This window comes from Mesorhizobium sp. LSHC420B00, from assembly GCF_000503055.1.
In the GTDB taxonomy this organism is placed as follows: domain Bacteria; phylum Pseudomonadota; class Alphaproteobacteria; order Rhizobiales; family Rhizobiaceae; genus Mesorhizobium.
This window is the reverse complement of record NZ_AYVY01000008.1, coordinates 110,203-167,696: the sequence shown is the minus strand read 5'-3', so window position 1 is coordinate 167,696 and position 57,494 is coordinate 110,203. Positions and strand designations below refer to the sequence as shown.

General features: G+C 60.2%; 54 protein-coding genes and 1 tRNA gene (1 of these 55 running past the window's edge). 22 read left to right on the top strand and 33 right to left on the bottom strand.

The features are described from left to right. Positions 1-711 carry the 5' portion of a histidinol-phosphatase gene (hisN, locus tag X760_RS54015; protein WP_023719086.1) on the bottom strand. 63 nt of this gene lie to the left of the window's left edge, so only the first 711 of its 774 coding nucleotides appear in the window; it begins with the start codon at positions 709-711; its stop codon lies off the left edge, out of view. Between the two features lie 358 nt (positions 712-1,069). After that, entirely contained in the window at positions 1,070-2,011 is a 942-nt protein-coding gene (locus X760_RS54010) for an N-formylglutamate amidohydrolase (RefSeq protein WP_023719085.1), read from the bottom strand. Between the two features lie 153 nt (positions 2,012-2,164). Between X760_RS54010 and X760_RS54005 the strand changes: the two genes are divergently transcribed. Further along, positions 2,165-2,527, top strand: coding sequence for a response regulator (locus X760_RS54005; protein ID WP_006199474.1), 363 nt, complete (start codon positions 2,165-2,167; stop codon positions 2,525-2,527). Positions 2,528-2,630: 103 nt separating this feature from the next. Continuing rightward, positions 2,631-2,705, top strand: a tRNA-Val gene (locus tag X760_RS54000). Here the strand turns inward: X760_RS54000 and X760_RS74705 are convergent. The 3 genes from X760_RS74705 to X760_RS74700 all read right to left on the bottom strand — a co-directional run bounded on the left by X760_RS74705 (position 2,684) and on the right by X760_RS74700 (position 4,516). Then, positions 2,684-3,856, bottom strand: a complete 1,173-nt coding sequence (locus X760_RS74705; protein ID WP_084642661.1) for a site-specific integrase — start codon at positions 3,854-3,856, stop codon at positions 2,684-2,686. The two genes, X760_RS54000 and X760_RS74705, sit on opposite strands and share 22 nt — an antisense overlap. Before the next feature lie 226 nt (positions 3,857-4,082). Then, complete coding sequence (locus tag X760_RS53990) at positions 4,083-4,355, bottom strand: hypothetical protein (RefSeq protein WP_210164497.1); 273 nt, start codon at positions 4,353-4,355, stop codon at positions 4,083-4,085. Beyond that, a complete protein-coding gene (locus X760_RS74700; RefSeq protein WP_084642659.1) occupies positions 4,352-4,516 on the bottom strand; it encodes an Arc family DNA-binding protein in 165 nt (54 codons plus the stop codon). Before X760_RS74700 ends, X760_RS53990 begins: the two co-directional genes overlap by 4 nt. Before the next feature lie 98 nt (positions 4,517-4,614). Between X760_RS74700 and X760_RS53985 the strand changes: the two genes are divergently transcribed. From X760_RS53985 to X760_RS53955, 6 genes are all read left to right on the top strand, one after another. Further along, positions 4,615-4,908 (top strand): Arc family DNA-binding protein, encoded by a 294-nt coding sequence (locus X760_RS53985; RefSeq protein WP_023719082.1) that lies wholly within the window; start codon positions 4,615-4,617, stop codon positions 4,906-4,908. 138 nt (positions 4,909-5,046) lie between these two features. Continuing rightward, positions 5,047-5,253, top strand: coding sequence for a hypothetical protein (locus X760_RS53980; RefSeq protein ID WP_023719081.1), 207 nt, complete (start codon positions 5,047-5,049; stop codon positions 5,251-5,253). 10 nt (positions 5,254-5,263) lie between these two features. Next, positions 5,264-5,809: a hypothetical protein gene (locus tag X760_RS53975; protein WP_023719080.1), complete on the top strand. Its 546-nt coding sequence runs from the start codon at positions 5,264-5,266 to the stop codon at positions 5,807-5,809. Continuing rightward, positions 5,806-6,141, top strand: a complete 336-nt coding sequence (locus X760_RS53970; RefSeq protein WP_031194037.1) for a hypothetical protein — start codon at positions 5,806-5,808, stop codon at positions 6,139-6,141. Before X760_RS53975 ends, X760_RS53970 begins: the two co-directional genes overlap by 4 nt. Positions 6,142-6,206: 65 nt before the next feature. After that, entirely contained in the window at positions 6,207-6,584 is a 378-nt protein-coding gene (locus X760_RS53965) for a hypothetical protein (protein ID WP_023719078.1), read from the top strand. A 1,015-nt stretch (positions 6,585-7,599) separates the two neighbouring features. Then, positions 7,600-7,935, top strand: coding sequence for a helix-turn-helix transcriptional regulator (locus X760_RS53955; RefSeq protein WP_031194035.1), 336 nt, complete (start codon positions 7,600-7,602; stop codon positions 7,933-7,935). A 28-nt stretch (positions 7,936-7,963) separates the two neighbouring features. Here the strand turns inward: X760_RS53955 and X760_RS53950 are convergent, their stop codons facing one another. The 3 genes from X760_RS53950 to X760_RS53940 form a co-directional block, all read right to left on the bottom strand. Beyond that, entirely contained in the window at positions 7,964-11,758 is a 3,795-nt protein-coding gene (locus tag X760_RS53950) for an SIR2 family protein (RefSeq protein ID WP_023719075.1), read from the bottom strand. 119 nt (positions 11,759-11,877) lie between these two features. Next, positions 11,878-12,288 carry a hypothetical protein gene (locus X760_RS53945; protein ID WP_198030482.1) on the bottom strand — a complete coding sequence of 137 codons (411 nt, stop codon included), beginning with the start codon at positions 12,286-12,288 and terminating at the stop codon, positions 11,878-11,880. A 68-nt stretch (positions 12,289-12,356) separates the two neighbouring features. Continuing rightward, a complete protein-coding gene (locus X760_RS53940) occupies positions 12,357-12,869 on the bottom strand; it encodes a hypothetical protein (RefSeq protein WP_245278587.1) in 513 nt (170 codons plus the stop codon). 440 nt (positions 12,870-13,309) lie between these two features. Here X760_RS53940 and X760_RS73705 point away from each other — a divergent pair, with 440 nt between their 5' ends. After that, the gene (locus tag X760_RS73705; protein ID WP_023719072.1) at positions 13,310-14,068 is read left to right on the top strand and encodes a competence protein CoiA family protein; all 759 of its coding nucleotides are present in this window, start codon (positions 13,310-13,312) and stop codon (positions 14,066-14,068) included. A 156-nt stretch (positions 14,069-14,224) separates the two neighbouring features. On the opposite strand, the gene X760_RS53930 is transcribed toward X760_RS73705, so the two are convergent. From X760_RS53930 to X760_RS53905, 7 genes are all read right to left on the bottom strand, one after another. Then, positions 14,225-14,623, bottom strand: coding sequence for a hypothetical protein (locus tag X760_RS53930; protein WP_023719071.1), 399 nt, complete (start codon positions 14,621-14,623; stop codon positions 14,225-14,227). Positions 14,624-15,048: 425 nt separating this feature from the next. After that, on the bottom strand, positions 15,049-15,417 hold the full coding sequence (locus X760_RS74695; RefSeq protein ID WP_348633218.1) for a very short patch repair endonuclease: 369 nt from the start codon (positions 15,415-15,417) through the stop codon (positions 15,049-15,051). A gap of 2,176 nt (positions 15,418-17,593) precedes the next feature. After that, positions 17,594-18,226 (bottom strand): site-specific integrase, encoded by a 633-nt coding sequence (locus X760_RS77950; protein ID WP_280940416.1) that lies wholly within the window; start codon positions 18,224-18,226, stop codon positions 17,594-17,596. A gap of 331 nt (positions 18,227-18,557) precedes the next feature. Next, a complete protein-coding gene (locus X760_RS53920; RefSeq protein WP_023719067.1) occupies positions 18,558-19,637 on the bottom strand; it encodes a hypothetical protein in 1,080 nt (359 codons plus the stop codon). Between the two features lie 570 nt (positions 19,638-20,207). Further along, positions 20,208-20,777 carry a hypothetical protein gene (locus tag X760_RS53915; RefSeq protein WP_023719066.1) on the bottom strand — a complete coding sequence of 190 codons (570 nt, stop codon included), beginning with the start codon at positions 20,775-20,777 and terminating at the stop codon, positions 20,208-20,210. An 899-nt stretch (positions 20,778-21,676) separates the two neighbouring features. Beyond that, positions 21,677-22,639: a GDP-L-fucose synthase gene (locus tag X760_RS53910; protein WP_023719065.1), complete on the bottom strand. Its 963-nt coding sequence runs from the start codon at positions 22,637-22,639 to the stop codon at positions 21,677-21,679. A 163-nt stretch (positions 22,640-22,802) separates the two neighbouring features. Continuing rightward, the gene (locus X760_RS53905) at positions 22,803-23,957 is read right to left on the bottom strand and encodes a dihydrodipicolinate synthase family protein (RefSeq protein ID WP_023719064.1); all 1,155 of its coding nucleotides are present in this window, start codon (positions 23,955-23,957) and stop codon (positions 22,803-22,805) included. Between the two features lie 243 nt (positions 23,958-24,200). On the opposite strand from X760_RS53905, the gene X760_RS53900 reads away from it, so the two are divergent. The 13 genes from X760_RS53900 to X760_RS53840 all read left to right on the top strand — a co-directional run bounded on the left by X760_RS53900 (position 24,201) and on the right by X760_RS53840 (position 38,900). Beyond that, the gene (locus tag X760_RS53900; RefSeq protein ID WP_023719063.1) at positions 24,201-25,256 is read left to right on the top strand and encodes a LacI family DNA-binding transcriptional regulator; all 1,056 of its coding nucleotides are present in this window, start codon (positions 24,201-24,203) and stop codon (positions 25,254-25,256) included. Beyond that, positions 25,253-26,269 carry a Gfo/Idh/MocA family oxidoreductase gene (locus tag X760_RS53895; protein WP_023719062.1) on the top strand — a complete coding sequence of 339 codons (1,017 nt, stop codon included), beginning with the start codon at positions 25,253-25,255 and terminating at the stop codon, positions 26,267-26,269. The genes X760_RS53900 and X760_RS53895 overlap by 4 nt, the downstream gene beginning before the upstream one ends. Then, positions 26,266-27,867 carry an acyl CoA:acetate/3-ketoacid CoA transferase gene (locus tag X760_RS53890; RefSeq protein WP_023719061.1) on the top strand — a complete coding sequence of 534 codons (1,602 nt, stop codon included), beginning with the start codon at positions 26,266-26,268 and terminating at the stop codon, positions 27,865-27,867. The genes X760_RS53895 and X760_RS53890 overlap by 4 nt, the downstream gene beginning before the upstream one ends. Continuing rightward, a complete protein-coding gene (locus X760_RS53885) occupies positions 27,860-28,636 on the top strand; it encodes an enoyl-CoA hydratase/isomerase family protein (protein WP_023719060.1) in 777 nt (258 codons plus the stop codon). Before X760_RS53890 ends, X760_RS53885 begins: the two co-directional genes overlap by 8 nt. Positions 28,637-28,651: 15 nt before the next feature. Then, on the top strand, positions 28,652-30,163 hold the full coding sequence (locus X760_RS53880) for an aldehyde dehydrogenase family protein (RefSeq protein WP_023719059.1): 1,512 nt from the start codon (positions 28,652-28,654) through the stop codon (positions 30,161-30,163). Positions 30,164-30,223: 60 nt separating this feature from the next. Then, complete coding sequence (locus X760_RS53875; RefSeq protein WP_031194023.1) at positions 30,224-31,477, top strand: ABC transporter substrate-binding protein; 1,254 nt, start codon at positions 30,224-30,226, stop codon at positions 31,475-31,477. A gap of 144 nt (positions 31,478-31,621) precedes the next feature. Beyond that, positions 31,622-32,581: a sugar ABC transporter permease gene (locus tag X760_RS53870; protein WP_023719058.1), complete on the top strand. Its 960-nt coding sequence runs from the start codon at positions 31,622-31,624 to the stop codon at positions 32,579-32,581. Continuing rightward, on the top strand, positions 32,578-33,522 hold the full coding sequence (locus tag X760_RS53865) for a carbohydrate ABC transporter permease (RefSeq protein ID WP_023719057.1): 945 nt from the start codon (positions 32,578-32,580) through the stop codon (positions 33,520-33,522). Before X760_RS53870 ends, X760_RS53865 begins: the two co-directional genes overlap by 4 nt. 4 nt (positions 33,523-33,526) lie before the next feature. Beyond that, the gene (locus X760_RS53860; protein WP_023719056.1) at positions 33,527-34,642 is read left to right on the top strand and encodes an ABC transporter ATP-binding protein; all 1,116 of its coding nucleotides are present in this window, start codon (positions 33,527-33,529) and stop codon (positions 34,640-34,642) included. Positions 34,643-34,647: 5 nt separating this feature from the next. Continuing rightward, positions 34,648-36,162 carry a GMC family oxidoreductase gene (locus X760_RS53855; RefSeq protein WP_023719055.1) on the top strand — a complete coding sequence of 505 codons (1,515 nt, stop codon included), beginning with the start codon at positions 34,648-34,650 and terminating at the stop codon, positions 36,160-36,162. Beyond that, positions 36,159-36,920, top strand: a complete 762-nt coding sequence (locus X760_RS53850; RefSeq protein ID WP_023719054.1) for a 3-ketoacyl-ACP reductase — start codon at positions 36,159-36,161, stop codon at positions 36,918-36,920. The genes X760_RS53855 and X760_RS53850 overlap by 4 nt, the downstream gene beginning before the upstream one ends. A gap of 29 nt (positions 36,921-36,949) precedes the next feature. Next, on the top strand, positions 36,950-38,578 hold the full coding sequence (locus X760_RS53845) for a GMC family oxidoreductase N-terminal domain-containing protein (RefSeq protein WP_023719053.1): 1,629 nt from the start codon (positions 36,950-36,952) through the stop codon (positions 38,576-38,578). Between the two features lie 10 nt (positions 38,579-38,588). Next, entirely contained in the window at positions 38,589-38,900 is a 312-nt protein-coding gene (locus X760_RS53840; RefSeq protein WP_023719052.1) for a Dabb family protein, read from the top strand. On the opposite strand, the gene X760_RS53835 is transcribed toward X760_RS53840, so the two are convergent. The 18 genes from X760_RS53835 to X760_RS53755 all read right to left on the bottom strand — a co-directional run bounded on the left by X760_RS53835 (position 38,901) and on the right by X760_RS53755 (position 57,477). Beyond that, positions 38,901-39,746: an EamA family transporter gene (locus X760_RS53835; RefSeq protein WP_023719051.1), complete on the bottom strand. Its 846-nt coding sequence runs from the start codon at positions 39,744-39,746 to the stop codon at positions 38,901-38,903. A 7-nt stretch (positions 39,747-39,753) separates the two neighbouring features. Next, complete coding sequence (locus tag X760_RS53830) at positions 39,754-40,668, bottom strand: endonuclease/exonuclease/phosphatase family protein (RefSeq protein ID WP_023719050.1); 915 nt, start codon at positions 40,666-40,668, stop codon at positions 39,754-39,756. 193 nt (positions 40,669-40,861) lie between these two features. After that, on the bottom strand, positions 40,862-42,412 hold the full coding sequence (locus tag X760_RS53825) for a cation:proton antiporter (protein WP_023719049.1): 1,551 nt from the start codon (positions 42,410-42,412) through the stop codon (positions 40,862-40,864). Between the two features lie 68 nt (positions 42,413-42,480). Beyond that, the gene (locus tag X760_RS53820) at positions 42,481-43,653 is read right to left on the bottom strand and encodes a glycosyltransferase family 1 protein (RefSeq protein ID WP_023719048.1); all 1,173 of its coding nucleotides are present in this window, start codon (positions 43,651-43,653) and stop codon (positions 42,481-42,483) included. Positions 43,654-43,670: 17 nt separating this feature from the next. Next, entirely contained in the window at positions 43,671-44,174 is a 504-nt protein-coding gene (locus X760_RS78850) for a GDP-mannose 4,6-dehydratase (RefSeq protein ID WP_280940415.1), read from the bottom strand. Next, on the bottom strand, positions 44,171-44,620 hold the full coding sequence (locus tag X760_RS78845) for an NAD-dependent epimerase/dehydratase family protein (protein ID WP_051409663.1): 450 nt from the start codon (positions 44,618-44,620) through the stop codon (positions 44,171-44,173). The genes X760_RS78850 and X760_RS78845 overlap by 4 nt, the downstream gene beginning before the upstream one ends. Before the next feature lie 27 nt (positions 44,621-44,647). Continuing rightward, positions 44,648-45,484 carry a methyltransferase domain-containing protein gene (locus tag X760_RS53810; RefSeq protein ID WP_198030481.1) on the bottom strand — a complete coding sequence of 279 codons (837 nt, stop codon included), beginning with the start codon at positions 45,482-45,484 and terminating at the stop codon, positions 44,648-44,650. Further along, positions 45,420-45,806, bottom strand: coding sequence for a hypothetical protein (locus tag X760_RS76325; protein WP_023719046.1), 387 nt, complete (start codon positions 45,804-45,806; stop codon positions 45,420-45,422). The genes X760_RS53810 and X760_RS76325 overlap by 65 nt, the downstream gene beginning before the upstream one ends. 341 nt (positions 45,807-46,147) lie before the next feature. Then, the gene (locus tag X760_RS53800) at positions 46,148-47,212 is read right to left on the bottom strand and encodes an ABC transporter ATP-binding protein (RefSeq protein WP_023719045.1); all 1,065 of its coding nucleotides are present in this window, start codon (positions 47,210-47,212) and stop codon (positions 46,148-46,150) included. A 15-nt stretch (positions 47,213-47,227) separates the two neighbouring features. Next, positions 47,228-48,022 (bottom strand): ABC transporter permease, encoded by a 795-nt coding sequence (locus X760_RS53795; RefSeq protein ID WP_023719044.1) that lies wholly within the window; start codon positions 48,020-48,022, stop codon positions 47,228-47,230. Next, entirely contained in the window at positions 48,019-48,912 is an 894-nt protein-coding gene (locus tag X760_RS53790) for an ABC transporter permease subunit (RefSeq protein WP_031194018.1), read from the bottom strand. Before X760_RS53790 ends, X760_RS53795 begins: the two co-directional genes overlap by 4 nt. Before the next feature lie 72 nt (positions 48,913-48,984). Continuing rightward, on the bottom strand, positions 48,985-50,091 hold the full coding sequence (locus X760_RS53785; protein ID WP_023719042.1) for an ABC transporter substrate-binding protein: 1,107 nt from the start codon (positions 50,089-50,091) through the stop codon (positions 48,985-48,987). Positions 50,092-50,335: 244 nt separating this feature from the next. Further along, the gene (locus tag X760_RS53780; protein WP_023719041.1) at positions 50,336-51,508 is read right to left on the bottom strand and encodes an iron-containing alcohol dehydrogenase; all 1,173 of its coding nucleotides are present in this window, start codon (positions 51,506-51,508) and stop codon (positions 50,336-50,338) included. Positions 51,509-51,546: 38 nt separating this feature from the next. Beyond that, entirely contained in the window at positions 51,547-52,038 is a 492-nt protein-coding gene (locus X760_RS53775; protein WP_023719040.1) for a DUF2569 domain-containing protein, read from the bottom strand. Positions 52,039-52,080: 42 nt separating this feature from the next. After that, a complete protein-coding gene (locus X760_RS53770; protein ID WP_023719039.1) occupies positions 52,081-53,469 on the bottom strand; it encodes an aldehyde dehydrogenase family protein in 1,389 nt (462 codons plus the stop codon). A 137-nt stretch (positions 53,470-53,606) separates the two neighbouring features. Continuing rightward, on the bottom strand, positions 53,607-54,977 hold the full coding sequence (locus tag X760_RS53765; RefSeq protein WP_023719038.1) for a glutamine synthetase family protein: 1,371 nt from the start codon (positions 54,975-54,977) through the stop codon (positions 53,607-53,609). An 84-nt stretch (positions 54,978-55,061) separates the two neighbouring features. Further along, the gene (locus X760_RS53760) at positions 55,062-56,630 is read right to left on the bottom strand and encodes an amino acid permease (protein ID WP_023719037.1); all 1,569 of its coding nucleotides are present in this window, start codon (positions 56,628-56,630) and stop codon (positions 55,062-55,064) included. A gap of 22 nt (positions 56,631-56,652) precedes the next feature. Next, positions 56,653-57,477 (bottom strand): N-formylglutamate amidohydrolase, encoded by an 825-nt coding sequence (locus X760_RS53755; RefSeq protein WP_023719036.1) that lies wholly within the window; start codon positions 57,475-57,477, stop codon positions 56,653-56,655. Positions 57,478-57,494: the final 17 nt, after the last annotated feature.

Below are 57,494 nucleotides of genomic sequence, written 5' to 3'. Positions count from 1 at the left end.
GCCGCCCTTTTCCGCCGGTCCGCCCTCGAAAGTGGTGACGACGCCGCCTGCCTTCTCGATGATCGGGATAAGCGCAACGATGTCGTAGGGCTTCAATCCCGGATCGGCAACGATATCGACGCTGCCTGCCGCCACCATGGCGAAGGCATAGCAGTCGGTGCCGTAGCGGGCGAGCTGGACCTGTTGCTCGAACAAGTCGTAGCGCAGGCGCGCGTCTCCCTTGAACAGCGCCGGCGTGGTGGTGAACAGCGTCGCGTCGGCGAGATTTGTGGTCTTGCGCGTCGTGAGTTTTCGCGGGCCACCAGGACCTTCATAATGCGAGCCGGAAGCGTTGGCGTAGAACAGCTCGCCGGTGAAGGGCTGCGACATCATGCCGGCGACGGCATCGCCGTCGACCGTCAGCCCGACCAGCGTGCCCCATACCGGCAGGCCGGAAATAAAGGCGCGTGTGCCATCGATCGGATCGATCACCCAGACATGCCGGCTGGAGATGTTTTCGCTGCCATGTTCCTCGCCGAGAATTCCGTGATCGGGGTACTGCTCGCTGATCAGCACCCGGATGGCGCGCTCGGCCTCGCGGTCGGCCTCGGTGACCGGGTCGAAGCTGCCGCGCTCCTTGTTGGTGACCGCGCCCTGATTGCGGAAGCGCGGCAAGGTCTCGGCTGCGGCGGCACGCGCAATGCGCCGCATGAACTCGATGCTGATGTCCAACTGATTCTCCCGCTCCAGCATGTTTGAGATGCCGGTTTGCCTACGGATTTGTGCCGAAACAAGGGCGTTTTGTACCGAAACAAGGGCATTCGGAGCCTTTCGCACGACGCCAACTGTTGCTCGAATGCAACGCAGTCATCATGGAAATGCAATTTCCACTTCACAGTGAATTAAAAAAGCCGGAACGTGCCTTGACATTTGTGCAGCGCACAATACGTTTGTTCTCGGACAGGGGTTCCTGTCCATGCCCTCCTTGGGCGTTTCCTCCCTAGACTTCGACCGTGTCGTGCAAACGATGCGGTCTTTTTTTACGCTTTTTACGCTGCCACATGAGCGGCGAATGCCGCGATTCCGGCCGCTATTCGGCGGCCAGCGGCAGATCGACGAAATGATGATCCGGCATTGCCATCAACTCGGCCGAAAACCGCGCCAGGTCGTCGGCCAACGCGTCGAAACCAGCTGATCTCTGGAACGTCCGCTCATTCATGTAGAGCCCGCGATTGACCTCGATCTGCAGAGCATGCAGATGGCGCACGGGCCGGCCATAGTGCTCGGTAATGAAGCCTCCGGCATAGGGCTTGTTGTGGGCAACGCTGTAGCCCATGCCGGTGAGCAGGCCGATCGCCGTCTCGGTCAACGCCGCCGCGGCCGAGATGCCGAAACGGTCGCCGACGATGAAATCCGGCCGCAATCCGCTGTCGCCAACTCTTATGCTTGCCGGCATCGAGTGGCAGTCTATCAGCACGGCGTAGCCGAAGCGCGCATGCGTTCTGGTCAAGAGCCGCTTCAGCGTCTCGTGATAGGGTTTGTAGACCGCTTCGATGCGCGCCACGGCTTCGGCCAGCGGCAAGCGGCCGGAATAGATGTCGAGCCCCTCGCCTACCAGCTTGGGCACGGTACCGAGCCCGCCGGCCACCCGCGCCGAGCGGATGTTGCAGAAGGACGGCACCGGTTCGGCGAACATGCGAGGGTCGAGTTCCCACGGCTCCCGGTTGACGTCGAGATAGGCGCGCGGGAAGTTTGCCGCCAGCATCGGCGCCCCGAGCGCGACGGCACCGCCGAACAATTCCTCGACATAGCAGTCCTCGGAGCGGCGGATGGCGTTGCGGTCCAGCTTGGCCATCGCCATGAACCGGTCCGGATAGTAGCGGCCGCTATGCGGCGAGTTGAAGAGGAAGGGAACGCGCTGTTCGGCGCCCGATCGGATTTCGAAGGGTGGAACGACCGAAAAATCCTCGGCTGCCGTTTTCAATTTGAACGAACCCGGAAATACCAATGCATCATGACAGGAAAGTGCCACCTCGCCGCCCGCATGTCCAGCCGCCGAAGCGCTAGCCAAATCAGGATTGTGCGCCCAACGTTCACTTGATGTTTACCGTCACCTCCTCATATACAGCATGGTTAACGGGCTTGCCGCACGGCATTGTCGGTTGGGTGATTCGGACGGGACAAGATGGCACGCATTCTGCTGGCGGAAGACGACGACGACATGCGCCGGTTCCTCGTCAAGGCGCTGGAGCGCGCCGGCTATCAGGTCAGCGATTTCGACAATGGTGCCAGCGCCTATGAGCGGTTGCGCGAGGAACCTTTTTCGCTGCTTTTGACCGACATAGTCATGCCCGAGATGGATGGAATCGAGCTCGCCCGCCGCGCCACCGAGATCGACCCCGATCTCAAGGTGATGTTCATCACCGGCTTCGCCGCCGTCGCGCTGAACCCCGATTCGAAAGCGCCGAAAGACGCCAAGGTGCTGTCGAAGCCGTTCCACCTGCGCGACCTCGTCAACGAAGTCGAAAAGATGTTGCAGGCCGCCTGACGCGCTTTTTGTCGCGTCTTGACCGACGCGGCAAGCCAGCCATTCTTTCCCTTTCCCGCTATTGACGCGCTGAACCAAAAATGGTGTATGCGCGGCTTCGGATGGGCGTGTAGCTCAGCGGGAGAGCACTGCATTGACATTGCAGGGGTCACAGGTTCAATCCCTGTCACGCCCACCATTCGATCCCCTTTGTAAGCTTGGTAAAACGTCTTCTTCGGGTTCTGCCGTTTTTTGCAGCTGACACGCAACTGACACGCGAAGCATCTTGGGCACGGGCAATGGCACGCCCAAATCAGCGAAATAGTTGTCTATCGCTGCTCTGGCCTTCGACAGGTAGTCCGGCGAATACTCGGCGTATTTTTCGGTGACACCCGGTCTGCGGTGGCCAAGAAGTCCCTCCACTTCCCACGCAGGCACTGACCGCTTCCGAAGCTCTACCGCCATGGTGTGACGTAAGCTGTACGGGCTGATCTCATCTGGCAAACCAGCCGCCCTGATCACGGTCTTAAAGCCCTTTTTGATGCTGTGTATCGGCTCCCCATGCCAGTTCACGAAGCGCGCTACGTCGCGCCGCTGCAGGAACGGCAAAAGTGTATCTGTGAGAGGCACGATTGGTCGATATTTCTTGGTCTGTTTTCTGCCCTTCGGGTTCAAGTGGATGTGACGGTCATCAGGCCGCACCTGTTCGGGGGCAAGGTCAAGGATGGCTTCCGGCCTCGCCAGTGTGTTTAGGGCGATGACCGTGTAGGCATAAAGATGCGGCCAACGCTGGACGGTTGTAAGAAACAACTGCATTTGCTCCTTGTCGAAGCGGCGATACTCCTTGGCGTCGGACCTGTCCCGCTCATCTATGATGAATGGCACGGATGTGATCTCCCCATGCTTCCACGCCATACGAATGGCGGCACGTCCTACGGCCATGACCCGGCTCACGTAGCTGTTGCTGAAATCCTTGCTTTTCAGCCACATCATGAACTCCTTCTGGCGTGGAATGGTAAGGTCGGCAACTGTCGCATCGCCCCAAAACTCGGTCCACCGGGCAAGGCCGTAGTTAGCTGCTTCTCGCGAAGGCAGGTTCTTTGCGTGACCTTCCCAATAGCGAACAAGGATCGTCGCCAGTGCCATGTCTGCCGGGGCTTGGTTCTTGATGGTTGCGTTCTTGGTGACGAACTCGGCTAACCGGACTTTGGCTTCTTGAAGGTCTTCTGTGCCAAGGCTAATGCGCTTTGTTTGTCGGGCGTGGGCGTCGTACCAAGTGGCTTTCCATATTGGGGAGTTTTTGTGCTGGGAGAGATAGTAGTTCCCGATTTGAAATCGATCTTCGGACATGGTTTTGAACTCTTACTGGACACGTAGAATTGAAGGTCCTCCAAGGTGTATCGGGAACGGTTGCCGACTTTCGCGAAACCGATCTCCCTGCGTTTCCTGATGCGCTGGAGTGTAGGAACGGAAACACCCAGCCATTGGGCCGCGTCCCGTTCTGACATACGATCAGATGCGAGGTTGGTGCGCTTATCGATGCTGCCCCGCATTGTCGCGATGAAATCCAGTGCCATCACGGCGAAACACTGTCTGTGAGTGTGACGCTCATGCTTCCATCTGCGGCATAGCTGATTTCAGCTTTTCCTTGCCGCATGGCTACGAAACTGATGAACACGTCCAGTTCGTTGCCGGGATTGGCATTCAACAAGTCTAGAAGCCACTTCTGTTCTCGCTTCGAAATCTCCAATCGCGAAGCCCGCTTCGTGCCCGAGAAAGTCACGAAAAGCTTTCGGCGCGCGTCTTGCTCAAACACTATGGACATTGGATCAAAGAGCCGGTCCATCACGCCACGTCCTGCTTGGCTGCTCGCTCCATTCGTTCACGAACCGCTCGAACGATCTCGCTGGCATGGGAACTCGCATTTCGTTCAGCCTGCTTTTCGAGCCAATTTTTGACGTCTTTCGGAACACGGATCGTGAGTTTGGGTGCGTCACTACTGGGGAACACTTTCGGTCTCCTCTATGTCAACTAGGCATATGTAGGCATCAAGTTGACCTGTATGTCAAGTCGGCATACTTTGGCATCGACCAGAGCGGAGAAGTGATTTGAGGAAGCGCTATCCCAGTGAGACGAAAGATAGGTTCATCATCCGGTTGCCGGACGGCATGCGGGACCAAATCAATGAAGCCGCGAAGATAAACGGCAGGACAATGACTGCCGAGATCGTCACCCGTCTGAGAATGTCATTTGAGAGCGAAGGGAAGTCGCCTTCGGGAGAACCCGTGCGGCCACTAGAGGAAGAAGTCGCGGAGTTGAAATCCCAGCTTAAGATTTTGACACGACGAATGAACGACGTTGACACGCGGACGCAACATCTATTGCCCGCAAAGAAGAAGTGAAATTGATTTCACTCCCGAAGCGGGGAAGATCGCCCGCACGACTTGCATCACTATGATGCGTTTTGCATCGCTCCCCGTTTGACGTTCGTGCGGGTGCGGCCCCATATCGCGCTCACAGGCAACAACCGGAGAAATCGAATGCTCAATAGGCGAAATCGCAAGCTGATTGACAAGGTAGGAAACCGCAAACTCTATCACGAAGAAATCCAGCAACCGGACGGGGCATGGGTCACGATCTACGAAGGCGAGGTCTACATGGACGTGCAAGGCGTCATGATGAAAACCCCCGATGATCCCGCGTGGAATAGTCAGGCGGAAGCTCGTGCTTGGTTGATGCAGGGCTAGAGGGGCACGCATGTTGGACGCAGGGCAAGTTTTGGAACAACTGGTCAACGGGGAGCCGTCGCGTTTAGACGCACTGCCCCGCGACTATGGTATCTATGCGCTGCACGATCATCATGGAGACATCCGCTATATCGGCATCACCAAGGGCGACAAGAACGGCTTCTATGGGCGCGTCTTCAGCCGCCATGTGAGCGGGTCTGAGGGCAGAAGTCACAAGTTCTCCCATGCCTACAATACCGGGCGCATGTGGCGGGAGAAGCGGGACAACAGTCCTGATGCTGGAGTGGCGAAACACCTGCGGACGGCGTTCGTAAGACGACATTGCCACGCATCCTATGTGATCGTTCCGCCCGCCTTCTGGAGCGATCTCCCCAGATTGGAACTTGCCGTGCAAGCCAATGCTCCCGATGGCATGTTCGCATGGGGGAGCAAACGCGCCTTCGATCCGCTCCCGGAGCCGAAAGAAATGGTGGACGCGCTACTTGATGTATTGCGCTTCACCCCCGCACAATGCGCCGCCATCGAACGGCAGGCGGCACTATGGAGGAAACTGTGACCGACGCTATTCCGACGCCCATTTTGGACATGCTGAAAGAGGAATGGCGCAAAGCCGACGACAGTCCGGCGTTCGACTATCCGTTTCAAAGGCGCGCAAATGACCCGTCCTTTTATGCCTATCGGCGCGATGATCCGAAGCACGACAACAACGGGGTTCGAACAGAAGAAGTGTCGAAGCTGGCAAAGCTGCCGATGTTTGACGGGCTGATACGGGAGACAAAGGAAGGATTTTCCTTCAATGAACACGCTCAACATGCGCTCACTGATTTTTGTAGTGAGGTTTATACTGCATGGGCCAAATGCGCGGAACGGCTGGGAGAGGTAGGCTGAGATTTTCTTGACCGCCGAAAGCCCTCGGTCTTACATTGATCGTCCGCCAACTCAGGGGACGAAGAATGCTCAGTTCCGAACAAATCGCAAAGGCCAAGCTTTCCACGCCTTACGGGCTGAAGGAAGGCTCGCACCACGAACACGACGACTGCATTCGCATCGCCTATGAGTGGCTAGACGCCCAAATGAAAACAAAAGGGGTCGTGCAGCGGTCGCGGGCACTGAAACACATGATTGAGAAGTGGGGCGGACGCTACGTTTCACAGTCGGATGTTGAAGTGGCGGCACACATCCACCCCGAAATTTTCGGAGCCTACCCACGCTACAACATCAGTGCGCGGTTGGTGCAACCAAACGATGCCCGCCTTGAGGGTATCTCGGAAGCGAAGACGCAAGACTATTCTATGCGTCAGCCTGAACTTACATACAAATCCAAGGAGTAAGTTAGCCGCGTTCAGCCGCACCCAGTGCCGATGCACGTCATGCAGTATTCCTTCATCAAAGCGATGGATCGTCACGTAGATGACCTTTTCCTTCTGCGCCTCGAAAAACCTTCATCGAGCAGCTTTCGGGCGGCGTAGTAGGCCGCGACCTCAGGGTTTCCTGTCCATCCTTTTGAGACGTCTGCGCACCTCTGTCGTCTGCCTCGCCGGCTCGATGGGCGCGGTGTCAAACTGACTTGGTTGTCCCGCAGCGCCCCCTTCTGGCGCGCGCTTAACTCAACTTACATCGTACATCTTGTTCCCGCGTAGCAGCATTTGATGCTTACAGCCGGGACACTTTGTCGAGCGGTCGCCCTCAGATCGGAAGAGCACACGTCTGNATTTGATGCTTACAGCCGGGACACTTTGTCGAGCGGTCGCCCTCACTTATGAGCCTGACCTTGGTCTTGCATCTCGGGCACGGCCCCTCACGGTAGAAGTTGGGTACGCCGGTGAAAATCGTGACTACGCCCGCAAGGCTAACAAAGACCCAAACGAGTATCCCAAGATAGATGATCGGCGGTATAGCAGCGGTCAGTACCGCAGATATGATGAACGCAAACAATCCGAGAAACCACAGGCCCATCGCGGTTCGCTTGCCGCCACCCTTGACCCCAATGGTTTCCGAACAGTTGAACTTGCCGTCGGGGGAAACTGCCTGCGTGTTGCCGCGCTTGGCGATCTCGTCCCCAAGATACTTCCTCGCCAGATTGAACTCCCGTTCGTCAATCTCGCCCTTTGCACGCATGGCAATCAGTTGCGCCAGAGGGTCATTGCCTGCATCATGAGTAGTTGTGCTTTCCATATCCCGTCTGCCCTACCCCGATCTGCGGACGCGCCCACTGCAAGTGACGCGAACAACGGTATCGTAGATGCAATAAGTTGCATTATGGTTACATGTTTGATTGCAATACCGATTATGCGTCACTGATGCCGCTTATGTACTCGCCTTACTGCTTTGCCGGTGGAGAACGGCATGGGCGATTTGCAAAGACGGTTTGGTCGGCTGGTAGCCGCGCATCGCAAGCGCATAGAACTGACGCAGGAGCAATTGGCAGAAAGAGCCAGTGTCAGCATTGATACGGTTCGGAAGATCGAGACCGGCGCATCCGGCGCAAGTTTCCCTATGATCGAAAAAATCGCGCTCGCTCTGGACGTGGACGAGGCTGAGCTATTTAGCACCGCGATCCCTTCAGGCAGCTTCAATCGCGGCAAGTTTCAGGAGATATCGGTTCGCCTAGCGGGGCTTTCAGAAAAAGAATTGCGCTGGGTTAGCGACCTTCTCGAAGTGGCTCTAAAAGCCAAGCAATAGGGTATCCACCCGCATTGCGCCTTAAGCGCTAGTTTGGCAGGAGATCGTCCAAATCCCGGTACTCTGGATCATCAATGAGGCTGGCGTCAGCGTGTACCATTCGAGTTAGCAGCGTCCGAGCTGTGTTGTCGTGGTCCCATTGGAACGGTCGGCAAATCCAAATCAGATGAAGAACGTCAGCTGGGAATTTCTCTATGAGACTAGAAGTGGCAGCAAAGTCTTCGTGGAGGTCCGGTCCCTTTCGGTCGAGGGCGTGCAAGATGGTACTGGCCTGAGGTAGCACTCGAAAAAGTTGATTGCGTTCGAACCATCTCATTGCGTCGGGGAATTTAGCGCCGCAATAGAGCGATGCCATGGCGAAATCTTCGGCAATCTGGTCGGAGCGTTTAGAAGCGTCCCTTGGCCAACATCGACTAAGCCAAGGTCCGACCGTTCTTTCCCAATACGCCGCACTGTTTGCTTTTGAGTTCAAAACACGCTGCCGTACGAAACCAGAAACATGGTGCAATGCCTTTTGAGAAAGCTTGCCAAGCGCCGCTTTGGCTTCGTCCAATGAGAGCGATTGCATTTCTAAGGACGCCAAAACAAGCATCTGGCACAGCACACCATAGCTGTGAACATCAATGTCCTCTTCTCTTCGCATCGCCTCTAGAAAATAGGGTTTAAGCGCCTTGAACAGGTCAGGGCTAATACGAGCGGGCCAAAGAAATCCTTCCCAATATGCGGCTGCACTTGGATTAGCGCCCCAATCCAAAAGGGGTATTATCTCTCGCTCAGCCCAAGGTGGGTCAACAGCGTGCATGATTTCTAGGCGGGAAGCTGCGATTACGGACGACGGATCAAAGCGAGAATGATCAGTCCGGCGCACGGCAGTTGAAATGCGGGACGCTAAGTCATTGGGTAGACCACTTCCTACCTTTGCATCGGCGGGCCAAAGAAATCCAATGAGTTGTTCCGAAAGTTCGCCGCCGGGATCATTGATCGTAAGGCTAACTGCCCCATTGCTCGCCGCTTCTGGCATCGGGGTGGACACCGCGTTTGTCCAGATGCGATCCCAAACTGACAGATACTTTTCCATCGTCAGGTCTGCTACGGGCGCGTCTCGCCAGAATTGCACAACTGCATGCGCGACTTCTCGTGCTTGGAGAACCACTTCTGGAGCAGTCTCCAACGTGTCTACTGCACGTCGCATCAAGGCAATGGTCGTCGTTTCCAACCCGCCATCGGTTTGCTCGTGCTGTGAAGTGGCGGCGGATGTCTTTAAATTGGTAGCCAGCCCATAAAATCCCTCTCTCCAAAATCTAGGCTCCGGCAGGCCGAACTTGATCGCTTCTTCCATTGTGGCGATAGCGGCCTCGGGGCTTTCAACAGCCAGTTTTCTAAACATGTCCGCGTTGTCCGGTTGCCAATGCTCCACCCGCTCTGCTGAGGTCAGTTTTATGAATAGAGAAAATGCGCCCGGGCTAACGTCCTCGTCCCAGTGAACGCCTCTAGCGCCACCTGAGTAGATGACGAACTCATCGCTATGATCGTCGGGTAAAGCCGATGGAAACTTCTGGGTTAGTTCAGTCAGCAAGGTCTTCGCCTTCACAGGAAAAGCGATCTCTCCTTGGGCCAACTTCTTTAAGAGCGACACGATCTCTCGCTCTCGAAACTCACTCCAACGATCCTGCTCAACGTCTGGGAATGTCGTACGACTAGGCCCTAACTGTATCTGCCCAACCAATTTGGAAATTTGATCGGTGGTCCAGAAGCTTACTCTGCGTCTCAGGTATCGGTTGACCTCGCGCTGGATGCCCGTTCGCCAGAGATCCGCCCCCTCATTAGCCAGAAGGCGGCACAATGCAGATGCATCAAGTGGCTCTCCAATTTCCAACGCCGCGTAAAAGAAGAGACGTCGGAACACCGGGTATTCCAACCGATCCCAACGCTGTGCGAGTGAGATCGCTCGGGCTCGGTCAATTCTAGAAAGGCGAACAAAACTGTCGCGGAGTAAGAAAACAAGTTGACCGAACTCTTCTACGAATTTGTTTTGATCGTGAGGTGAAATCGACGGAATTGAGTAGCCAGAACCATCATCGAATTCTGAACTAGCTCCAACGATTTTTAGCCAACCCAGACTAGATATAATAAGATCAGTCAGTGGCTCAGCGAGCGTCTCTAGGCCGTCAATCTCCGAGCTACTTCCAACAAGTTGCTTCAAACGGTGATCGAAACTCTGGTCTGCTAGTTTCAATTCGAACCTGAAGGATTTGAGAAAATTCTTGTTGTTCGCTTCCAACTCCTCCTGCTCGAACTCTCTGTACGGCGATGGTTGAATGTCCAGCCGCAGGGCGAAGTTCGAAAGCAGCTCCTTAGCAGCGATAGGGTTCGAGAGATTGAGCGCGTCGCGCAAACCGGACCAATAGCTAACAGGGGAATGAGAGATACGGTAAGCGTCACTAGTCAAAATGTCCCAAAACAAGCGGTGATCAGGCCCGAGACCCTGACGATGGCGCTTATTTCCGGGATGGCTATATTCGTTGGAAAAGGCGGGGTGTGGCACGCCGCCATTTGTCAGAAACCAGTCTGCGAGTTCCACTGTACGAAGGTGTCTTTGCATCCAACGAAGGAGCTCGATTGTGGTGGGCTTTAAATGCCCGATGTTCCCGCCTCGTGTTACCGAGCCTCGATATTCGATGTCAGCAATATCTTTATTGGTGCGCCCACCGTTCTTGGATACAACTTCGATCCATTCGGCCAAGGAATAGACTTGATCTAGCAGCCCATTCTTGGCGAAAACAGGCAGCCACTTCACATCTGCAGTTTGATCCGGCGTATCGGCGAGGGCCTTCGCTGCTTTTCCGCTCTCGTCGCGCAACGCCCAAAGCAAACGCTCGGCTGTGAAGCTATCTTCGGCAAGATAGGGTTTTTGCCCTTCGTTCAGAGCAAGCGTCTCTCTCGCCCTCTGCCCGCCAGCTGCGAGTTCAGCCCAAGCTTTTAAGGTCTTATACAACCGAAAATGCTTTCCCTGCTGTTTAGTCAAATAGGGAATGACTTTGACCGGCCTGTGCTCCCAAGCTCTGAGAACCTGCTGCATCTTTCCTGCCGAATGAGAAATGAATGCATAAGGCTGCCGGAAACTCGAACCGTCTCGCAACTGCGCCACAGAAATGGCGTCGAGTAAATATCGCATCACCGGATCGCTTAGGCTGTACCCAATGAAAACAACGGTGAAGTTGCGCAATAACTCCACAACAAATCGGCTACAATAGCCATCAGTGATGTACGCTTCGCCGAAATCTGCGGAAGTAAGCACTAAATCAGAAAGGCTATTCACATCGTTCGATTTTTCGGAAAGTAAGCCATGCAAATGAACAACGCTGTTCCACCGCTTCTTCTTTGGAATTGGAAGCCGTGGCGCTGCATCGACACTGAAACGGTTTTGCTCGTCGGCCTGAATGAAAAGCCGATCGAAATTTGTCGTGACTAATCGATTTCCATGCCCTTGCGTCACAAGATCGAGAAGAATTTCGTGAACTCGAAGGGTGAGAGGTGGCACGGAAAGAATATCACGAACTCCTGTCCGAAGCATCCCACCTGTACCAATCTGCTTTTCCAAAATTGATAACGCAAAATCGAAATTCCTATTTGAGATCGCGTCGTCCAGTTCGGGCGTATCGGATATAGGGTTCAGGTCCCTCAGTTGGTTAACCAGTTTGGCAAACAACGGATATCCGGCATCGACAGAGACACCAGCTCCGCAAAAAAATACGACATCTCCGTCCGCATGTGCGTTCAGGAGATGCTCGGGAATGTCAGGCCCTTCAGGTATGAATTGCATTTTCGTTGGACTGCATCGGCCTGTCTGAGAAACTCTCTATGTTTTGCACATACTAGGCTACCTCACGCCACGGCAATGAAGAAGAGGCGGTCAGCGCGTCAACGAATTTTGCTGGTCCGTTATGCTGGTATTTCCAGCGGCTCTAGCGTGAAGTTCGCGCGATACCGGCGGAACAGAGGATCAATCTGGTCGACGCGAAAATACCGCTCCGATGCTGTTTTGCTGGTCGGCTGGTCCCGCCTAGCTAACTCGTCTGTTACCGACCTCGGGATCAAATAAATCTGTCTGCTGTTGATCTCACCGACAAACAAAAGAACAACAGCCAGCCAATCAAAAAGATCATAATCGTTGTAGCCTACGTAGGCTGCCCCTCTTTTATAGGTACGTGATTTGACCGATATGCGCTGTGGCTCCGAGTTCAGCGGCTGTGCGATGACATCGTAACCGGGCCAGTTGTCCGGCACTTTTAGGGCGGGAATGCCCGCAAGTGTCAGCTCGGCGGCTACGATCATTTCGCAGGCATCGCCCATTTGCTTCGTCGTATATCGTCTTGGTGCAGTCGTCGCGACGTTGGCGGGGGAGGCATCTAGCGGAACCGTTAGCATGCGAGAAAATCCCCGTTCCCGGTGGCCCAGCCTAGGCGGAGCCGCTGCCCTGACTTCAGGGTCACCGTGCTCGACTGGTCAGGTTCAGCCTCAGCACCAAGGAGGTGCGCGAAACTTGCAAAATCCTCGAACCACATGCGGGCTGGCGAGAACGAGTGGACGATCATGGCGGCTTCATCGGTCTTGAACCGCCGCGCCTCGATGAGCGCGGACGCCGTCCGGTGCATCAACTGATAGCGGATATGAGACGGCGGCACCTCATCCAAACAGAGCAGGCCACATAGCTGGCGCATGCGATCTCGCTTTTGCTGCGATGGTTGTGCAAACCACTCTCCGACGGGCGGACCGAACGGCTCGTTCACCTTGCCTTCGATGGTTGCAGCGCAGGTCTGATCGCCGAACCGGATCAAAGCGAACACATCGTTCTGGCTGTCGCGATTTCCCCCGTCCAGCGCCACTTTGTGCTCAGGAAGCGCAAGCAGCAACTCGACCAGCCCATCGAACATGTGAGCGATCTCCTGCGGCAAGCCGTCGGCGTTTTCCCAGCAGTGCGCAAGGGTCTTTGCTGAGTAGCCGGTTCGCCATTGCCTCTCGGGTTCCGCAAGAAACGCCTGCCAACTCGCCGGGCCTTGGCTGGGAATATAAACCCGCGTCCTACGTCGCTCACGTGCGGGTGCCCCGAGTTGATCCACAGCTCAAGTATCCCTTCCCAAACGAACCAAAGTTTTTTGCCACCACTCCACGTACATGCTCCGCCGTGTAAACCAACTTTGACACATCGTAGGAGGGATCGAATGACCATCCGTAAAACAGACAAGTAAAAGTTGAAGCACCTCATGACACTTGGCGGGATTGAAGGCTCCGATATGTAGACCGAAGCGGAAAGCTTTGACCCTGCAGCCAAATCGGATACTCATCACCCCCTTGGGAGGTTGGGGGATTGAACGTGAAGTTTGCACTGGTCGGTGGCGAGCGCCGAGAACCCGAGCCGACCCTCACCGGGCAGTGCCCCGGTTGCGGCGAGACGGTGACTGCGAAATGTGGAACCCAGCGTGTCTGGCATTGGGCGCATAAGGGTCTGCGAACCTGCGACCCGTGGTGGGAGCCTGAAACCGAATGGCATCGGCGCTGGAAAAACCTGTTCCCGGTCTCGTGGCAGGAGACGGTAAGGCGGTCGGAAACGACCGGTGAGCGTCACATTGCAGATGTCCAAACGCCACACGGTCTTGTCATCGAATTTCAGCACTCAACGATCACTCCAGCCGAGCGCGTGTCACGGGAGCATTTTTATCGGGACATGATCTGGGTTGTTGACGGCACGCTAGCAAAGAAGGATCGCCCGAGGATTGATAAGGGCCTGCCAGATTGGCGTTGGCAGCCAGAGAATAAATACACCGCCAAGTTTTTGGTAGAAAATTTTCTGCCAAGCTTCTGGGTCAAGTGTGATGTTCCGGTACTATTCGACTTCGACGGTCTGCTCGTGGGCCCGTCCACAGAACGGCAAAATCATCTGATTTGCCTGCTACCGAACCGCTATAGAGAGGATCAAGCAGTGTTCTTTCCCATGGCACGCTCAACATTGGTGGGCATCGCCAACAACGAAACCAGCATTCCCGATTGGCGAGAAATCTGTCGAGACTTAGACGCAAACCGGATGCAAGTTCCCACGGCGTCCAATCGACTTCAAGTGCTCTACCGCAGGTAACGTCCTCCGTTTCGGTCAAGAATTGCGGTAGTTGCGCCAAAGGGGCGCAAGGACAAAAAATCGGGACATTGCCCAGCTACCCGCCACGGCTTACGCGAGGGCACCGGCATAGGCTTCTAAAATCCGCCAGCGATGCCTCTTGAGGTGTATCAGGGGTTAGGACTTACCGTCAGACGAAGCACTCGCATCGAAACCGGGGGGTGGAAGATAGGCGGCAGCCTCCCACACGCCTTGATAACGCTGGATCAATCCGTCCTGTGGCAAGTCCATGCCTGCAATTGCCGCAACCTGTCCTAGACAGCGGCTAAGGTGGCCTCGCAGCAGCTCCAAAGCGTCAAAGTACGCCTGTCGAACGTCGGGGGGGCGATGAAAGTCGCGCTGCCTGTCTGAGATCGGTTCATTCTCGGAACGGCGAAGCCATTCCTCATAGGTGAGGAATTGCCGTATGCCTTGGGTCATGACGTCCAGCAGAAGGAACAGCGGGCCATCGTCGTCCGACGCCAGTTCGACCTGCTTATCAACAAGTGTGGATCGGACCTTTTGAAGCGATGCCAAGGCATTGTCGATGCAGTGGTCGCAGCATTCCCACGAGGAGAGTACCCTGCGATCCTCAACCTGATGACAACCTCGCGCGCAATCTGCCGCTCTCTATCCTTCGGGCTTACCGTGACGCTCACAAAGGGTAGATTGAGCGTCACATCCCCGACACGATTTTGCATCTGCCGCCGAGCCTTCTTCAACAGCTCCCGCAAGTCGAACTGAAACGGTATCGCGCCTGTTCTCATAGCCTGATTGTAAGCCATTAGGCTGTCAAATGCGATGAGCGCTACGCACGACGCCTGCCGCGTTGCTAGTGAACAGGTCGCCGTCGGGGGTGGAGCGTGCAACCGACATGTTGCGCCATTGCATGGCCACAGGTGTCCGGGCGCTGATTGTTCGCGGCAAGGGAACCCAATCACTGGTCCATTAGTGAAACGAAATCAACTGAATAATACTTTTAGTCGCGCCACGAGAAATTCGCGGTCGGCAGTTTCGCATTCCCAGATGATTTCAACGCGCCACCCATCGTCTCTCAGCAATTGGGCTGTTCGGCTATCACGCGCCACGTTCCCGTCAAATTTGGCTTGCCAAAACTCGCTTCTAGTCGTTGGCATCGTGCATCTCTTGCAGCCCGGGTGGCGATGCCAGAAGCAGCCATGAACAAAAATCACCAGCCTATGGCGAACAAAAACCAAGTCTGGATGGCCGGGAAGTTTTGGATCGTGGAGACGAAATCTCAAACCGACCGAGTGGGCAACCTTCCTGACCGCAATCTCTGGCGCGGTATCCTTTCCACGAACCCGCGCCATATTCGCACTTCGCGCTGCGCTACTGATCCGATCAACCATTGACAGTCCGACTTCGCAATTTGCTGCCCAAACGGGATGACCCGGGGTCAAATCCTGTGTGAAATTTGAGAGGCTCACCGGGGAAGAGACTAAGTCGTCTGAAAAACTTGGGCAATCGGGGCAAAAAGCCCGCTGCGGCCGGGCTTTTGCCCCACGGAATACGCTGTCGCTTCATTTCCGACTTCCGAAATCCGCTAGCCATGTTTCACCCCGACGCCCGCGCGGGGCAGTTTTTATAGCGTAATAATAAGGAGTTATCCCCGTTGGGACCCTGCCCGCGGACAACGCCCTGTTGTATTCGACGCCCACTGAACCTACCATCATGGGCAAGCATAATCGGGGGAACAAGAAACTGAACATCGAAGCACTGCCAAAACTGCCTGTGCATCTTCAGAGGCTCGTGGACCTGTTGCCTCTTAACAAGGAGGTTCACAGAAGTGAGCTTGAGAGCGCCTACGGTCGGTCGAACTATGCACGTCGCATCAGAAAGATCATTGCGGAGTATGGTTGGGACATCCACCGGCGACGAGGTTCGAACGGCGCGAACGACGACTGGTACACACGCACCTCCGAAGGGCCCATCCGAGAGGCTCGTATACGCAGGGAAGTTGCTCCGGCAGTGAGACGGCAAATCTACGCACGGGACAAGTTTGTCTGTCAGATGTGCGGCATAGATGTGAGCACTGGGCAAGACTTAACCCGCGCTCAATGTGACCACAAAGTTCCTGCGGAAAGAGGAGGACCGTCGATTGAGACGAACCTCATGACTTTGTGCCTGCAGTGCAATCTAAAGAAGCGACAAGCCTGCAAACATTGCGACTTGCCGGGCTGCGCGCAATGTCCTTACGCATTCCCCGAAAATTTCGTACAAGCGCTGGTTCTGCGGCTTCCCGCTGAGACTGCCCGTACACTCGCGCGAATGTCGGAAAAACAGGGTATCCCACCAGCGATGATAATCAGCCAGCTAATCGATCAGAACTGACGCAGGAAAGTAGCGAACGGACGGTCTCAGCAACTCTTCGCGCAAGCAGGACGGGTACGGCGTTGCCGATTTGTTTTGCAACTTGGAAGTTGCTGCCGACGAATTCGAAGTGATCAGGAAAAGTTTGCAATCTGGCACCCTCTCGCACCGTGAGCGATCTGTCGGCTTCAGGGTGCAAATACCGACCTTTCTCGGGCTTCTGGAACTCCGTTCGAATGGTGAGCGATGGTGCATCCCATGTCAGGCGACCCATTAGGTCAGCACTACCGCCGCTCTTAGGATTTTTGTTCAGCCAGCAGGCGAGTTGGATTTCATCTGGAATGTGCTTTCTGTTCCCTCCCGGTGGGATAGATCGATATCGCCTCAACGACAGTTCTCTGACCTCCCGTCGATCATGCCGCATTTGCCCATCAGGTTCTAGCGGAAGGTCACCGATGGCATCTCTGACTGTTCTCCATCTTTGGAGACCGAGCAGTGAGGGTTCTCGCTGATGTGTCAGTTCAGGCAATTTCGGCCGACCAATCCTGCTTCCGACTACTATCGCTCGCTGTCTGCGCTGTGGAACTCCGAAGTCAGCTGCATTGAGCACTCCGTGGGTTAGCTCGTAGCCGAGCCGACGTGCTTCCTTCTGCAACCTCTCCCATGCAAAATGTTTGAAAAAATCCGGAACATTCTCAACCACAAACACTTTGGGCTGCGCCTGCTCTACACACCGCATGTAGTCTGACCAGAGGGCGTTGCCTTCGAAGCTCTTTTCGGTCGGGTGCCCATGGGCTTGCTTTCCCAGCCGACTGAAGCCCTGACAAGGCGGTCCCCCGATCACAACGTCTGCTCTGGGGAACTCGTGCACTAGTCGGATGTCACCTTCGTGCAGGTGATCTCCGAAGTTGCGCCTGTAAGTCGCAGATGCATGCCTATCTACCTCAACCGCGAAGACGGGCCGAAAGCCAGCTTGGACAAATCCTAGCGTTGCGCCACCGGCTCCGCAAAATAGGTCGATCATGGTCGGCATTGGCACCTGCTTCGTATCCACTGTTCGTTTTATGTTCTCGTCACTCATATTCGTCAATAGATAACGCAAATGTGCTCGTGATCTCGGTGTTGATGCGTCTCGTTCGTGCCGACTGTAGAGATATCCACGACTTCTTTTTATTTTTAGAGAAGCCTGCCGGAGGCTGCGTCATCGAACAGATCGACATCGCGGATGTAGCGGGCAAGGCTCGCCTCCGAGCGATGGCCGGTGGTCTGCCTGACCTTGTAAGTCGAGGCTCCGGCCATGACGGCGGCGGTAGCAAACCCGGACCGCAGCGAGTGGCCGGAGAAGTCGGCAGGATCGTATCCGGCATTTTCAAGGCGGGTCTTGATGACGTTGCTGACGACCTCGCCTGAAATGCGCCCGCGAAGAATGTGGCCGTGCTTGTTCATGGCAAGGAAGATCGGCCCTGCGGTGATTGCGGCAATCTCCAGCCAGTGTATGAGCGCCGCGACCGGGCAATGGCGGGTCCGTCCGAAGGGAACTGCGATCTTGCGGCCCGCAGCCTCTTGGTCGGTTTTGGATCGGCGCAGCGTGACCAGCGCGCCGCGAGTGGTAAACTCGACGTCGCCTACGTCTAGCGCCACGAGTTCCGACCTGCGCATTGCAGTCGAAAAGCCGAATATCAGCATGGCCCGATCCCGCGCATCTTTTGGGCGGTCGCCAAGCCTATCAAGGACAGCAAACAAATCGTCGCGGAGAAGCGCCTGCGCCTGACGTTGTGCGGTGCCGAGGGTTCGTCTGATACCTCGCATTGTCGCTCTCACGATCTCGGTCTTTGTCGGATTGTTCGCACCCGCCGCCTGATGGGCCTTCGATATCGATGCAACCCGGCGCTGAATGGTTGCCGACTTATGGGCTATCGTCAGGTGGGCGAGATAGGTTGCTACCATTTCGGGGGAAGCCGGTATCATGCCGCCCCAAGCCTCGAAATGGCGGAGGTCTGAGGCGTAGGCCCGCTTTGTCGCGCTGGCGAGTGAGTTTGATAGCAGGTCCCGCACATTGTCTGGCAACATCCCGGCCAACCCGCCACGGTCAGTGAAATTGATTTCACTCACCCTCAGCGGGACCGTTGCTTGGGAGGTCTCAGCGGACATTTGCGCGCTCCGCGTCGATGTTGGGAAGGTCAGCGCGCACCATGTCGAGAAGCTCGGCGGGATCAGCAAGCTTCATTCCATGGAAGCCGCTATCGGCCAGCCAGCGAACGGTTGCGGCGGCTGGCCATTCGATCCTTTGTCGGACCAGCCCTCCCTCAACTCGGAATAACGCACCCGCGAGCACGGAAAGATGCCGTCGGGCAGGCACATGCTTGCTTAGCCAGCGTCCAGCGGCTGTCGCGCCTTTCAGGAAGCGAGCCAGCGACGCCTTACCTTCCCATGAAAACGCATCGAGGCAATAAGTCGGCAGGCCATTGCGCCCTATCACGATGGGCGGGAACTCGTCATTGGCGACGGAAAGCTCACCGGATGGACGGGCGAGGCTGAGTAGCGGCATCAACACCGGCAGCGCCTCGCGGGTGCGACGCCATCCCTGCTCGGCAAGGTCCACGATCCCGTGCTCAACGTTCGCCACGCGCATCGCGGCGAACAGCGCCTTGGGGTCGGCGGTCTGACCTTCGACCTGTCCTGTCCAGCGCGTCCCGGATGCATGTAACGCCGCTAGGGAGGCCCCCAGAAGCGCGCCGCGTTCCCGGACGCGGGAAAGGTGCTCCGATAGGTTTTCGCCTGCCAGTGCGCCTCGTAGCTCGTCAAGCTCATGGTGAAACGAGAGGCTTAAGAATATATCGTCGCTCGCCCGGCACTTCGGGGCAGCACACATGCGGGCGACAAGCATGCTCGCAACATGCCACTCACCGCCGACTGCCTCGCGCACATTCTTCCCAGATGTGCCCGCCATGATCAGCCCGACCGTTTCCAAATCGGCCAGCCCTATGTCCTCGAACCCAACCCCCGCAAGTCGCCGCCAGAGCTTCGCCGGATCGGTCGCCAACAGAGTTGCGGCTGCACGAGTGGCAAGATCGACATCACCACGTCGGATGCCCTTCTGTAGGGCGCTCATAGCGACCCACGGCGATATTCGGAGCGGTTCGACTGCCGGGGTCTTGTGATCAGAAGCGAGCGCTTTGAAGGTCGGGTCGGCGGCGTCGAAAAGAGAGTGGAGCTGCATGTCTGGTCTCCCATGTTCGGGAGGGCCAGAACTTTGGCCCCGCATGCAAGCGTGGGGAACAAGCTGAACGCTTGCGAACATTATGTCGGCTAGGATGTGGCTATTGTACCCAAGGGTTAACCTCAGCCTGCCGGGGTCGCCCGATGGTTTCGCGGCACATCGACGATCTACGATGTTATTGGAGCGGCGGTCCTTTCAGAGAGGCAGCCAGCATAAGCATTTTGGATGGGGTATCGCCAGATGTAATGGGACCCATCCTCCATGTGTGAAATTGATTTCACACTCCTTTGGAACATCCTCAAACTGCTACCCTCGCCTCGTGATGTCCCCGTCGTCCCTAGGCAGATCGTGCACGCGAGGACACTGTTGCGGGGTGATCACTCACAGCATGGAGAATGCCCTCCACCGCCTGAGCTTGATGGCCCTTGCTCCGGGGTCATACATCGCTTTCTGGAAATGTCCCGCGAGCGTCGTCAATGTCTCAGCTACATCCCCCCGCCACCGACAGATATGTAGACGGAGCTTGACTGCTTTGGCGGACGACAAACAGGGTTGCGCCTATATACCGATCTAGACTTCCGCCCGCAGCAGGTTTGGTTTTTCGCGCTTCGCAGTGATCTTCAGGACGTAGCGGGGGTCGATCTTGGCGATCAGTTGCTGGTGCGAAGCCGATGCGTTGTCGAAATTCAAATGGGGACGATGTTCGGGCCAAAGCCTAGCGAATTTTCGCTCGTACTTCTCGGGGGTGACGGATGCAAACTCGGGATGCTCTTGCATGTCTTCATAGGACATGGGGAGGGGTTCTTCACCATACATTTCCCGTTGAGATTGGTAGTAATCGGCCATCCGCTTGAAGCGGATTTCGTCGGCAGTGAGGGGGCGGGGCTGCTGGAGCGCTGGCGAGTGCTTTTGGATGTACCCGGACGAGTGGAGGGGCGATGACGGCGGGGCGGTGCGCTTCCCCTCTATGATCTCGTCGTGAGACCAACCGCGCTCCTCACGCTTGCGGATCGTCGTGGGAGCAACACCTTGCTGTTTCGCAAGTCGGGAAACAGTGTAGGTGTCCCCTGTGCGTGAATAGTAGAAAATCCGGGTGTCGGACTTGTTGTTATTCTGGGTGCGCTTGTCCGCCCATCGCACTTTACCGGGGCCATATTCCGGGTCGGAGTTGACGATCCTGTCGAGCGTTGCACCGGGGGCGGGAGCTGGCCCGACGTGTCGTAGGAAACTGGGGAACTTGCGGAAACTCGGGATGGATCACCGCTCCATCGCTTTTTTGTCGAGATAGCATATTGCGGTGTGTGTTCGCTTCGGCTCTGTAGCGTCTCCTCAGCTCCATCGTGGGCAGAGTTTCACAGTCTACGATGTAATCGCCTTCGGTGCTTACATGCAGTGTTTTCTCAACCGTGCGACACGACATTTTCTTTTTACTTGTGAGCGTGACATGGACAGGTGCCGACCCGCCGGAACCCGCCGGGTTTCCGGGCTTCCGTGCTTTTTTCCCATGTCGCGCTGATTGAGAAAGTTTGACTGCTTTAGGCATGGTCGGGTCCGATCCTTTGGTTGTGGTCGGACGCGAAATGCGGTACAAATAGAACCGCTTCTGACAAGGAGCATCCGACAATTTGACCGCCGCCCTTTTCCGAGGGTGGCGGTTTTGTATGCTAGGGCCGATATGGCCATGAGAGGAAGTTCGACGCCCGCCAGCAGAGCATTCTGTGATCCGATGCCCCGACCGCTCCTTTTCCTTGAACTCGGCATTGGAGCGTCGCTCCCGGGAGAGTAGTGACACACAAGTGACACGCGGCCCCATGCTAAACCCTGAAAATCGTTAGTTTCACGTGACGGCGCGTGATAGCGTTTGATAGAGTTTCCCCTTGGTTTCGTTGGATTGCTCCGCCGTTGACATTGCAGGGGTCACAGGTTCAATCCCTGTCACGCCCACCATCCAGACAATCCCTCAATCGGCCGTCGGTGTTTTCATCGGCTGACGTTCTCGGCCTGATCCGATCCTGACGCCGAGCTCGCCAATACCGACCTCAGGCCGCGCCGAGGCGGAGATCGCCGGTCTCGACGTGCTGGAGAAACCACGCATAGGTCTGTTCCAATCCGCTGCGCAGCGAGTAGCGCGGGCGCCAGCCGGTGGCGAACAGGCGCGATACGTCCATCAGCTTGCGCGGCGTGCCGTCCGGCTTTGTCGGATCGAATGTGATCGTGGCATCGGCGCCGGCGACCGACACGATGGTGCGGGCAAGGTCGGCAATGGTGATGTCTTCCCCAGAGCCGACATTGATGTGGCTGTCGCCGGCATAATTCTTCAACAGCCAGACCAGGGCGTCGGCGGCGTCGTCGACATGCAGGAATTCGCGCATCGGCGTGCCCGATCCCCACACCTCCAGGCTCTTGCGGCCGGCGCGCCTGGCCTCGTGCGCCTTGCGCATCAGAGCGGGCACGACATGGCTGGAATTGAGGTCGAAATTGTCGCCCGGGCCGTAGAGATTGGTCGGCATCGCCGAGATGTAGTCGACACCGTATTGGCGCCGGTAGGCCTGGCACAGTTTCAGTCCGGCGATCTTGGCGATCGCATACCATTCGTTGGTGGGTTCGAGCGGGCCGCTCAGCAAGGCGTCCTCGGAGATCGGCTGCGCCGCGAATTTGGGATAGATGCAGGATGAACCGAGAAACAGCAGCTTCTGCACCTCGTTACGGAAGGCGCTGTCGATGACATTGTTCTGCATGACGAGGTTGTCCTGCAGAAAATCGACCGGAAGCCTGTCGTTGGCCAGGATACCGCCGACCTTGGCCGCTGCCATCACCACTGCATCCGGCTTGCGGTCGGCCATCCAGCGCCGCACCCCGGCCTGGTCGAGAAGATCGAGCTCGGCGCGCGAGGCGGTCAGGACCTCGCAATCCTCGTCGGCCAATCTGCGCAGGATGGCCGAGCCGACCATGCCGCGATGCCCGGCGACAAAAACGCGCTTGCCCTGAAGGTCGAAGGTCATCAACTCACCCCAATGCAGAACGGCAGCTTTGCCAGTGGCCGGCGGAGCGCCGGATCGGCTTCTCTGTTGCCGGACGCATACCGCATACAGATTTATCCAGACAAGCCAAATCGCAAAACCACCCAAACCAGGCGTTTGGATCAGACGCTGTATCGTCTAGCGATCAGACACCCGCTACTGCGCAGAGGCTTGTCATTCTGGCGATGGCGAGTTCCGGCTCGGCCAGCAACCCCGCCTGATCGGCAAGGCGAAAGACATCGGCATAGTGACGGATGCCGCGCGCCGATTGCATGCCGCCGATCATCGAAAAGTGCTCCTGATGGCCGTTAAGCCATGCCATGAAAACGATGCCGGCCTTGTAATATTCGGTCGGCGCCTCGAAGATCTTGCGCGACAGCGGCACTGTCGGGACCATCAGCGCGTCATAGCCGGCGCGGTCGCCGTCGGCCAGCTTTGCCAGCGCCGCATTGGCGACGGGCGCGATGGCATCGAAAATGCCGAGCAGCGCGTGCGAATGCCTGTCGCCGTCGCCGGCGATCAGCTCGGGGTAGTTGAAGTCGTCGCCAGTGAACATCACCACGCCCTCGGGCAGCCGGTCCCTGAGCGCGATCTCCTTGCCGGCATCGAGCAGCGATATCTTTATGCCTTCGACCTTGCCGGCATGGCGTTCGATGATCGCGATCACCGTCTCGAGCGCAGTTTCGAAATCGCTGCTGCCCCAGTAGCCTTTCAGCGCCGGGTCGAACATATCGCCCAGCCAGTGCAGGATGACCTTGCCGGAGGACTGGGACAGGATGCGGTCGTAGACACTGACATAATCGTCGGGCCCTTTGGCGACCGCCGCCAGTGCACGGCTGGCCATCATGATCGCCTTGCCGCCAAGTCCTTCGATGAAGCCGAGCTGCTCTTCATAGGCCGCGATGACATCGGCGAGCGTGCTCGCGGCGCCCGGCGCCAGATGGTCGGTGCCGGCGCCCGACGCGAGATCGGCGCCGTCGACGCTGCGCGCCTCGGCGATCGAGCGGCGGATTAATTCCCTGGCATTTGCCCAGTCGAAACCCATGCCGCGCTGCGAGGTGTCCATCGCTTCGGCGACGCGGAAGCCGAGCCGCCAAAGGTGACGGCGAAACGCCATCGTCTTGTCCCAGTCGACTGCCGGCCGGGACCACGGATCGGTCATCGCCACAGGATCGGCGACCACATGGGCGGCGGCATAGGCGATGCGCGAGAACCGCGCGCCGGCCGCAGGCTGCACCGGCTGGCCGACAAGCCGGTAGCGGATGCGGCCGCCGCCTTCCCCTGGCAAGGTGATGTCCATGGCTCTCTCCCTTCCCAGCGCCTATTAAATGGAACGTTCCAATAAATCAAGATGCTTTGCCGCTCCGCCGTGCGCCGGTCGAATTGCGGCAGCGCAACAGCAGAAAGCCATACACTCCTTCGCAATTGGGCGCCATGAGCCGCATTTTCACGGATTCGCAAAAACGCGATTGACTCAAATCCATAGGAGGGATTAGATCGTTCCAATAAATCGCATAAGAAACCATCGGGAGGATAGATCTGGATGGCCAGCCGGGCCAAGGCAACGATACTCGACATAGCCCGTGAGGCGGGCGTGTCCAAATCGACGGTTTCGCTGGTGCTGCAAGGCAGCGGGCTGATCCGGCCTGAAACTGCGCTCAAGGTGCGCAAGGCGATCGAGAATGTCGGCTATGTCTACAACCGCGGCGCCGCCAATCTGCGCAAGGCCCATTCCAACGTCATCGGCATGGTCATCAACGATCTTACCAATCCGTTTTTCGCCGAGATGGCGGTCGGCATGGAGCGCGTCTTCCAGTCGGCCGGCATCGTGCCTTTCATCGCCAACACGGCGGAGAGCCCGGTGCGCCAGGAAGAGGTGCTGAAATCGCTGATGGAGCAAGGGGTCGCCGGGCTCGTCGTGTCGCCGGCGCGCGGCACCGCGCCTGGCGCCTTCCGCCGGCTTGAGACCGCGGGCGTTCCGGTCGTCTTCGTCATGCGCCGGCTTCCTGAAAGCCGCATTCCGGTGATCGCGCCCGACAACCATCGCGGCGCCTATCTTGCCACCGCCCATCTGATCGGCAAGGGGCATCGCCGGCTGGCCTTCTTCGGCGGCTCGCCCGATCTTGTCGTCTATCACGAGCGGCTGGGCGGCTTTCGCGAGGCCTGTGAAGCGCTCGGCATCGCACCGGCCGACAGGCTGGTCTTCGAGGGCGAAACCAGCCGCAAGGGCGGCATTGCCTGCCTGGAAACCGCGCTCGCCATGGCCGCGCCGCCGACCGCGGCGCTTTGCTTCAACGATGCGGTCGCCTTCGGCGTCTTGCTGGCCCTGCGCAAGCGCGGCCTGGAACCCGGCGCGGATTTTGCCGTCGTCGGTTTCGACGACGTGGCCGAGGCCGAACACTACATGCCGGCGCTGACCAGCGTCTCGGTGAACACCGCCGGTCTCGGCGAGCGCGCCGCCCATGTCGTGCTGAAGATGATCCAATCGCGCACCACGCGCGCCGAGGATCATATCGGCGCCGTCAACCTCGTGGTCAGGGAAAGCTGCGGCCCCGATCGCAAGGGACATAGCTGCGCAGGAATGGGAGACGCGGCATGACCGTCAGTTGGGGGCTGATCGGCGCCAGCACGATCGCAAGACAGTTCATGATCGGCGCCATCCGCGCGCAGCCGGACGGCGAGATCGCCGCAGTGATGAGCTCCAGCCCGGGGCGCGCCGCCACCTATGCCAGCGAAAACCGCATTCCGGCGGCGGTCTCGGCGCTTGATGAATTGCTCAGCTCCGACATCGACGCCGTCTACATCTCGACCACCAACGAATTGCATCTCGAACAGACACTCGCCGCCATCGAGGCGGGAAAGCATGTGCTTTGCGAAAAACCACTGGCGCTGACCAGCGCCGACGCCCGCAAGATGGTCGCGGCGGCCAGGGCCGCCGGCGTCGTGCTCGGCACCAATCACCATCTGCGCAATGCGGGCTCGCATCGGGCGATGCGCGAAGCGATCGCTGCCGGCCGCATCGGCAGACCGATCGCCGCGCGCGTCTTCCACTCCGTCTATCTGCCGGAAAACCTGCAGGGCTGGCGCATCACCAGGCCGGACGCCGGCGGCGGCGTGGTGCTCGACATCACCGTCCACGATGCCGACACCCTGCGCTTCGTGCTCGGCGACGATCCCCTCGAGATCTCGGCGTTCACGCAATCGGCCGGCATGGCTGCCGGCGGGCTGGAAGACGGCGCCATGTGCCTCTGGCGCTTCGCATCGGGCGTCATCGCCCAGTCGCATGAGGGCTTCACCACCAAATTCGCCGGCACCGGCTTCGAGGTGCATGGCACCGAAGGCTCGCTGATCGCCAGGGATGTGATGACGCAGAAGCCAATCGGCTCGGTGTTGCTGCGCACGGCACAGGGCGAGGAGGAATTGAGCTTCGACCGCGAAGACCTCTATGCCCGTTCGCTGCGCCAATTCCACGCGGCGATCCGTGGCGAGAGCCAGCCTTCCGCCACCGGTGAGGACGGCGTCTGGTCGCTGACATCAGCCGAAGCGGCATTGCAGTCGGCCAGGTCCGGCAAGGCCGTTGCCATCGACCCGAAGCTCGGGAGTGCTGGATGAGCAAGCTCGTTTCCGCGGCTGAGGCTGCCGGCCTGATCAGGGATGGCGTGGTCGTTTCCGTTTCGTCGTCGAGCGGCCTCGGCTGCCCGGATGCGGTGCTTGCCGCGATCGGCGAGCGCTTCGACGCCGAAGGCCATCCCAAGGACATCACGACGCTGCACCCGATCGCCGCCGGCGATATGTACGGCATCAAGGGCATCGATCACTTAGCCAAGCCCGGCCTGTTGAAGCGCACTTTGTGCGGTTCCTATCCATCCGGGCCGTCATCTTGCGAACCGCCGCAGATCTGGAAGATGATCGGCGACAATTCGGTCGCTGCTTACAACGTGCCGTCCGGCATCCTGTTCGACATGCATCGCGAAGCCGCCGCCAAGCGTCCCGGCGTGCTGACCAAGGTCGGGCTCGACACCTTCGCCGACCCGCGCCACCAGGGCTGCGCCATGAATGCTGCCGCCAGCGAGCCGATCGTTTCGGTGCAGCAGTTCGATGGCGAGGAGTGGCTCTATTTCCGCTCGATCGTGCCGCAGGTGGCGCTCATCCGCGCCACCACCGCCGATGAGCGCGGCAACCTCACCTATGAGCATGAAGGTGCCTATCTCGGCGGCCTTGAACAGGCGCTGGCCGCCCGCAACAATGGCGGCATCGTCATCGCGCAGGTCAAGCGCGTCGTCGAGAACGGCACGCTGAAGCCACACAATGTGCGAGTGCCCGGCGTGCTGGTCGATCATATCGTCGTGGCGCCCGACCAGTTGCAGACGACGCTGACGCCCTACGATCCGGCCATCTCCGGCGAGATTTTCCGGCCGCTGTCGAGCTTCCGCAACGCCGAGATGAACGTCCAGAAGGTCATTGCCCGGCGCGTCGCAATGGAGCTTGCCGACGGCATGGCGGTCAATATCGGCTTCGGCATCTCGGCCAATGTGCCGCGTATCCTGATCGAGGAAGGCCAGCACGGCAAGGTCACCTGGGTCATCGAACAGGGTGCGGTCGGCGGCGTGCCGCTGCTCGACTTCAAGTTCGGCTGCTCGTCGAATGCCGACGCCTTCATGCCCTCTCCGCACCAGTTCATCTATTTCCAGGCCGGCGGCTTCGACGCCTCGCTGCTGTCCTTCCTGCAGATCGACCGCCACGGCTCTGTCAACGTCTCGAAGCTTTCGGCGCGGCCCCACGTCACCGCCGGAGCCGGCGGCTTCGTCGACATCACCGCGCGAGCGAAGAAGATCGTCTTTTCCGGTTTCTTCAACGCCGGCGCCAAGCTGTCGCTTGCCGGTGGCAGCATCCGCATCGACCAGGAGGGCAAGGTCAAAAAAGTCGTCGACGAGGTCGAGCATATCTCCTTCTCGGGCAAGCGTGCCGTCGCGCAGGGACAGGATATCACCTATGTCACCGAGCGTTGCGTGATGAAGCTGACGCCGGCGGGGCTGATGGTGACCGAGTTGGCGCCGGGCATCGACCTCGAGCGCGATGTGCTGGCGCAGGCCGAGATCCCGCTCGCCGTCGCCAACGACCTGAAAATCACACCGGATGCGCTCTACCGGGACCGGCCGATCGGCCTGTCGCTCAATGGCGGCGCGTCGCTTGGGGGCGCACATGGCTGAGCGTCTGGTAACCTTTGAAACCGACGGCGCCATAGGCATTGCCACGCTGCGCCGGCCGGAGAAATTCAACGCGCTCGATATTCCGATGCTGCGGGCGCTGGAAGCAGCGCTCGACGAAGCCGAGGCGGCGCAGACCGTCCGCATCGTGCTGATCTGCGGCGAAGGCAAGGGCTTTTGCGCCGGCGGCGATGTCGAGGCTTGGGCAGAAATGAGCGCCGCCGATTTCCAGGTGCAATGGGTGCGCTACGGCCACCGCGTCTTTGATCGGCTGGCGCGGCTGCGGCAGCCGACGATCGCCGTGCTTGCCGGCCATGCGCTGGGCGGCGGGCTGGAACTGGCGGCGGCTGCAGACTTCCGCGTGGCGGAAACACAGGTGAAGCTGGGGTTCCCCGAAACCTCGATCGGCGTCGTTCCCGGCTGGTCCGGCACCCAGCGCGCCGTGCGCCGCTTCGGTGCGCAGGCAGTGCGGCGGATGGCGCTCGGCGGCGAAGTGTTTCTGGCTACCGAGGCTCTTGTTCTGGGGATTGTCGACCGGGTGGTCGAGACCGGTAAGGCGTTCGCCGAAGCCAAGGCCTGGGCCGGCAAGATCGCCGAGCGCGGGCCGCTGGCGGCCGAGGCTGCCAAGCTGATGATTGCCATTGCCGAAGGCGAGGAGAGTGCCGCCGCGACCGAAGCGCTCGCCAGCGGCTTCATTGCGCTGACAAGCGATCTCAGGGCTGGCGTCGAGGCTTTCAAAGCCAAGCAGAAGCCGGCGTTCTCAAGATCTTAGGAACCTGAAACTCACATGAACGCGCCTCTTAACATCACTATGCCCGCCGAGGCAGCCGCAGCGCCGAAAAGCTACCGGCTGCTGATCGACGGCAAGTTCGTCGATGCCCAGGACGGCCGCACGCTGGAGCGCAGCAGCCCCGGCCACGGCTTCACCGTTTCGCGCTATGCGCAAGCCGGCGCGGCGGACGTCGAGGCGGCGGTACAGGCCGCGCACAAGGCCTTCGAGACCGGCCCGTGGCCGCGCATGAAAGCCGCCGAGCGCGCCGCGATCCTGCTCAAGACGGCTGGCCTGATCGAGGCGCGACTGGACGAGATTGCCCGGCTCGACGCGCTGGAATCCGGCAAGCCGATTGCCCAGGCGCGCGGCGAGATCGGCGGCGCCATCGACATCTGGCGCTATGCTGCGGCACTCGCCCGCACGCTTCACGGCGAAAGCTACGCCAATCTCGGCGATGCCATGCTCGGTGTCGTGCTGCGCGAACCGATCGGCGTCGTCTCGATCATCACGCCGTGGAATTTCCCGTTCCTTATCGTCAGCCAGAAACTGCCCTTCGCGCTCGCCGCCGGCTGCACGGCGGTGGTCAAGCCGAGCGAGATGACCTCGGCCTCGACCTTCGTGCTCGGCGAGATCCTGATGCAGGCCGGCTTGCCCGATGGCGTCGTCAACATCCTTGCCGGGCTGGGCGCCGATGTCGGCGCACCGATGGTCAGCCATCCGCTGGTCGAAATGGTGTCGTTCACCGGCTCCACCCGCGTCGGCAAGATGACCATGGCGTCTGCCGCCAACTCGCTGAAGAAAGTCTCGATGGAGCTCGGCGGCAAGAACGGCCAGATCGTCTTTCCCGACGCCGACCTCGAGGCCGCCGCCGACGCGGCGGTATTCGGCGGCTTCTTCAATGCCGGCGAATGTTGCAATGCCGGCAGCCGGCTGATCGTCCATGAGGCGATCGCCGACGAGTTCCTCGGCGCCGTCAAAGCCCTCACCGCCAAGGTGGTTGTCGGCGACCCGCTCGACGACCGCACCAAGGTTGGCGCGATGATCTCCGCCGACCATGTGGCCAAGGTCACCGGCTACGTGACGGCAGCGGAAAACGACGGCAGCCGGATTTATACTGGCGGCAAGCAACTTGCTTCCAGCGCCGGCCAGTATCTCGACCCGACCATCATTCGCGACGTCACCGAAGACATGGCCATTGCGCGCGAGGAAGTGTTCGGTCCGGTGCTCTCGGTGCTGACTTTTGAATCGATTGAAAGGGCGTTGCACATCGCCAACAACACGCCCTATGGTCTGTCGGCGGGCGTGTGGAGCGCCAGCATCGATACGTGCATGTCGGTGGCGCGGAATGTGCGTTCGGGAACCGTTTGGATGAACACGTTCATGGAGGGTTACCCCGAACTGCCTTTCGGCGGCTACAAGCAGTCCGGTTTGGGACGCGAACTCGGCAAGCGCGCCGTCGAGGATTATACCGAGGAAAAGACAATCCAGTTTCATCGCGGCCAGCGCACCGGATGGTGGGTCGGCTGAGTTGGGAAGAACCCGGTGGCCATCCGCCGGTCGTTGTAAGTTCAACAAGGGAGGAAGTACATGTTGCGCAAACTGCTTATCGGGACGGCACTCGCGTCGGGCGTTGCGTTCGCGGCCCATGCCGAGGACGTCAAGGAAGTCCAGATGCTGCATTGGTGGACGTCGGGCGGCGAAGCTGCCGCTCTGAACGTGCTCAAGCAGGATCTGGCCAAGGAAGGCTTTGCCTGGAAGGACGTGCCGGTGGCCGGCGGCGGCGGCGACGCCGCCATGACCGCGCTGAAGGCGATGGTGGCGGCCGGCAACTACCCGACCGCCTCGCAGATGCTTGGCTATACCGTGCTCGACTACGCCGCAGCCGGCGTCATGGGCGACCTGACCGAGACGGCGATAAAGGAAGGCTGGGACAAGTCCGTTCCCGCGGCCCTGCAGAAATTCTCGGTCTATGACGGCAAGTGGGTCGCGGCCCCGGTCAACGTCCACTCGGTCAACTGGCTGTGGATCAACAAGGCGGTGATGGACAAGATCGGCGGCACCGAGCCCAAGACCTTCGACGACTTCATCGCGCTGCTCGACAAAGCCAAGGCGGCGGGCGTCATCCCGCTCGCGCTGGGCGGCCAGAATTGGCAGGAAGCCACCATGTTCGACTCGGTCGTGCTGTCGACCGGCGGGCCCGAGTTCTACAAGAAGGCCTTCAACGACCTCGACGAGGAGTCGCTGAAGTCCGACACGATGAAGAAGTCGTTCGACAATCTCGCCAAGCTCGTCACCTATGTCGACCCGAACTTCTCGGGCCGGGACTGGAACCTCGCCACCGCCATGGTCATCAAGGGCGATGCGTTGGTGCAGGTGATGGGTGACTGGGCCAAGGGCGAATTCAACGCCGCCAAGAAGGTCCCCGGCACCGACTTCCTGTGCTACCGCTTCCCCGGCACCGATGGCAGCGTCGTCTACAACTCCGACATGTTCGGCATGTTCAACGTTCCGGAGGACCGCAAGGCCGCCCAGATCGCCTTGGCCACCGCCACTCTGTCGAAGAGCTTCCAGTCGGCCTTCAACGTCGTCAAGGGCTCTGTTCCGGCCCGCACCGACGTGCCGGACACCGATTTCGACGCTTGCGGCAAGAAGGGCATGGCCGATTTGAAGGCCGCCAATGAAGGCGGCACGCTGTTCGGTTCGCTGGCGCAAGGCTATGGCGCGCCTCCGGCGGTTGCCAACGCCTACAAGGATGTCGTCTCGAAGTTCGTGCACGGCCAGATCAAGACCTCGGACGAGGCCGTGACCCAACTGGTCAGCGCGATCGAAGACGCCAAGTAAGGCACCGCCGATGTGAATGATCTCCCCGGCGCAAGCCGGGGAGATTTCCCTGCGGCGAGGTTTTGCGGTTGCGCCGACCGGCACGCTTTCGTGCCGCAGAGCCCGCGACAGCCGAATTCCGGACCCGCCATACGGAATGGACAGATGAGTACAGTTGCTGAAACCAGTATCACGCTGACGCCGGAGCACGATGCCCGTCCGGGCGCCTCTGTGCGCTCGCGCCTTCAGGACGCGCTGCCGAAGCTCGTGCTAGCGCCAAGCTTTGCCGCCTCCGTCGTCTTCGTCTACGGCTTCATCCTGTGGACGATCTATCTGTCCTTCACCAACTCCAAGACCTTTCCCTCCTACGCCATCACCGGGCCACGCGCCTATCAGCGGCTATGGCGCTGGACCTTCGAAAGCGATCCGCCGTCCAGCTGGTACACGTCGATCACCAATATGGGGATTTTCGGCTTCCTCTATATTTCCATCTGCTTGGCACTCGGCCTGTTCCTGGCGATCCTGCTTGATCAGAAGATCCGCGGCGAAGGCATGTTGCGGCCGATCTATCTCTACCCCATGGCACTGTCCTTCATCGTCACCGGCGTTGCCTGGAAATGGTTTCTCGACCCCGGCCTCGGCCTCGAGCAGACGTTGCACCAGTGGGGCTGGACGAGCTTCCATTTCGACTGGATCAAGAACAAGGATTTCGTCATCTACACGGTGGTCATCGCCGGCGTCTGGCAGGCTTCGGGCTTTATCATGGCGATGTTCCTGGCCGGCCTGCGCGGGATCGACGGCGAGATCATGAAGGCGGCGCAGATCGACGGCGCCACCACCTTCCAGCTCTACCGCCGCATCGTCATTCCGCTGCTGCGGCCGATCTTCCTTTCGGCGTTGATCGTGCTCGCGCATCTCGCCATCAAGTCCTACGATCTGGTCGTCGCGCTGACCAGCGGCGGGCCGGGCGGCTCGGCTTGGCTGCCGTCGAACTTCATGTATGAGTACACCTTCAAGCGCAACGAAATGGCCGTCGGCTCGGCCAGCGCCGTGATCATGCTGATGACCATCACCGCGATCATCGTTCCCTATCTCTATTCCGAGCTCCGGGAGAAGCCGCGATGAGCGCCGTGGCCACTCCTGCTCGCCAGAACACTGGCGGTATCCGCGCCAGGACGGTCAACCGCATCGTCATCTACGGGCTGCTGGCGCTGTTCGCGCTGTTCTACCTGATGCCGCTATTCGTCATGCTGGTGACCTCGTTCAAGACCATGGACGAAATCCAGAACGGCAACATGCTGGCGCTGCCGCAAGCGCCGACTTTCGCACCCTGGATAAGGGCGTGGAGCGAGGTCTGCTCGGGTCTCACCTGCGTCGGCATGAAGGGTTATTTCTGGAACTCGATCAAGATGGTGGTTCCAGCGGTCGTCATCTCGACCCTGCTCGGCGCGCTCAACGGCTATGTGCTGACGAAGTGGCGCTTTCGCGGGGCGACGCTGGTGTTCGGGCTGATGCTGTTTGCCTGCTTCATCCCGTTCCAATCGGTTCTCTTGCCGATGGCAACGATCCTCGGCAGCTTCGGCCGATTCGGCGTCAAACTGCAGAACGCGACCGGCCTCACCTTCGGCTTCGGCAATCCGACGGTGAACCTGGTGTTCGTCCACGTCGTCTACGGCATCGGCTTCACCACCCTGTTCTTCCGCAATTACTACGAAGCGTTTCCGAATGAATTGGTGAAGGCGGCGCAGATCGACGGCGCCAGCTTCTTCCAGATCTTCCGGCGCATCATGCTGCCCAACTCGCTGCCGATCATCGTGGTGACGGTGATCTACCAGTTCACCAATATCTGGAACGACTTCCTCTTTGCCTCCGCCTATGCCGGCTCCGGGGACGTGATGCCGATGACCGTGGCGCTGAACAACGTCGTCAACACCTCGACCGGCGTCGTCGAATACAACGTCAACATGGCGGCGGCGATGATCGCCGCGCTGCCGACGCTCCTCGTCTATGTGCTCGCCGGCCGCTATTTCGTGCGCGGCCTGATGGCCGGCGCCGTCAAAGGATAATCGCATGGCTTTTCTGGAAATTGACGGGTTGAAGAAGCGTTTCGGAGCGGTCGAGATCCTGAAAGGCATCGATCTCGACCTCGAAAAGGGCGGCTTTCTCGTGCTGGTCGGGCCCTCCGGTTGCGGCAAGTCCACGCTGCTCAACACCATTGCCGGCCTGGAGACCATCACCGAAGGCGAAATCCGCGTCGACGGACGCACGATCAACGATCTCCACCCCTCCAAGCGCGACATCGCGATGGTCTTCCAGAGCTACGCGCTCTATCCGAACATGACGGTCGCCGGCAATATCGCCTTCGGCATGGAGATGCGCGGCGTGCCGGCCGACGAGCGCCAGAAGGCCATCGACAAGGTGGCGAAGGTCCTGCAGATCGGCCATTTGCTGAAGCGCAAGCCAAGCCAGCTTTCCGGCGGCCAGCGCCAGCGCGTCGCCATGGGCCGGGCACTGGTGCGCGATCCAAAGCTGTTCCTGTTCGACGAGCCTTTGTCCAACCTCGACGCCAAGCTGCGCGTCGACATGCGCATCGAGATCAAGCGCCTGCACGCCACCACCGGCACCACCATCGTCTACGTCACGCACGACCAGATCGAGGCGATGACGCTGGCCACCAAGATCGCGGTGATGCGCGACGGCGAGGTGCAGCAGTTCGGTACGCCGGCCGAAATCTATAACAATCCGGTCAACCTGTTTGTTGCTGACTTCATGGGCTCGCCGGCGATGAACCTGATCCCGGCGACGATCGGCAGCAACGGCAGCGGCTTCTCCGTCGTCATGGAGCGCGAGGCGCGCCAGCCGATCTCGCTGCCGCTGGCCAATGCGCCGGCCGGCCTGTCGGCGTTCCAGGGAAAACCGATCATCTTCGGCGTCCGCCCGGAAGCACTGACCGATCCCGAAGGGGCCGAACGCAACGCCTCGAACATCGCCCGCGCCGACTGTCACATCGAGGTCATCGAGCCGGCCGGCTCGGATACGTTCGCGGTCACCAATCTCGGCGGCAAGGCGGTGGTGGCGCGGCTGCGCGCCGACGCCAACATCCAGCCCGGCACGGTCACGCCGCTCGCCTTCAACCTGACCAAGGCGGTGTTCTTCGATCCGGCGACCGAGAGACGCATCGTCTGACGGCCATGACAAATCCAGATATCGTCATCATCGGCTCCGGCATAGGCGGCGCCACGATCGCTTCCGGCCTTGCCGGCGGTGGCGCCTCGATCCTGATGCTGGAGCGCGGCGAACCGCTGCCGGCGACGCCGCATACACGCGACACCCGCGCCATCTTCGTCGATGGCCACTACCGGCCGAAGGAGATGTGGCTCGAGGCCGGGGGTGCCGCGTTCAACCCTGGCAATTACTACTATGTCGGCGGCAATTCGAAATTCTACGGCGCGGTGCTGATCCGCTACCGCAGGCAAGACTTTTCGGAGATGGAGCACTATGGCGGCATCTCGCCGGCCTGGCCGTTTTCCTATGAGGAATTCGAACCCTGGTATTCCAGGGCCGAGCAGCTTTTTCGCGTGCGTGGTGCGCTCGGCGAAGACCCGACCGAGCCGTTCCACTCGACGCCCTACCCTTTCGGCCCGGTACCCGACGAGCCGCCTATCGCGCGTGCGCGCGCCGAGTTGAAGAGCCTGGGCCTGCATCCGGCATCGCTGCCGCTCGGCGTCGACATCGAAGCCTGGCTGAAAGACGGCAGCACGCCGTGGGATGCGTTTCCCAACACCGGCGCCGGCAAGGTCGACGCGCAAACGGGGCCGCTGGCGTCGGCCCTTGCCGACCAGAACATCAAGCTCGAGACCGGCGCGCATGTCGAACATCTCGAAGCATCGCCGGACGCCAGGACGATCGCCGCCGTCCATTATCGACAGAACGGTACGCTGAAGAGCGTCGCGCCGAAGCTGGTCATCCTGTCGGCCGGCGCGGTCAATTCCGCCGCCATCCTGCTGCGTTCGCCTTCCCCCAACGGCAAAGGCGGCGGCAAAGGCCTGGCCAACCGCTCCGACCAGGTCGGCCGCAACTTCATGAACCACAATTCGAGCGCCATGCTGGCGATCGATCCGCGCCGCCGGAACAAATCCGTCTACCAGAAGACGCTGATGCTGAACGACTATTATCTGTCCGACGGCAAGGGCGGCAAGCCGCTCGGCAATGTCCAACTCCTCGGCAAGATCGACGGCAACATCCTCAAGGCCAATGTCAGGCGCGCGCCCAAATTCGCGCTCGATTTCATGGCCGGCCGCGCCGTCGACTGGTATCTGATGTGCGAGGACCTGCCCGATCCCGAGAGCCGCATCATGGTCGACGGCAAGGACATCGTCATGCAGTGGCGGCGCTCCAACATGGAGTCGCTCGACGGGCTGACCAAGGTGATGCGCGAGAATTTCCGCGCCTGCGGCTATCCGATCGTCCTGTCGCGGCCGTTCGACAAGCGCACGCCCTCGCACCAGTGCGGCACGGTGAAGATGGGCAATGACCCGGCGACCTCGCCGCTCGACCCATTCTGCCGCTCCTTCGACCACAGCAATTTGTTCGTCGTCGATGCCGGCTTCCTGCCGAATTCGGCCGCCGTCAATCCGGCGCTGTCGATCGCCGCACAGGCGCTGCGCGTCGCCGACCACATCCGCAAGACGGAGCTCGCAACATGAGCCGCCCGGCAGCGATCGTCACCGGCGGCGCGCGCGGCATCGGCCTTGCCTGCGCCGAGGCGCTGGCCAGCGCCGGCTTCGACATCCTCGTCGCCGACCTTGCCAACGAAGCCGCCGACGGGCTCGCCGCCGACATCACCGGGCGCGGCGCGAAGTTCGCCTATGTCAGCGGCGACATCGCCGACCTCGACGACCATGCAGCGCTGATCGATGCCGCGACAAGCGCCTTCGGCCGCATCGACTGCCTGGTCAACAATGCTGGCATCGGAACCGTCCTGCGCGGCGACCTGCTTGAACTCAAGCCGGAAAATTTCGACCGGGTGCTCAGCATCAATCTGCGCGGCACCGTATTCCTCAGCCAGGCCGTTGCCAAAGCGATGCTCGACCTGCCGAGCGATGGTGCGAGGTCGATCATCACCATCACTTCGGTCAGTGCCGCCATGGCCTCGCCGGAACGCTCCGATTACTGCATTTCCAAGGCCGGGCTTTCGATGTGGGTGAAGAACCTGGCGCTGCGGCTTGCCGCCGAAAACATCGCCGTGTTCGAAGTGCGGCCGGGCATCATCCGCACCGACATGACCGCGGGTGTCACCGCCAAATATGACGGATTGATCGACGGCGGCCTGGTGCCGGCAATGCGCTGGGGCGAGAGCAAGGATATCGGTGCCGCCGTGGCGGCGCTCGCCGGGGGCAAGCTCGGCTTTTCGACCGGCTCGGTCATCAATGTCGACGGCGCGCTGTCCGTGCCGAGGCTATGAACAGGTGACGCCATGATCGACTACATCCCATGACTGACTACATAATTGTCGGCGCCGGCCCGGCCGGCTGCGTACTCGCCAATCGGCTGAGCGAAGATCCGTCGCATCAGGTGCTGCTGCTCGAAGCCGGCGGCAAGGACTGGCATCCCTTGATCCACATGCCGGCCGGTTTTGCCAAGATGACCAAGGGCATCGCCGCCTGGGGCTGGTCGACGGTGCCGCAAAAGTACATGAACGATCGCGTCTTCCGGTACACGCAGGCCAAGGTGATCGGCGGCGGCTCTTCGATCAACGCCCAGATCTACACGCGCGGCAACGCACGCGACTACGATGCCTGGGAGAAGGAAGAAGGCCTTGCCGGTTGGGGCTATCGCGACGTGCTGCCCTATTTCAAGCGCGCCGAGAACAACCAGCGCTATGCCAACGATTTTCACGGCGACCAGGGCCCGCTCGGCGTATCGAACCCGATCGCGCCGCTGCCGATCTGCGAGGCCTATTTCCGTGCCGGACAAGAGATGGGCATTCCCTTTAATCCCGACTTCAACGGCGCCAGCCAGGAGGGCGTCGGCTACTACCAATTGACGCAGAAGGACGCAAAACGCTCCTCCGCCTCGGTCGCCTATCTCAGGCCGATCCGCGAGCGCAAGAATCTCACCATCAGGACCGGCGTTCTGGTGACACGCATCGTCGTCGACAAAGGCCGCGCTGTCGGCGTCGAGATCGTCGACAAGCCGGGCGGCCAGCCAACGATCCTGCACGCCGAACGCGAGGTGATCGTCTCGTCCGGCGCCATCGGCTCGCCGAAGCTTCTGATGCAGTCGGGCATCGGCCCGGCCGACCATCTGAAGGCGGTCGGCGTGACGCCGGTGCACGATTTGCCCGGCGTCGGCTCCAATCTGCAGGATCACCTCGACCTGTTCGTCATCGCCGAATGCACCGGCAACCACACCTATGACAACTACGCCAAGCTGCACTGGACGGCGTGGGCCGGCCTGCAGTATCTTCTCCTGAAGAAGGGCCCCGTGGCCTCCAGCCTGTTCGAAACCGGCGGCTTCTGGTACGCCGATCCGACCGCCGCCTCTCCCGATATCCAGCTGCATCTCGGCCTCGGCTCCGGCATCGAGGCCGGCGTCGAGAAGCTGAACAATCCGGGCGTGACACTGAACTCGGCCTTCCTGCCACCGCGCTCGCGCGGCACGGTGCGGCTGAACAGTGCCGACCCGGCCGACCGCCCGCTGATCGATCCGAACTATTGGTCCGATCCCTATGACCGCGACATGTCGATCAAGGGGCTGAGGCTGGCGCGCGAGATCATGCGGCAGAAGGCGCTGCAGCCCTACGTGCTGCGCGAGGTACTACCGGGACCCGACCTGCAGACCGGCGACGAACTGTTCGACTACGCCTGCCGCAGTTCCAAGACCGACCACCACCCGGTCGGCACCTGCCGCATGGGCCACGATGCGATGAGCGTGGTAACGCCCGATCTCAAGCTGCGCGGCATCGAGGGCCTGCGCGTCTGCGACGCCTCGGTGATGCCGCGCATCCCCTCCTCCAACACCAACGCGCCGACGATCATGGTAGGCGAAAAGGGCGCCGATCTGATCCTTGGCCGGGAGCCGCTGCCGCCGGCGGTGTTTTCCACCAACCGAGCGGCATGAGGGACAAAGAATGATCAGGCACTGTGTTTTCGTCAGATTCCGCAACGATGTCGCCATCGCCGAGCGCGCGGCAATCCATGGCGATCTCGAAGCGTTGCGGCCGGTGATCGACGGCATGGGCAAGGTCGAGTTCAGCGCCAACACCAGCCCAGAACCCTTCGCCCGCGGCTTCACGCACGGCTTCACCATCGACTTTCGCGATGCGGCGGCACGCGATGCCTATCTGGAGCATGAAGCGCACCAGCGAGCCGGCGCGAGACTGGTCGCGGCGCTCGAAGGTGGCACGGACGGGCTGATAGTGTGCGACCTGGAGATCGCGTGACTATCCCAGTCTCAGCGCAACGACGCCGGCGACGATGCTAAGCACCGCAGCACCTCGCCATGCCGTCATCTTCTCGCCGAGCGCGAACACCGAGATCATCATGGCGAACAGGATCGATGTTTCGCGCAGCGACGCCACCGAGGCGATCGGCGCCTTGGTCATCGCCCACATCACGATCCAGTAGGCGCCGCCGCTGAGCACGCCGGTATAGATTCCCGCCTTCCAGTCGCGCGCCAGCACCGGCAGCGCCCGTGGGCCGCGAAAGACGACGCACAGCACCAGCGCCCACAGCGCGTCGCAGACGAACAGCCAGGCCGCATAACTCGACGCGGTGGCGGCGAGCCGCGCGCCGCTGCCGTCCGACAGCGTATAGCTGGCGATGAAGATCGATGTGCCCAGCGCGAAGCCGACGGCGCGCAGGTTCAACTTCTCCAGATGCGCGCCGCCGCGAAACGACAGCACCAGCGTGCCCGCCGACAACAAGACGATGCCGACGATAGCGAGCGGCGCCGGCATCTCGGCCACAACCACAATGCCCCCCAAAGCAGCCAATAGCGGCGCGGTGCCGCGCGCCAGCGGATAGGTCTGGGCGAAATCGCCGGCCTTGTAGGCACCGATCAGGAACGTCCTGTAGCCCATGTGGAAGACAACCGAGGCGAGGATGTATGGCCACACTTCCGGCTTCGGCACCTCGACGAAAGGCAACGTCACCAGCGCGGCGGCACCCATGCCGGCCGTCATCAGCGTAATCGACAGGAAACGGTCGAGATGGACCTTGACCAGCGCGTTCCAGATCGCATGCATGGCCGCAGCGGCAAGCACCGCGAAAAAGACAAACAGGCTCATCGGCGGCTCATCCGCCGCCGATCCCGGTGGCTACCGGCGCTTCCATGTCGATATCGACCCAGAGCGGAAAATGATCGGAGGCGATTTGGCCGACATCGGCACTGACCGAACGCACGCGCCCGGCAAACATGCCGCCGACGAAGCAATGGTCGAGCCGGCGCTTTGCTACTCTGCCGTCGATGGTCTTCACATGGGTATGGAAATCCGTTGTCGGTTCCATGGCGACGGCGGCGGCATCGACAAAACCGTTGAGATAGGCGGCACCGCGATGATAGGGCGCGCTGCCGGCGATGCGGCGGTACTCGGCGCTGCCCGGCTCCATGTTGAAGTCGCCCATCCAGATCGCCGCCAGCGGGCTTTCCGGCTCCTGTTCGCCATTGCTCCAGTTGCGCGCCGGCTCATCGTCGGCACCGCTCCATGGCCCGCCCTCGGACGGCGCCCGGTGATGCTCGGCGAGCAGGTATTCGATCTGCTCCAGCCGCTCCTCGGCGGCAATATGTGCCAGATGCAGCGACAGCACCCGCACCGGGCCGGCAGGGGTGCGGATCATGCACTCGAGTGCGGCATTGCGGGTGTTGAGCGGCCGCAGCGTGCGCCTGAGCGGCAGCGTGTGCAGCCGCGACCAGGCGATCGGCAGCTTCGACAGAAGCATGGTGCCGAATTGCCGCCGCCGGTTGACGATGCGGCCTTCACGCCGTCGGCTGGCATCCATGTCGAAGGCCGGGCCATAGACCCAATGGTAGTCGGGCAGCAATTGCGAAAGAAGTTCCGGCTGGTCGTCCTCGTTGCTGCGCAACCAGTGCCGCTCCACTTCCTGTAAGGCGATGATGTCGGCGCCGGCAACGACCTTGGCGCAGCGCGCCAGATCGTAGCGGCCATCGCTGCCGAAGCCGTACTGGATGTTGTAGCTGACCAGCTTCATTGCTTATCCGGCTCAGTTTCCTGCTGGCAGTAGCCGTTCGCTGACAGCCTTGCAATGTGCAGCCGGGCGGAGGGAGCTTGGGCCAGATGCTAATGCTTGTCGCCCAAAAGTGCGCAGCGGTTTTGGGATAACGACATGCATAGAGACAAAAACTTAAAGCGCGTCGCAAGAGGCTGTCCAGACGCGACGCGCTTTAAGTGGTCAGCGGCTGGAACCGACCGGGCGGGGATGCTGCCAGTTCCGACCAGTCGATTTCTTCCTCAAGGCGGTGGTAGGCTTCGTCGCCGATCGTTCCGTCGATGCGCAAACGCTCCAGCGCATCGCGCTGGCTCTTGATGGCATAAAGACGCAATCTGTCATACTCGGTCGCGGCCTGGGCATCCTCCGGGTTTTCGGCGATGGCGCGCTGCGCCGCATATTGCTCTCGCACCGCCCCTGCCGCACTCGATGTCTTGCCGCTCAGCACGTCCAGCGCCGCCTGCATGATGGCGACGCGCGCCTGCGCGACCTCCCGGTCGACGGTCTGGTCGGGGTCGAAATTGAGCAGAAGCAGCAACGGCTTCAGGCTGACGCCTTGCAGCACCAGCGTGCCGAGCACGACAGTGAAAGCGGCGAGCACGATCGGGTCGCGGCCGGGAAAATCGGCCGGCAAGGCGAAGGCTGCCGCAAGCGTCACCAGGCCGCGCATGCCGCACCAGCCGATGAGCACGCCGCCGCGAAATGTCGGAGCGTCTCTCCGCCTGTCCTCATCGCCCAGACGTGCCAGCCTTCCGAGAATCGCGCCACAGCCCAGCACCCAGACCAGCCGCGAGACGATGACGACAGCCAGCACGGCTGCGGCGAAGATGAATGCTTCGACCTGCCCCTGCTCAGCAAGGCGGCCGACGATCAACCGTGCCTGAAGTCCCATCAGAACGAAGGCCAAGACATTGAGCACGAACACCGCCGTCTCCCAGACCGAGTAGGAACTGACACGATTCCTTGCCGGCATGCGGCGCGGCGACGTACGTGCGATCGTCATGGCATAGACGACGATCGTGATGATGGCGGAAAGCCCTATCCTGTCGGCCAGGATCCAGACGCCGAACGTTGAGGCGAATTGCACCACGGTGCCGCTCGCCGGGTCGTCGATGCGGCCGAGTATCGCGAGAGACAACCGGCCGAGCACATAGCCTGCGGCAAGGCTGCCAACCGTCGACAGCAGGATCATTGGTACGGCACTGCTGAACAGGATGGAGCCGGCGGCTGCGGAAACCGACATCCTGTAGATCAACAGCGCCGTGGCGTCGTTGAGCAGGCTCTCGCCTTCCAGGATGGCGGTGATGCGGTGCGGCACCTTGAACTGTCCGAGCACGGCCGCGGCTGCGACGGCATCGGGCGGCGCCACGATCGCCCCAAGTGCTATGGCCGCGGCAATGGGCAGGCCTGCCATCGTCCAACCGACAAATGCCACGGTCACGGTGGTAAAGATGACGGCGCCGAGCGCCAGCAGGATGAGCGAAACCTTGTAGCGGTTGAGATCGCGCAGCGACGTGTCATAGGCCGCGTCGAGCAGCACCGGCGCGATGAACAGAGCGAGCGCCAGCTCCGGGTCGATCTCGATGGTCGGTGCAAACGGCAGGAAGGCTATGCCGGCGCCGGCCAGCGCCAGCAACGAAGGATAGGGAATCTGCAGACGCCGTGACAACGCCGTCAGGGCGACCGCGGCCAGGAGAAGAACAAGGGTCAGTTCAAAAAGCGCCATGCCCAGTTATAACCGTGAAAAGCGACCGACGGCAGGGGCCTGGACGGTTCGATCATGACTGAGGGCGGTCAGCGAACTGCGGCGGCGCGCTGGAATGCTCCAAGAAGCGCGTCCGCATACATCTGGCGACGCGCCGCATGATCGGCACGCAGCTTTTCGGCCTTTTCATGCGTTCGCGCCGGTCCCTGAGACATGGTGACCATGGCGGACGCTAACGCCACGGCATCGTCGACCGGAAAGAACGTCGCGTTTGGCGCCTGCTCCCGATGAAGGCTGATATCCGAGAGGAGCATCCGTGTGCCGAGCGCCTTGGCTTCCTCGACCGTGGTTGACCAGCCCTCGAACAGCGAAGGATTGATGAGAGCATCGGAAGCAGCGTTGAGGCCGAACACATCCTCGTAAGGCACAAGGCCCAGATGACGGAAATGACCCGACACGCCGGCCTCCCTGGCGCTAGCCAGCAACTGGTCGAAATGTCGCGGATTGCGCGGGTCTTCGGTTCGCCCGGTCAAGATCACGGGGGCAACCTTATCAAGCCCGCCATTTGCCGATATGTGCGCCAATGCTTTGATCACAAGCCCATGGTTCTTGTGCGACCAGAACTGGTTCGGTAGGTAGAAATAACGCTGCGGCAGTTCATACCGTGCGATCACCTCCGCCTGCCTTGCTATATGCGGGGCCGGATCAAGATCGATTGCAAACCGAACGACCGCCGTCTTGCCGCGTGCTGCGGGATAATACGTCTCGCAGTCCCGCCTGGCGTCATCGCTCGACAACAGGATGATGCGTTTGCCGGACGTCTGCAGACGGTATCCCAAATCGCGACGCCACCACATGGAGCGCGAGAACAGGTGTGGCAAGTGTCGGTGCTGGAAGTCAGGAATCCACGATACGACAGAAATCGGAAAACGGTTGCCGTAGAACTGCGCCGGCTCGAACACCACGTCGACGCCTTCGTGGCTTAGTATCCGTGCCGCATCGGCGTCGCTGCCGCTGGCCAGCGCCCGGATGGCGTTGCGACCGCGGCCAAAATCAGCAACCTTCGCATCGACGATCGGCGGCGCGGCCAGGAAAGCATCCATCGATGTGCCGATCTTTTCTGCCTGCGCCGGAGTTAAGAACAGCTTGGCCTGCAACTTCCCGGCCAATTCGCTGGAAATAACGCCGAGCATGTTGCGCAGGTAGGTCTCCCCACCTGACCAGTTGCCTCGGCCGATGAGCGTGAAGCCCGCGGTAATCATCTTCGCCCCTCGATGCCTCAGCCTGCCTTTTTGAAAGGAAACCCGCGCACGATATCGGCCACGGCGGCTGGAAGTTCGATCTTGGCGGACCAGCCAACTCGATTTCCGATCTTGTCCACCTTGGCCAGTTGCGTTGCGCGGTCGACCCTGCGTAAGCGCGCCTTGTCCTCGACGATCTCGATATCGACCTTCATCGCCGCTCCGATCAGGCGAACAAGCTCCTCCACCGATGCGTCCCTGCCGGAACCGATATTCATGACATCGAAACTCGCCTCACCAGTGTCGCCGGCCAAAGCCGCCACCCCGGCAGCGGTATCCTCCGCATGGATGTAGTCGCGCCGCGGTTTCAGATTGCCCAATGCGATCCTGGCCTGGCCCTTGGCATTGTAGAGCTGGTTGAGAATATCGGGAATGAGATGCGCATTGGGGTCGTCATGGCCGATAGTGTTGAAGATGCGCGCCACACGCCCCCTCCCGCCGGTCCTGTCGGCCCAGAAACGAAGCTGGCTTTCATTGGTCAGCTTGGACAGAGCATAGTTGTCGCAAGGCCAGGTCCTGGTCGCATCCTCGTCGAGCGGGCATCGACCCAGTCGTACACCGCGCCGCTGGACGCCAGCACGACCGTTCCGACACCAGCCTTTTCAGCAGCATCGAGGACGATTTCGGTGCCGACCACGTTCACGTCCAACGCATAGGCGCGCTGTCGCTCGCATGTCGGAATGTGGTGAATAGCCGCCAGGTGGATAATGGTGTCGGGCTTGAAACCCTCAGTCAACTCTACCATCCCACTCTTGTCGCGGATGTCGATCTCCCGCGTCTCGCATCCGTCCATGTCAGGCATCGGCATGCCGACCGAAAGATTATCGGCGATCAACACCCGAGCGCCGTCCTTGGCGAGATTTCGCGCGCACCGCCAGCCTATGAAACCAGCTCCGCCCGTAACGAGGACGCGTTGGGGATTCGTCATCAGGATTTCTCTCCGGCTATCTGAAGTTCACAAGGGCATGGCAGCCGGGGCGGACGGATCATCGCGCGGCCGGCAGAGCACCATGAGGGAAAAGCCGCCCAGCAGCAGCGCGCTGGTAGCGGGGGCAACGCTGCCTATCAGTTTGCGCACTGGATTGAGCAATTTGGTGCGCAGAGGCCTCGTGGAAACGTTGGCTTCGCCCGCCACGTCGGTAAAGTGCCAATCGACCACCGTGTAACCCGTGTCCTCAAGCGTCGCAAGCGCGGTCTCGCGCGTGAAATAATGGAGATGCCCCACCTTCTGACGTGCGTGCATGTAAGCTCGCCGAACCAGTCCCTGGACGTGAAGGTCCAAAGGAATATGAAAAACATGATAGCGGCCGTGCGGGCGCAGTGCCCGCAAAAAGCCCATATAGTCTTCGACATGTTCGAAGACGTCGATCAGCATGACAAGGTCATGCACTGACTTGGTCGCCAGAAAATCCTCGTGGTGGAAGATCGCGCCAGACGCCTTTTGCAGCGGCCAGAGTTTTGCTGCGTCTTCGGAAATATCATATCCATGAATAGGTCTGCCCGGATATTGCGCGGCCAATTTGCCGACGATGCCGCCGCTGCCGCAGCCGACCTCGACGGCGTCGCGCCAGACAACATTGTTGCGCTCCAGGATGTTTGCGATCTCGCGCGCCTTCCAGGCTGTATCGGCCAGATGCCAGTCAGGATTGTTGGCAAGGTACTGACTGTCCGAGTAGATGTCAGCCGCGGTATCAGTGACTGTTATCGGCCGCGCTTCTTCGACCCCTTTAGCCGACATCACGATCTTCCTTTTCACAAATGAACGATACCAGGTGACCGGCTTCGACGACATCAATGCGCGTACCGGTGTTTCTGGCGGGCGCCCGAATCGCATCAGTTCCGGTCAACGCGCTAGGATCCGGCTCAACCGCCGTGACCTGCCATCCATCGGCCGCCGACGCAAGAGACAGGGTTCCATTGCCCACCCCGAGATCAAAGGCTCGCCCAAGCTGCTTCGGCAAATTGCGGCGCAACTCGGCACTTCCATGATAGCGGCGCGCCGGCATCGATTTCAGTTGATGGAAATACGCTGCGCGCGCCAAGTCGGCCTGTTCCGGATGACCAGGCAACCTGCGCACAGCGTCTTCAGAGTCAAGGAAATTGCTGGAGCCCATCAGCCAAAATGTCCCAAACTGCAGGTCACAAAACCGGCTGCAGACAATTCCAATTCAAGGATCAATCTTCACTCCCCAGCGGGTTTCCCTTGGCGGTCTGCTTGTCTCTTTTGACGCATGAGATTGACCGCGATTGCAACATTCCCTGACTAAATGTGGAGCACAGGAAATCACACCGTCGCGACCTCCGTATATTCGTCCGATCGACAATTGTCACGCTACCAAGCTTGGGCTGAGCAGATCCGGTTCTTTTGCTCGCGCCGAGGCAAATCCGCCTGTCTATTGGCGGATCGCCTGAAGGCGATCCCAGGAAAATGTGGAACAGTTTTTCCAGAACTGCCTCAATGCAGCACAAGCATGTCGCCGGACGAGAACGAAATCTCGGCCTTTTCGCCGACGGCAGGCGGCGGCGTTGCCGGGCTGTTGAATGTGTCTAGCGAGACCGTGCTGCCGCCGATGCCGACGCGCACCCGGATCACCGAACCGAGGAAATGCACCTCGGCGATTTCGCCCGAAAGGCTGGAGTCGCGGCCGGGGTGGCGGCCGAGCGAGATCGCCTCGGGCCGCAACGCCAGCGACAGCGTGTCCCCGGACTTCGAGCCGTTGAGCTTGCCCTTGAGCGAGACCTCTTGCGAGTTGACGCGCACCTTGCCCGAAGCCGCGTCGGTGACCGTGCCTTCCAGCACGTTCAGCGTGCCGACGAAATTGGCGACGAATTTGGTTGCCGGCCGGTTGTAGATCTCGAACGGCGTGCCGACTTGCTCGGCCTTGCCGCCATACATCACAGCGATGCGGTCGGAAATCGACAGCGCCTCTTCCTGATCGTGGGTGACGAAGATGGTGGTGATGCCGAGCTTCTTCTGGATCGAGCGGATTTCCTCGCGCAGCGATACGCGCACCTTGGCATCGAGCGCCGACAACGGCTCGTCGAGCAGCAGGAGCTTCGGCTTCGGCGCGATGGCCCGCGCCAGCGCGATACGCTGCTGCTGGCCACCGGAGAGCTGATAGGGATAGCGATCGCCCATCTGCGGCAGCTTGATGAGGTCGAGCATCTCGGCAACGCGCCTGTCGGCATCGGGCTTGGGCATGCCCGCGACCTTCAGCCCGAAGCCGATGTTCTGCGCCACGGTCAGATTCGGAAACAGCGCGTAAGCCTGGAACACCATGCCGACATTGCGCTGGTTGGGCTTGAGCCGGGTGATGTCCTTGCCGGCCACCACGATCTTGCCGGCGCTCGGCTCCTCGAAGCCGGCGACCATGCGCAGCACCGTCGTCTTGCCGCAGCCCGATGGCCCGAGGAAAGAGACGAATTCGCCCGGCTCGACGTCGAGGTTGAAATCCTGCACCACGGTGGTGGCGCCGAAGGATTTTTGCACCTGCTGTATTGAGAGGAATGGCTCGGCCATGACTTTTTCTTTCGATCAGTTCGGGCGGTTTGCCGATTTCGGCGCGAAGCGCGACAGGATCTGGATCAGCGACATGCAGCCCCAGGTGATGGCGAACGAAATGATCGCCAGTGCCGACGGCTCATAGGCACTGTTGGCGCCGATGTTCTGCAGATAGGGGCCGAAGGCTGGGCGATTCAACAGCGAGGCCATGGTGAACTCGCCGATGACGATGGCAAAACTCAGGAACGCGCCGGATAAGACGGCGATCAGTACGTTCGGCAGGATGATGCGGGCGATGATGGTGGTCCAGCCGGCGCCGAGGATTTGTGCGGCTTCGGTGAGCGTTCTGACGTCGATGGTCCTGAGACCGGTATCGACCGCCCGGTACATATAAGGCAGCGCCAGCACTGCATAGCCGATGACCAGCAGAACATCGGTGCCGCGCGCTGTCGCCAGGAAAGGCAGCGTTGAATTCGAACCGAACATTCTGATGTAGCCGAAGACGATGACGATAGCGGGAATAACCAGCGGCAGCAGAGTGATGAACTCTACGAGCGGCCGCAGATTCGGTAGCCGCAGCCGAATCCAGTAGGCCGTCGGGACAACGAGGAGCACGCCCAAAAGAATGGTGAAAACCGCCACAACGACGGAGTAGGTAAATGTCGTCTGGAAATTCGGATCTTCGAAGAGTGAGCGGTAGGCGTCAAAGGAGTATTCCCCGCGCCGCTTACGCAAGGAGAATTCAAAGGTCGCCAAAAGCGGCAGGACAAAATAGGCGGTTCCCACGCCAAAAACGAGCCAAGCCCAAAAGCGGCTGCCTTGCTTCATTTCAGCCACCGCTCGGCTCGCCGTTGGAACAAGATATAGAAGAGGTTGGCCAAGCCGGTGATGACTATCATGCCGAATGCAAGCGCGTAGCCTAGATTCGGATTGTAAAGCACGTCGCCGCGAATCTGCGCGAACAGCTGGATGGGCACGATGTTGAGTGACGGCCCCGTCAGTGCATAGGCTGTTGCGACCGCCCCGAACGCGTTGGCAAAGAGGAGGACCGTCGTACCGAGAAAACTCGGCCATAAGACCGGGATGACCACCATGCGCCAATATTGCCAATTGCTTGCGCCGAGCGTGGCGGCAGCTTCACCCCATTCCTTCTTCAGCCCATCGACCGCCGGCGTGATGATGACAATCATCAATGGAATCTGGAAATAAAGGTAGGTGAGGATTAGGCCCCAAAACGAAAAGATACTGAAGCCGAGCGAATAGATGTTGATGCCGAAAATGTCTCGCAACAGGATTGTCGCCACTCCGAGCCGACCTAGCGTCGCGATGAACGAGAATGCCAGCGGCACGCCGGCGAAATTCGAGGCGACGCCCGAGAAAGTCAAGGTCGCCGAGCGTAACCACGACGGCAAACCTCCGCGAACGACTGCCACGGCCATTGCCAGGCCGATCAAGGCGCCAAGGATCGCAGAAACAAAGCTGATCTGAATGGATACCCAATAGGCCGCCGCGAGCTTGGGTTGCGACAACGCTATGATGTTATCGAGCGTATAGTCGCCAGCTGCATTTTTGAACGCGCCCGCGATCAGCCCTACCGTGGGCAAGATCAGAAAGAGCAGCGCGAAAATGAAGAACGGAGTTACGCCTAACCAATGCAGTGGCAGCCGAAGGCGGCTGATCTCCGGCGCGCCAGGACTGACGCTGGCTGTCTGGGACATTGTGGAATCTGCCATGGAGTTCCCGAAGTTGGCATAGGGCGCCGGGCGGCGAACCGCCCAGCGCCCTATGAATTACTTCACGACGGCGCCAACGATGGCATCCCAGTTCGTGCTGATTTCCTTCTTGGCAGCGTTCTGTTCCTCCAAAGTAGGGAAGACCGCTTTTTCATAGTTCTCGGCGGCCGGCAGCTTGTCCAGCATCTCCTTCGGGATCACGCCCTTCTTGGCGAGATCGTTGAAGCGGATCGGGTGGCAGTAGCCCTTCAGCCAACCGAGCTGGCCTTCGTCCGAATAGAGATACTCCATCCACAACTTGGCGGCATTCGGGTGCGGCGCATAGGCACTGATCGCCTGAACGTAGACGCCTGCGACCACCGCTCCCTTTGGCACGACGATTTCGATTTCCGGATTGCCGGCCATCTTGTCGCGCATGGCAAGCAGGTTGTAGTCCCAGTTCATCACGATCGGCGTCGTGCCCTGGGCGACAGCTGCCGCTTCAGCGTCGACCGGCACGAAGTTGCCGGCATCGTTGAGCTGCTTGAAGAATTGCAGACCCTTGGCGGCGGCGTCCTGGCCGCCGGTACCGCCAGCCGCGAGGCCCGAAGCGTAGACCGACATGACGGCGTTGTTCGACGTGCGCGGGTCACCGGCGAGCGCCACCGAGTTGGCATATTCCGGCTTCTGCAGGTCAGCCCAGTCCTGTGGCGCGTTCTGCACGACGGCTTTGTTCACGCCGAAGGCGAGCACGCCGTAGTAGTCGCCGGTCCAGAAGCCATCGGCATCCTTGGCGCTGTCAGGGATCGTATCCCAGGTCGACACCTTGTAGGGTTGGATCAGGTTATCTGCCTTGGCGGACGGGCCGAAAGACAGGCCGACGTCGATGACATCAGGCGCCTGCGGGCCTTTATTGTCCTTGTTGGCCTTGATCGCCTCGATCTCGTCGCCGGAGCCGGCATCGGGATTGAGTTCGTTGACGGTGATCCCCGGATATTTTGCCTTGAAGCCGGCGATGACGTCGCCATAGCCGCACCAGCTGTGCGGCAGCGCGATCGTGGTGAGCTGGCCTTCCGCCTTGGCTGCGGCGACCAGTTCATCCATGGACTGGGCCGACGAGATGGCAGAGGTCGCCATCAGGGCGACGGCCGAAAGGGAAAGCAGTTTTCCCGTGAATTTGAACATGTGTTCTCTCCGTTGAACTGACGCCGTTGGACGCCTGCGATTCGGTATCGTTTTCGTGTGACAGCCAGATGAAAGCTTTGTGAAAGCGATGCCCTGCAGTACGAAAAAGTAAACTCTTTTTAACCGGCTGTAGCAATCGCTACGCCGTTATTTTTCCGGCTAACTAGTTTCGGCCTTGCCTTTCATCCTTTCCCCCTTTCTTCGCCTCTTTTTTCCCAAATGGATTTGCAATGCTGAAGTTGCCTCAGACGGCGCCGGCGATGGCGTTTTCCAGCAGCGTCAGCGCCGCCTTCTTGGTCAGCTTGACCGGGTTGCCGCCGGCGGTCGGATCGACCACCGCCATGTCGGCGATCAGGCCCTTGCGCTTCTTGTCCATGTCGAGCCCCTTGATCAGGCCGGGCAGCGCGTGCGGCACCTTGAGCTCCTTGCGCAGCTTGACGATCGCCTTGGCAAAGCCGTCGAAACCGCCCTTGATGCCGCAATAGGCGGCGAGCCGGGCGATGCGCGGCTCGATCGCCTCGCGATTGAAGGCCAGCACATAGGGCATGAACACTGCGTTGGTCATGCCGTGGTGGGTGTCGTAGAGCGCGCCGATCGGATGCGACAGCGAATGAATGGCGCCAAGGCCCTTTTGGAAGGCGGCCGCGCCCATCGCAGCGGCGCTCATCATATTGGCGCGGGCGACCAGATCCTTGCCGTTGGCATAGGCTTTCGGCAGGTTTTCGAAGACCAGCCTGATGCCTTCCACGGCGATGCCGTCGGCCATCGGGTGATAGCCCGGCGCGCAATAGGCTTCGAGGCAGTGGGCGAGCGCATCCATACCGGTGCCGGCGGTGATGAAACCGGGCATGCCGACCGACAGTTCCGGATCGGCAATGACGATCGCAGGCAAAAGTTTCGGATGGAAGATGACCTTCTTTGTGTGGGTCGCTTCATTGGTGATGACGCCGGCGCGGCCGACCTCCGAGCCGGTGCCGGCCGTGGTCGGCACCGCGATGATCGGCGCGATCGCATCGGCATCGGCGCGCGTCCACCAGTCGCCGACATCCTCGAAATCCCAGACCGGCCGCGTCTGCCCGGCCTGGAAGGCGATCAGCTTGCCGAGGTCGAGTGCCGAGCCGCCGCCAAAGGCGATGACGCCGTCATGCTTGCCCTTCTTGAACACGGCGATGCCGGCGGTCAGGTTGGAATCGACCGGGTTCGGCTTGACCTCGGAAAACACGCCATACGGCACCTTGGCGTCGTCGAGGATCTTCAGCGTCGAGGCCACCACCGGCAGCTTGGCCAGTCCCGGGTCGGTGACGAACAGCGGCCGCTTGATGCCGGTCGCCGCCAGCACCTCCGGCAGTTCCTTGATGCGTCCGGCGCCGAAGCGGACGGTCGTCGGGTAATTCCATTTGGAAACGAGTTTTGTCATTTCGACCTTCTTGACTGCTTTCATGCTCTCGGCTGTTGTTAATTCACAAAGGTATTGGCCACACGGTCTGACCGCATCATGTACGGAATCCAGATGGCTGCGGCCCAGACCGAACGGTAAATGTCGCGCATCGTTTCTTTATCGAACGCATCGTCCAGCGATGGAAAGCTGTCGGGAAAAGCCAGATACCCGGCCCATGAATCGACAACGGAATATATCGGCATCGCGAATGCCCAAATCATGTACCAGCCGGGGAATATCTGCCAGCGCTTGAACATGAAGAACAATAATAGGGCCGGGGCCGTAAGGTTTAGTATGCCGGATATCACCAATTCGGCAACAATCAGCACACCTTGGGACAAACTGAAGGCCTGCCAGTTCTGTAACATGCCGAGATAGTCGGTATTGTGCAATTGTACCAACCCTAGTATCGGGGTGAGCATCAACCCGAGCATCGGCAGGACAAGCCAACCGCCGATACCCTCGGGACCTTCACGATCCGGCAGCGCCGATTGTTGCGTATCCGCCATTACTCCCTCTCAACAGCGATCGTTGGCTTGCCGATCGCCACCTTAGATCACCTCGCGCAGATGGTATGATTTCGGCCTGGTCAGATTGTCGTAGCCGATGGCCGACAGTGCCGCGCCCTTGCCGGTGTCCTTGACGCCGGTCCAGACCAGCGCCGGATCGAGATAGTCGCAGCGGTTCATGAACACGGTGCCGGTCTCGACGCGGTCGCCGATCGCCGCCGCATGGTCCGTGTCGCGCGTCCAGATCGAGGCCGTCAGCCCATAGGGGCTGTCGTTCATCAGCGCGATCGCCTCCTCATCGTTGCGCACCTTCATGATACCGACGATCGGGCCAAAGCTTTCCTCGCGCATCACGCTCATCTGGTGGTCGACCTGGGTAAGCACTTCCGGCGCCAGATAGGGCGAGCCTTGCCTGTCGTTAGCCACCTTCGTGTCGATGTGCGCCTTGGCGCCCTTGCGTAGCGCCTCCGCCTTTTGCTCGCGGATCAGGTCGGCGAAGCGCGCCTGCGCCATCGGCCCCATGGTGGTCGCCTGGTCGAGTGGATTGCCGACGACGTAGTTCCTGGTCTCGGCGATGAAGCCTTCGACGAATTCGTCGTAGACCTTCTCGTGGACATAGACGCGCTCGATGCCGCAGCAGCACTGGCCGGAATTGAAGAAGGCGCCGTCGACCAGATTGGCAACGGCATGGTCCATCTTGGCGTCCGGCAGCACATAGGCCGGATCCTTGCCGCCAAGCTCGAGGCCGAGCGTCATGAAGGTGCCCGCCGCCGCCTTTTCGATGGCGCGGCCGCCGGCGACCGAGCCGGTAAAGTTGACATGGTCGATCTTGCCGGAGCCGAGCAGCCTTTCGGTCTGCGCATGGTTCAGAACGAGGTTCTGGAACAGGCCCTTGGGCAGGCCGGCTCTGTCGAACGCCTGCTGAAACCGTTCGCCGACCAACAATGTCTGTGCCGCGTGCTTGAGGATGACGGCGCTGCCCGCCATCAGCGCGGGCACGATCGTGTTGACGGCAGTGAGATAGGGATAGTTCCACGGCGCGATCACCATGACCACGCCGAGCGGCACCTTCTTCACATAGCGGCGAAAGCTGTCCTTCGGGTTGGAGGCCATGACCGGCTTCAGTGCCGCCTCGGCGATCTCGACCATGTAGCTGACGCGTTCCCTGACGCCGCCGAACTCACCGCCATAGCGCACCGGCCGGCCCATCTGCCAGGCGATCTCCGGCACGATCTCGTCGCTCATGGCGACCAGCGCTTCCAGCATGGCAAGCATGTACTTGCCGCGCTCGACGACCGGCGTCTGCGCCCACTTCTCCTGCGCCGCCTTGGCGCGCTCGACCGCGGCACCGATCGCCTGGTCCGTGGCCAGAGGCCGTTCGGCATAGATCGAACCGTCGATGGGGGATTTTATCTTGACCGTTTCGGTCATGCCTTGGGTCCTCGCATTCTACAATAATTCTCGTTGGTCACGCCGCTCTGGAAGGGACGAAACACCGGCGTTGGCCCCGTTCTTCACAGCGAGCGGGTAAAGGTGAGGGACGGGCGGCGCCGACATTGCCAGGTCATTTAATACCGCTCGAACCCCCTGTGCAGTTCCCAGTCCGTAATCCGGCGGTCGTATTCGAACTGTTCCCAGTGTGCCGTGTGGACGTAGTGTTCCAGCACATCGTCGCCGAGTGCCTGCCTCAGCATCTTCGATTCCACCAGCGTCGCGGTAGCGTCGCGCAATGTCTTTGGAATTTCAGGCAACTGCGAGGCCTGGTAGGCGTCGCCGACGAAGGGCTTCTGCAGTTCAAGCTTTTCATCGATGCCGGCAAGCCCGGCCGCGATCAGCGCGGCGAAAGCCAGATAGGGGTTCAAATCGGCACCGCCGATGCGGCATTCCATGCGGATGCCCTTGGTGCCCTCGCCGCAAAGACGGAAACCGGCGGTGCGGTTGTCCTCGCTCCACATGATCTTGGTCGGCGCAAAGGTGCCGGCCTGGAAGCGCTTGTAGGAGTTGATGTAGGGCGCCAGGAACCAGGTGAATTCCTTGGCATATTTGAGCTGGCCGGCTGCCCATTGCTGGCCGAGCGTCGACAGCGTCCACTCGGCATTTTTGTCGTAGAACAACGGCGTCTTGCCGTCGGCGCTCCACAGCGAATTGTGGATGTGGCTGGAATTGCCGGCGAGCCCGTAATTGTACTTGGCCATGAACGAGATCGCCTTGCCTTCGGACTCGGCGATTTCCTTGGCGCCGTTCTTCAGGATGACGTGGCGGTCGGCCATGTCGAGCGCTTCAGCATAGCGGACATTGATCTCTTCCTGGCCGGGACCCCACTCGCCCTTGGAATTCTCGATCGGAATGCCGGCCGCCTCCATTTCGTTGCGCAGCCGGCGCATGACGCCTTCTTCCTTGGTGGTGATGCCGATCTGGTAGTCGCCAATATAGGGCGATGCGGTCTCGAGGCCCTGCCAGTGCTTCTTGCGGGCGGAATCGTAGGTTTCGCTGAACAGATAGAATTCGAGCTCGGACGCGAAATAGCCGATATAGCCGCGTTCCTGCAGCCGCTTGACCTGCTTCTTCAGCATGGCGCGCGGCGAATGCGCCAGGTCATCATGGGTATGGTGGTCGAGCACGTCGCAGATCACCAGCGCCGTCTTCTCCAGCCACGGGACGCGCCGCAGCGTCGCAAGGTCCGGCTTCATGACGAAATCGCCATAGCCCTTCGACCAGCTCGCCGCCTTGTAGCCCGGCACCGGTTCCATATCGATGTCGGCGGCCAGCAGGTAGTTGCAGCCATGCGTCTCGTCATGCGCGGAATCGACGAAATACCGGGCCAGGAACCGCTTTCCCGCGAGCCGCCCCTGCATGTCGACGATGCAGGCCAGCACCGTGTCGACCTCGCCGCTGGAGACCGCTTGCTTCAACTGATCGAACGAGAAATTTCCGGCCATTCTTACGGCACTCCAGCGCTTGTCGTTTTGAAAAGGGAATGAAACCATGGCCGGCGCGATGCCGGCCATGGTCATGAGAGAGCGTCAGGCGCCGGCTTCGCCGACAGCTATCTCGGCTGCCTTGATCGCCGCCTGGCGCTTCGCGATCTGGTCGCCGATGGGCGGACCCTGGAAGCGGCGGTTCTCGAAACCGAACCAAAGCACCGCAGTCAGTACAATGAAGCCCAGGGTGATATAGAGCACTTTGTCGTTCGGCGGCTGGATGGCGATGTAGAAGATGATCGCCATGCCGATGACCGACAGGATGCAAAACAGCTTGAACAGGCCGGCACCGAGATTCCATGGGCCGGGATTCGGCCATTTCGCCGTTCCGAAAGCCATCATGCCGAGCGCGATCGGAATGGTGAAGGACAGGAACAGGAACACCAGCGTCGAATTGACGACGATGGTGTAGATGTTGGTGCCGCCGATCGAAATGAACTGGGCAAAAAAGACATAGATGATCTCGAGGATCGCAGCTGTCCAGATGGCATTGACCGGCGTGCGCCAGGTTGGGCTGACTTTGGCGAGCCCGGCCGAACCGACCGGCATGCCGCCGTCGCGAGAGAAGGCAAACAGCATGCGCGAGGCCGAGGTCACCGTAGCGAGGCCGCAGAGGAACTGCGAGATCAGGATGGCCAGATAGAGCAGTGTCTTTAACCATCCTGGCAAGATCGCGTTCATGGTTTCGAAGAACACGGCCCACCCTTGCTTGGCGCCTGCCGCCATATCCGGAATTGCCAGCACGATCGCGCACAGCATCACCCAGCCGATCAGCGACGACCAGAGCACGGATGAAACGATTGCCCGCGGAACCGAGTGCGCCGCCCTCAACGTTTCTTCCGAGGTATGCGCCGACGCATCATAGCCAGTAATGGTGTAAACCGGCAGCAGCAGGCAGAGCAGGAAGAGATACGTCATGGAATCGGACTGCGGGAAAACACCGCCGCCCGCATCGCCCGAATAGTTCGTGAACGTCCACAACCGGGTGATGTCGATCGCTGGAGCAAACACCAGGCAGGCGACGATCAGCACCGCCGTCGCTCCGAGAATCAGGAAGCCGGACGCATCCGTCAGCATGGCGGTCAGCTTGATGCCGAAATGGTTGAACAGCGCCTGAAGGACCGTGATAATGGCAACAAAACCAACGACTTGAGCCGGAAACGCAACACCGTCGGTGGTAAGCCCTGCGCCGAAGGTCCCGTAGAAAAACAAAGACGTTCCGATGTTGATCGCGCCGAGCACGGTGATCAGGCCGAGCAAATTGAGCCATGCGGTAAGCCAGCCAGTGAAACGGTTCCCCAGAATGGATGCCCAGTGATAGAGGCCGCCGGCGGTCGGAAATGCCGAGGCGATCTGGGCCATGGCGAGCGCGAAAAATCCCGAAACCATGCACCCGACGATCCAGCCGATACCAGCGCCGGCGCCACCGATGGACGATGTCGCCTGCGCGAAGGAATTGATGCCGCCTGAGAGGATGCAGATGATCGAGAACGAGATCGCGAAATTCGAGAAGCGGCTCATGCTTCGCGACAGTTCCTGAGCATAGCCCATTCCGTGGAGAACTTTCAGGTCCTCCTTCTTGTCACCTTCGCTGTAACCCGGTGCTACCATTTTGAAGTCCCCTTTTGGTTTCTTAGCTGGCCGATTGAACTGACTTTCCGACTGCGCTTGGTCTGGAGGCCTTGGCCGCTTCGGGCTCCAGATTGAGAAAAATACCCGTGAGCAGATCCGCCCATTTCCGCTGCCCGGCTGCGCCGGAGATCTCGTCGTTGCGGATTTCGATCATTGCGCAGGGCAGCCCGCGCGAGCGGGCATGGCGTTCCAGCGTGAAATAGACGCGGTCGGCCGGCGAATAGGGTTCGTTGACGCCGACGGTGACGCCGGCGACCCGCTGCAGCGCCGCGATCAGCGGCGCCGCCAGCCGGCGGTCCTCGTCGTGGATAACGCCGATATGCCAGGGCCGGCTGCCGCCCTTGTAGACCGGGGTGAAAGAATGGACCGAGACCAGCCGCGTCTCCCGTCCGGCCGCCAGGCGCTCGTCGATGATCGTCGCGATCCGGTCGTGGAACGGCCGCCAAGCGAGCGCGATGCGCGCCTCCCGCTGATCGGCCGAAAGCCCCTGATTGGCCGGGACCACGGTTTTTTCGCTGGCGCTGACCGTCACTATCAGGTCCGGTGCATCGAGCGGGCGGTTGCAGTCGATGACGAGCCGCGAAATGCAGGTCTCGACCAGCGTCGCATCGAGTGCCTCGGCCATGCGGCGCGCCACCGGCAAGGCACCGGGATCCCAGGCGATGTGGCGGGAAAGCTCCTCGGCGGCAAGTCCGAGCGTTCCGAATTCCGGCGGCAGGAAATTGGAGGCGTGGTCGCAGGTTAGCACGAAAGGGCTCAATCCGCCGGGGTTCGTCACCCTTACGGTTTCAGGCGATGCAAGGCTGGCGGGCCGTGCTGTCTCCATTGTCTGCCGTCCCCGGG

What these genes read in the sequence shown, in the direction of transcription:
- X760_RS54005 (WP_006199474.1), top strand. Translation starts at nt 2,165, where the DNA reads ATGGCACGCATTCTGCTGGCGGAAGACGACGACGACATGCGCCGGTTC.
- X760_RS74705 (WP_084642661.1), bottom strand. Translation starts at nt 3,856, where the DNA reads ATGTCCGAAGATCGATTTCAAATCGGGAACTACTATCTCTCCCAGCAC.
- X760_RS53980 (WP_023719081.1), top strand. Translation starts at nt 5,047, where the DNA reads ATGCTCAATAGGCGAAATCGCAAGCTGATTGACAAGGTAGGAAACCGC.
- X760_RS53975 (WP_023719080.1), top strand. Translation starts at nt 5,264, where the DNA reads ATGTTGGACGCAGGGCAAGTTTTGGAACAACTGGTCAACGGGGAGCCG.
- X760_RS53965 (WP_023719078.1), top strand. Translation starts at nt 6,207, where the DNA reads ATGCTCAGTTCCGAACAAATCGCAAAGGCCAAGCTTTCCACGCCTTAC.
- X760_RS53955 (WP_031194035.1), top strand. Translation starts at nt 7,600, where the DNA reads ATGGGCGATTTGCAAAGACGGTTTGGTCGGCTGGTAGCCGCGCATCGC.
- X760_RS53950 (WP_023719075.1), bottom strand. Translation starts at nt 11,758, where the DNA reads ATGCAATTCATACCTGAAGGGCCTGACATTCCCGAGCATCTCCTGAAC.
- X760_RS53945 (WP_198030482.1), bottom strand. Translation starts at nt 12,288, where the DNA reads ATGGGCGATGCCTGCGAAATGATCGTAGCCGCCGAGCTGACACTTGCG.
- X760_RS53940 (WP_245278587.1), bottom strand. Translation starts at nt 12,869, where the DNA reads ATGTTCGATGGGCTGGTCGAGTTGCTGCTTGCGCTTCCTGAGCACAAA.
- X760_RS74695 (WP_348633218.1), bottom strand. Translation starts at nt 15,417, where the DNA reads ATGGCGCGGGTTCGTGGAAAGGATACCGCGCCAGAGATTGCGGTCAGG.
- X760_RS77950 (WP_280940416.1), bottom strand. Translation starts at nt 18,226, where the DNA reads ATGCGAGGTATCAGACGAACCCTCGGCACCGCACAACGTCAGGCGCAG.
- X760_RS53920 (WP_023719067.1), bottom strand. Translation starts at nt 19,637, where the DNA reads ATGCAGCTCCACTCTCTTTTCGACGCCGCCGACCCGACCTTCAAAGCG.
- X760_RS53910 (WP_023719065.1), bottom strand. Translation starts at nt 22,639, where the DNA reads ATGACCTTCGACCTTCAGGGCAAGCGCGTTTTTGTCGCCGGGCATCGC.
- X760_RS53905 (WP_023719064.1), bottom strand. Translation starts at nt 23,957, where the DNA reads ATGGACATCACCTTGCCAGGGGAAGGCGGCGGCCGCATCCGCTACCGG.
- X760_RS53900 (WP_023719063.1), top strand. Translation starts at nt 24,201, where the DNA reads ATGGCCAGCCGGGCCAAGGCAACGATACTCGACATAGCCCGTGAGGCG.
- X760_RS53895 (WP_023719062.1), top strand. Translation starts at nt 25,253, where the DNA reads ATGACCGTCAGTTGGGGGCTGATCGGCGCCAGCACGATCGCAAGACAG.
- X760_RS53890 (WP_023719061.1), top strand. Translation starts at nt 26,266, where the DNA reads ATGAGCAAGCTCGTTTCCGCGGCTGAGGCTGCCGGCCTGATCAGGGAT.
- X760_RS53885 (WP_023719060.1), top strand. Translation starts at nt 27,860, where the DNA reads ATGGCTGAGCGTCTGGTAACCTTTGAAACCGACGGCGCCATAGGCATT.
- X760_RS53880 (WP_023719059.1), top strand. Translation starts at nt 28,652, where the DNA reads ATGAACGCGCCTCTTAACATCACTATGCCCGCCGAGGCAGCCGCAGCG.
- X760_RS53875 (WP_031194023.1), top strand. Translation starts at nt 30,224, where the DNA reads ATGTTGCGCAAACTGCTTATCGGGACGGCACTCGCGTCGGGCGTTGCG.
- X760_RS53870 (WP_023719058.1), top strand. Translation starts at nt 31,622, where the DNA reads ATGAGTACAGTTGCTGAAACCAGTATCACGCTGACGCCGGAGCACGAT.
- X760_RS53865 (WP_023719057.1), top strand. Translation starts at nt 32,578, where the DNA reads ATGAGCGCCGTGGCCACTCCTGCTCGCCAGAACACTGGCGGTATCCGC.
- X760_RS53860 (WP_023719056.1), top strand. Translation starts at nt 33,527, where the DNA reads ATGGCTTTTCTGGAAATTGACGGGTTGAAGAAGCGTTTCGGAGCGGTC.
- X760_RS53855 (WP_023719055.1), top strand. Translation starts at nt 34,648, where the DNA reads ATGACAAATCCAGATATCGTCATCATCGGCTCCGGCATAGGCGGCGCC.
- X760_RS53850 (WP_023719054.1), top strand. Translation starts at nt 36,159, where the DNA reads ATGAGCCGCCCGGCAGCGATCGTCACCGGCGGCGCGCGCGGCATCGGC.
- X760_RS53845 (WP_023719053.1), top strand. Translation starts at nt 36,950, where the DNA reads ATGACTGACTACATAATTGTCGGCGCCGGCCCGGCCGGCTGCGTACTC.
- X760_RS53840 (WP_023719052.1), top strand. Translation starts at nt 38,589, where the DNA reads ATGATCAGGCACTGTGTTTTCGTCAGATTCCGCAACGATGTCGCCATC.
- X760_RS53835 (WP_023719051.1), bottom strand. Translation starts at nt 39,746, where the DNA reads ATGAGCCTGTTTGTCTTTTTCGCGGTGCTTGCCGCTGCGGCCATGCAT.
- X760_RS53830 (WP_023719050.1), bottom strand. Translation starts at nt 40,668, where the DNA reads ATGAAGCTGGTCAGCTACAACATCCAGTACGGCTTCGGCAGCGATGGC.
- X760_RS53825 (WP_023719049.1), bottom strand. Translation starts at nt 42,412, where the DNA reads ATGGCGCTTTTTGAACTGACCCTTGTTCTTCTCCTGGCCGCGGTCGCC.
- X760_RS53820 (WP_023719048.1), bottom strand. Translation starts at nt 43,653, where the DNA reads ATGATTACCGCGGGCTTCACGCTCATCGGCCGAGGCAACTGGTCAGGT.
- X760_RS78845 (WP_051409663.1), bottom strand. Translation starts at nt 44,620, where the DNA reads ATGACGAATCCCCAACGCGTCCTCGTTACGGGCGGAGCTGGTTTCATA.
- X760_RS53810 (WP_198030481.1), bottom strand. Translation starts at nt 45,484, where the DNA reads ATGTCGTCGAAGCCGGTCACCTGGTATCGTTCATTTGTGAAAAGGAAG.
- X760_RS76325 (WP_023719046.1), bottom strand. Translation starts at nt 45,806, where the DNA reads ATGGGCTCCAGCAATTTCCTTGACTCTGAAGACGCTGTGCGCAGGTTG.
- X760_RS53800 (WP_023719045.1), bottom strand. Translation starts at nt 47,212, where the DNA reads ATGGCCGAGCCATTCCTCTCAATACAGCAGGTGCAAAAATCCTTCGGC.
- X760_RS53795 (WP_023719044.1), bottom strand. Translation starts at nt 48,022, where the DNA reads ATGAAGCAAGGCAGCCGCTTTTGGGCTTGGCTCGTTTTTGGCGTGGGA.
- X760_RS53790 (WP_031194018.1), bottom strand. Translation starts at nt 48,912, where the DNA reads ATGTCCCAGACAGCCAGCGTCAGTCCTGGCGCGCCGGAGATCAGCCGC.
- X760_RS53785 (WP_023719042.1), bottom strand. Translation starts at nt 50,091, where the DNA reads ATGTTCAAATTCACGGGAAAACTGCTTTCCCTTTCGGCCGTCGCCCTG.
- X760_RS53780 (WP_023719041.1), bottom strand. Translation starts at nt 51,508, where the DNA reads ATGACAAAACTCGTTTCCAAATGGAATTACCCGACGACCGTCCGCTTC.
- X760_RS53775 (WP_023719040.1), bottom strand. Translation starts at nt 52,038, where the DNA reads ATGGCGGATACGCAACAATCGGCGCTGCCGGATCGTGAAGGTCCCGAG.
- X760_RS53770 (WP_023719039.1), bottom strand. Translation starts at nt 53,469, where the DNA reads ATGACCGAAACGGTCAAGATAAAATCCCCCATCGACGGTTCGATCTAT.
- X760_RS53765 (WP_023719038.1), bottom strand. Translation starts at nt 54,977, where the DNA reads ATGGCCGGAAATTTCTCGTTCGATCAGTTGAAGCAAGCGGTCTCCAGC.
- X760_RS53760 (WP_023719037.1), bottom strand. Translation starts at nt 56,630, where the DNA reads ATGGTAGCACCGGGTTACAGCGAAGGTGACAAGAAGGAGGACCTGAAA.
- X760_RS53755 (WP_023719036.1), bottom strand. Translation starts at nt 57,477, where the DNA reads ATGGAGACAGCACGGCCCGCCAGCCTTGCATCGCCTGAAACCGTAAGG.